This is a genomic window from Buchnera aphidicola (Macrosiphum euphorbiae), assembly GCF_005237295.1.
Classification (GTDB): Bacteria; Pseudomonadota; Gammaproteobacteria; order Enterobacterales; family Enterobacteriaceae; genus Buchnera; species Buchnera aphidicola_AP.
Window position 1 is genome coordinate 519,043 of the sequence record NZ_CP033006.1, and the last position, 57,671, is coordinate 576,713.

A 57,671-nucleotide genomic window follows, 5' to 3' on the forward strand; every position below is an offset into this window, starting at 1 on the left:
CCATACAATAAAAGATAAAATCGTAATAGATAAAGTAGCCCATACTAAGGAAACGTATCCAAATAAGCGTTTTTTAGAAAAAGTTGCCACTACTTCTGAAAAAACACCAAATACTGGTAACACTAAAATATAAACTTCCGGATGACCCCAAATCCATATTAAATTAACATACATCATTGCATTTCCACCTAGATCATTAGTAAAAAAATGGAAATTAAAATAACGATCTAAAGTTAACAATACAAGAGTAACTGTTAAAACTGGAAAAGAAATAACAATAAGAATATTAGTACATAAAGAAGTCCAAGTAAAAACTGGCATTTTAAAAAAGGACATGCCTGGTGCTCTCATTTTTAAAATTGTTACTAAAAAATTAACACCTGTTAATGTTGTTCCAATACCAGCAATTTGCAGACTCCAAATCCAATAATCTACTCCTACACCTGGACTATATTTTATGCCAGACAATGGAGGATAGGCCAACCAACCTGTTTGAGCAAATTCTCCTACCCCTAAAGATAGAGTAAGCAGTAAAGAACCACTAACATTTAACCAAAAACTTAGATTATTAAGAAATGGAAATGCCACATCACGAGCCCCAATTTGTAATGGTACTACTAAATTCATTAAACCAATTACAAGAGGCATAGCCACAAAAAAAATCATTATTACACCGTGAGCTGTAAATATTTGATCATAATGATGTGGAGGCAAGAATCCTTTCAATCCTGCTGATGCAATCACCTGTTGAGTACGCATTAATATCGCATCAACAAAACCACGAAATAACATAATAAATGCTAGTATTCCATACATAATAGCTATTTTTTTATGATCAACTGTAGTAAACCATTCAGACCATAGATATTGCCATTTCTTGTGATAAGTAATAGTTAATGCAACACACAATCCAATGAGAATAATAGCAGTATAGGTGAACATTATAATTGGTTCATGATATGGTATATCATCAAATGTCAGTTTTCCAAACATTATTCTATTTCTCCATGTTAGAATTTTTTTTCATAATTTTATGAGTAATATTTTTATCTAATATTTTAAAATTATTTATAGAATATTGATTTATAATTTGATTAAACAAATTTCTCTGAACACTAGAAAAATATTCTATTGAATAATTTTCGTTCGGAATAGATATTGTATTAAAAAATTTTTTCATATTCAATTTTACAGATGAGTTTTTGATTTTTTTTACCCAATCTATAAAAGTTGAATTTTTTAAAACAGATATAGCAGTAAATTTCATATTAGAAAAGCCTTTACCACTGTAATTAGACGATATGCCTTTATATTTGCCTGGATTATTAGCAATCAAATTTAATTTTGTTGTCATTCCTGGCATAGCATATATTTGACTTCCTAAAGACGGAATAAAAAAAGAATTCATAACAGAATTTGAAGTAATACGAAAAATTACAGGTCTATTAACAGGGAACATAATTTCGTTAATAGTTGCAATATTGTAATCTGGATAAATAAACAACCACTTCCAATCTAATGCAACCGCATCTATTTTTATAGGCTTATTAAAAGAAGCTATAGGTTTTTTTGGTTCTAATTTATGACTGTAATTCCAAGATAAAAAAGCCAAAAAAGAAACTATTATAACTGGAATAGTCCATACTACTATTTCTATTTTTTTTGAATCAGACCAATTAGGTTTATATATCTGATTTATATTGGTTGAACGATACTTAAAAGAAAAATATATAGTCATAAAAATTACAGGGATAATGATAAATAACATTAGTATAAAAGATATTAGTATTAGCGAACATTCTTCTATAGCAATTTCCCCATGAGGATTTAATAATAAACCATTACAACCATTTAGAAAAATAAATATTAATGTTAATGATAATATTTTAAAAAAATTATTATAATTTAAAGATGTCATTCAAAAGCCTCAAAAATAATATGATTTTTTATTTAAAAAAAACTTTGAAAATACTATTTTTATTAATAATTTTTATGTGAAAATTATTCTTTTATAAAAAAGTAATAATTTTTGAAATAATTGAATTATTTTTTAAAAATTGATAAAATTTAAAATCAAAAGTGTTTTTTAAAGATTTATTTTATAAAAAATATAATATAATACTGTTTATACAGTATAAAAGTATTTTTTATGATTTTTTTTATTAATAAATTAGGACATAATATTAATTAATGACTCTAGAAAAAATAAAAAAATGTTTAATATCTAAAATCAAGATAAGTTTTATTGAAATTTATGATGATAGTTCTTGTCATAATTCTTCAGAGAAAGGCATTACGCATTTAAGAATAATTATCATTAGCAATGATTTTGTCGATCATAAATTAATCGATAGACACCGCATAATTTTTTCAATATTATCAGATAAAATCAAAAAGAAAATATATTCATTAACATTAAATACTTACACTCTTGATGAATGGAAAAATAAAAAATTCAAAATAAGTAACAACACTAAGTGTTTAAAAAAAAATAATGCTTTATCGGTTTACTAAAAAATTTTTATACATATGATTATTTAACTTTTTAAAAAATTTATATTTAAAATAGTTTAAAAAATATATTCCCATAAAAAAAAATATTTTTTATAGAAAATTAATTTAAGTATAAATAAAATATTTAAAATATTATGTTAGAAATTTAAAAAAACTGATAAAAGTAATCGTTTGAGGTAATAAGATGAAATTTTTTATGGAAAAAAATAAAGATGCAGGTCATCGTGTTACAATTAAGATTCCGAGAACAACAGTTAATAATTCTCTTTTGAGAGAATTCATAAAAATCAGTAAAACAACTAAAATTAATGGATTTAGAAAAGGTAAAGCTCCTATTAAATTTATACAAGAAAAATATGGAAATTCTGTTTATTATGATATATTTACACAACTAATGCAAAAATTTTTTTATGAATTTATAAATAAAGAAAAAATCAAAATTATTGGTTCTCCAAAATTTTACATGCATCAAAACGAAGATAAAGAAAAAGAACATTTTGAATATTCTGTAATTTACGAACTATATCCAAAATTTCAACTAAAAGATATAAAAGAGATAAAAGTAAATAAAATAAATGTAAAAATAACAAATCAAGACATTCAAAACAATATAGAAAAATATAAAACAAAAAAAAATATTTGGAACACAGTTAATAAAACCATTAAATCACACGATCGTGTGACAATTAGTTATTGCATCTATGAAAAAAACAAAAAAATAAAAAAATTTAATACAGAAAAAATTAGTTTTATTGTATCTCAAAATACATTGATACCCGAATTAAATTATAAGATAATTAATCATTTTATAAATGATATTATTTTTTTCAAAATTAAATTTAATTCATTTCATCCAGAAAAAGAACTTCAGAATAAAGATATAATATTTAAAATAAAAATTATTAAAATTGAAAAAAAACAAGAACTAGAAACAGAAAAAAACAATGAAAAAAATGACATAGAAAAAAAAATAACTCAATCATGTTACCAAAGTATAAAAAATAATCTTCATTCTCAAATAAATGTCATAACTGAAAAACATTTAGAAGATCAAATCATACAAAAAATAATTAAAAAAAACATTATATTAATACCTCCACTTTTATTTCAAGAAGAAAGAAAAATTTTATATAAACACTACAAAAAAAAATATAAAGAAGAAAATTCTAATATTTTAGAAAAAAAATACCATTTTGATCTTAATTCACAAGTCAGAAAAAAAATATACATTCGAATGATAATAGAAAAAATTATTTCTGATAATCAATTGGTTTCAGACGAAAAAAACATACAACAACTAATCAAAAAAATATCCTTAAATTATAAAAAACCAATAGAAATTATTAATTTATACAATAAGAATCAACATATAAAAAACACCATAAGAAATATAGAATTAGAAAGCCAAGCTATGTTTTTATTGAAAAATAAGATTCAAATTGAAAAACAATATTGGACTTTTGATCAATTTATAACTTATAAACAGAGAAATTATGAAGAATTAATTCTAAAATGATGTTGTACTATAATAATATACATTCCTTTAATACATTAATCTTTAATTGTAGTTTGTAGTTATTAAAAAAATTACATCATAAAAAATGTAATATTAATTATTTAAAATAATATTGAATATATTCAGGAATAAATACATGTTATACAATAATAAAAAAAACTCGTACACAACGTTGATTCCGATGGTTATAGAACAACATTCTAGAGGAGAACGTTCATATGATATATATTCAAGATTATTAAAAGAACGAATAATTTTTATGATAGGAACTATCGAAGATAATATGGCTAATAATATTGTAGCACAAATATTATTTTTAGAATCTGAAAATCCCGAAAAAGATATATTTTTATATATCAATTCTCCAGGAGGCATTATTACTTCAGGTATGTCTATTTATGACACTATGCAATTTGTTAAACCAGAAATCAGCACTATTTGTATAGGTCAAGCATGTTCAATGGCTGCTTTATTGTTAACGTCTGGAACTAAAGGAAAAAGATTTTGTCTACCTAATTCAAAAGTTATGATTCATCAACCGTTAGGTGGATATCAAGGACAAGCTTCAGATATTGCTATTCATGCGCGAGAAATCATGGAAATGAAAAAACGATTAAATAAATTAATGTCATTCCATACTGGTCAATCTATCAAAAAAATAAATAAAGATACAGAACGCGATTGTTTTTTATCGGCAGATGAATGCATTCAATATGGACTAATCGATTTTATTTTAACTAAACGTCAATAAAAAAAATTAAATCAATAAATTTTTTACAAAATATCCAGTAAAAATATATAGAATCTATTTACTCAAGAATATAAAATATGCGAAAAAGAGGTAAATATGACAGATAAGAGTAAAGAAAATTCTAAAAAGCTGCTTTATTGTTCTTTTTGCGGAAAAAATCAAAAAGAAGTGCAAAAGTTAATAGCTGGTCCCACAGTACATATATGTGATGAATGTGTTAAATTATGTAATGACATTATTACTGAAGAAATGCTAAAACATAAAAAAAATGATACTGAAAATAAAATAAATTATTTACCAACACCATATGAAATCAAAAAACATCTTGATAATTATGTAATTGGACAAGATCATACAAAAAAAGTTCTATCTGTTGCGGTTTATAATCATTATAAACGTCTTTATAATTTCAATGAAAACACAGATTCAGTTGATTTAGGTAAAAGCAACGTTTTATTAATAGGACCAACAGGTAGTGGAAAAACATTATTAGCACAAACATTAGCTAAACTACTAGATGTTCCATTTACCATTGCAGATGCTACGACTCTAACTGAAGCTGGATATGTAGGAGAAGACGTTGAGAATGTAGTGCAGAAATTATTGCAAAAATGTAAATACAATGTAAAAAAAGCAGAATTAGGAATTATTTATATAGATGAAATAGATAAAATAGCAAGAAAATCTGATAATCCTTCTATTACTAGAGATGTTTCTGGAGAAGGAGTACAACAAGCTCTATTAAAATTAATTGAAGGAACGTTAGCTTCAATCCCTCCTCAAGGAGGACGAAAACATCCACAACAAGAATTTTTACAAGTCAATACTTCTAATATTTTATTTATATGTGCTGGTGCATTTTCAGAATTATCTAAAATTATTTCTAAAAGACTTGATACAGGAACAGAAATAGGTTTTAACGCTAATGTTAAAGGAAAAAAACAAAAAATATCAGAAGATTTTTTATTAAAAAAAGTAGAACCTGAAGATTTAATGAAATTTGGATTAATTCCAGAGTTTATTAGTCGTTTGCCAATAATAACTATATTAAATAAATTAACTGAAGATGCATTAGTAAATATATTATGCAAACCTAAAAATGCTTTAATTAAACAATATCAAACATTATTTAAATTAGAAAAAGTACAGTTAGAATTTAATAAAGAATCTATTCTAGCTATCGCAAGAAAAGCTATGAATAAAAAAACAGGTGCCAGAGGATTACGATCTATTCTTGAAGATATACTACTCAATATAATGTACGAGTTACCATCTATGGTAAATATAGAAAAAGTATTAATTAATGAGTCTGTTATAAACGCTAATTCATCACCAAAAATAATATATGGAAAGAACAAATCAAAAAAAGCATCAGGTGAATAAAAATAAGACATCCGATGATCTAGAAAATAAAAGCAATTAACTTTTATTTTGTCAAACGCTTAGCATTAAACGTCAAGCGACCATTCCGATATACTTGGCTGATTATAGGTGTAACTGCATGTTTTATTATATCGTGCAGTTTTTAAATATTATAAATATCGGGAAATTCAACTAAGAGAGAGCTCTATGAATTCTGAGCGTTCTGAACGCATTACAATCCCTGTCTTACCATTAAGAGATGTAGTTATATATCCCCATATGGTAATTCCATTATTTGTAGGTCGTAAAAAATCAATTAAATGTATTGAAACATCTATGAATAATGATAAAAAAATTATGTTGATTGCACAAAAAGAAGCATCTAAAGATGAACCTGCTACAAATGATTTATTTAATATAGGAACTATTAGTTCAATTTTACAAATGTTAAAATTACCAGATGGTACAGTAAAAGTATTAATAGAAGGTTTACAACGCGCCTATATTAAAAACTTAACAAGTAATGGGCAACATTTTATTGCAGAAGTAGAATTAATGATTTCTTCTACTATTGTAGACAAAGAACAAGAAGTATTAATTCGAACAACAATCAGTCAGTTTGAAGCTTATATTAAACTAAATAAAAAAATTCCATCAGAAATATTAAATACCCTTAATAATATTCAAAGTTCAGAAAAATTAGCAGATACTATTGCTGCTCATATGCCATTAAAATTAAATGATAAACAATCAGTTCTAGAAATACGTAATATAAATGAAAGATTAGAATTTTTAATGGCTATTATGGAAACTGAAATAGATTTGCTGCAAGTTGAAAAAAGAATTAGAAATCGTGTTAAAAAACAAATGGAAAAAAGTCAAAGAGAATATTATTTAAACGAACAAATAAAAGCCATTCAAAAAGAACTCGGTGACATGGATGAAATTCCAGATGAAAATAAAATATTAAAACGTAAAATTAAAGCATCTAAAATGCCTAAAGAAGCAAAGGAAAAAACTGAATCAGAGCTTCAAAAATTAAAAATGATGTCACCTATGTCAGCAGAAGCAACTGTTGTACGTAGTTATATTGATTGGATGATACAGGTGCCTTGGTATGTTAGAACTAAAATAAAAAAAAATATTCAACAAGCTAAAAAAATTCTTGATATTGATCATTTTGGTCTTGAAAAAGTTAAAGACAGAATCTTAGAATATTTAGCTGTACAAAGTCGTAAAAATAAAATAAAAGGTCCTATTTTATGTCTAATTGGCCCTCCTGGTGTAGGAAAAACATCATTAGGAAAGTCTATTGCAAGATCTACAGGCCGAAAATACGTAAGAATGGCTTTAGGAGGAATTAGAGACGAAGCGGAAATTAGAGGCCATAGACGCACATACATAGGTTCTATGCCTGGAAAAATAATTCAAAAAATGGCAAAAGCAAAAGTTAAAAACCCTTTATTTTTACTAGATGAAATTGATAAAATGTCTCGTGATATAAGAGTAGATCCAGCATCTGCTTTATTAGAAGTATTAGATCCAGAACAAAATATGACTTTTAATGATCATTATTTAGAAGTAGACTATGATCTTTCTGATGTAATGTTTGTTGCTACATCAAATTCAATGAACATACCTGCACCATTGCTTGATCGTATGGAAATTATTCGTCTTTCCGGTTATACTGAAAATGAAAAACTAAATATAGCAAAAAGATATCTATACCCAAAACAAATAGAAAGAAATGCATTAAAAGAAAATGAAGTAACAATTACCGATTGTGCAATAATTAGTATTATTCAATATTATACTCGTGAAGCAGGTGTTCGTGGTTTAGAACGTGAAATTTCTAAAATATGTCGAAAAGTAGTAAAAAATTTAATATTAGATAAATCTTTAAAACATATTGAAATAAATAAAAAAAATTTAAAAAAATTTCTAGGAATCAAACGTTTTGATTATGGAAGAATTCACAGTGCCAATCAAATTGGTCAGGTAATTGGATTAGCCTGGACTGAAGTAGGTGGAGAATTGCTTACAATTGAAACAGCATGTGTATCAGGGAAAGGTAAACTTACATATACAGGTTCTTTAGGCGAAGTTATGCAAGAATCAATTCAAGCAGCATTAACTGTAGTTCGTTCTCAAGCTGATAAATTAGGAATTAAAAAAGACTTTCATGAAAAACATGACATTCATGTTCATGTTCCCGAAGGTGCAACACCAAAAGATGGCCCAAGTGCAGGTGTAGCTATGTGTACAGCTATAGTTTCATCATTAACAAAAAATCCTGTTAAATCTAATGTCGCTATGACAGGCGAAATAACGTTACGTGGACGGATACTTCCTATTGGGGGATTAAAAGAAAAATTATTAGCAGCACATCGTGGAGGAATTAAAAAAGTATTAATACCCTATGAAAACAAACGTAATCTAGAAGAAATACCTCAAAATATTATTGAAGGATTGCAAATATATCCAGTAAAAAAAATTGAAGAAGTTTTAAACTTAGCGCTAAAAAATAAACCTTATATTTTAATATAGAAAAACATATTTTAATACAGAAAAATAATATTCTATAGATAAAATAAAATTTGGCTGACAAAAAAATTGTCAGCCTTTATATTTAAGTCCAATCATAAAAATATTTTCTACTTTACTTGATATTAACAATATCTAGGATCGTCATATCATGACAAAATATTTACAATCACGATCAACTCACATTATAGTTAAATGCATTTTAGGAATAATTATTTTATCTTTAATATTAAGTACTATGAGCGGTTATATAAATAAAGATTCTGAAAAATATATAGCAACAGTAAATAATGAAAAAATTAATTTTAATGTTTTCAAGAAAATGTACTTTGTTGAAAGAGAAAAACAAAAAAAAATACTAGGAAAACATTTTTTAAAATTTAGTCATGATAAAACATTTATAAAAGAAACTTATAACTATGTTTTATCTCAATTAATTAATAATGTTCTTTTAGAACAGTATGCAAAAAAAATGCAGCTACAAGTAAATGATCTTTCAATAAAAGAAATAATATTAAATTCTCCTGTATTTCAAAAAAATAATAAATTTAATAAAGAACAATATTTTAATTATCTTACATCTATAAATTTAACTAATCATGAATATATAAATATAATCAAGAAAAAAATAAATACTAGAAATTTAATACATACTATTGCTAGTAGTAATTTTATTTTAGAAAATGAAACAAAAAATATTATAAAACTATTATCTCAAAAACGAGTAATTAAAAAATCAATTATTAAACCACATTCTATAATTTATAAACAAAATATAACTGATTTAGAAGCAAAAAATTATTTTTATAAAAATAGAAGTAATTTTTATATTCCAGAAAAATTTAAAATTAGTTTTACTGAATTAAAACTAGATAATTTTAAAACAAATTGCAATAATCAAGAAATTCATGAGTGGTATTTAAAAAATATTGGACAATACTCAACAAAAGAAAAAAGAAGATATAGCATCATTCAAACTAAAACTAAAAATGAAGCATTATCAATATTATCTAGATTACATAATATGCCAGAAGATTTCTCAAGGATAGCTAAGGAACAATCAACAGATCCAATTTCTTCAAAAAAAGGTGGAGATATTGGATTAATATCGATTGATCTCCTACCAAATGAAATTAAAAATGCAAATTTAAATCAAAAAAATCAAATATCTAATATTATTTCATTTCGCAACGAATTTTTAATTATTAAATTAGACGAAATTTTGCTTGCAAAACAAAAAAAAATAGAGGAGGTATCTGAAATTATTAAAAATGAAATAAAAAATAAAAAATCATTAGATTTATATAATAAATTAAAAGATGAAATATCTCATAATATTAAAAAAAATCCAGATCAAATTAAATTAATTCTTGAAAAAAATCATATATCTACTCAAGAAACTGATTGGTTTGATAAAAGTTCTGTTCCTGAAATATTAAATATTCCTGCTTTAAAAAAAATAATTTTTAATGAAGAATTATCTAGAAAACATAAAATAATAAAACCAAATTTATATTTTATTAGTTTAAAAAACAATCAATCTTTTTTAATTAAAATTGTAGATTTTAGAAAAAAAGAAACACAAACATTTGAAAACGTTAAAAAAAATATCATAAAAAAATTAAAATTTATAAAAGCAATCAAAGAAACAAAACAACTATCAGAAAAAATTATTTATGAGTTAAAACAAGGAAAAATGAATTTATTTAAAAAATCAAATCTTTATTTTTCTCATTCTGAAATTATATCTCGTTATGATCAAAACTCTATAACATCAATAGTTTTTTCTTTGCCTCATCCAAAGAAAGGAAAAAAAACATATGCTTTATATCAAGATAAAAATAAAAATTTTATAATTATATCACTTGAAAAAGTATATAACACAAATTTTTCTCTAAGAGAAAAAAATATTGTTAGCGAATATTTAGAAAAAAATAATACTGAAACAGTTTTTAACTCTATCCTTAAAGATCTTCGTGAAAAATCAATAATTACATATGAAAACATAGAAAAAAATATTACTTAGACTCGAAAAAGTTATTCCATATAAATATACTCTTTATACATGCGAATAACTTTATAAAAATTACAACTTAATTGAAAAAATATTTAAAATTAATTATAATACCTTTCATTTTTTTGATATTTAAAAAAAATAGAAATTTGTTTATTACTTATTAAATTTTCTATTGCGGAGAAATATTTAGTTTAATATTTAAAGAAAATTTTTTATTAAATCATAATATAACAAGTAACTACCTTATTAAAAATAATATCAATATTATATTCTGTCAGTCTGATAAAGACTATATTCTAACTTGTTTAAATCAAAAGTTTTTTATAATTAATATCATTGATATTTAATAAAATAATATTTTATATTATTTTAAAAGTTTATTTTTATAATTTATATAATTAAAAAAGTCAATTTCATTTATTATACCTAGAAATGCTAAATCCATTTTTTCTGTAAGCATATTATAAAAGATAGAGTTTAAAAAACATTATAAGTAAAATGAATGTTCTGAAAAAAGTAATATCTAATAAACAATAACTATTAATTAGTATAGTGTTTTTTATCAGTATAAAAATAGATATAACATAAAAATATTAGATATCTAAAATTATAGATTCTTGTATTTTAATTTTATTAATATAAGAAAATAAGAATTTATTTTCAATTTATATAATCAAATTTTATATAATTAACTCCTTTATATGTGAGTTTAATGTATTAAACGAGTTATTAACTCTAGTCCATCATTTTAAAAAAATATTTTTATTTTTTTTGCAAACTATAATTTTTTAAAATTACATTGTTCTATAGAAAAATAAAATATGATTCTAACTGTAAAATAATAAAAATATTTTTAAAAAAATTGATATTAAAATTAATAAATAAAAATATTTTTTAACTTATAACAAATACTTTAGTTTTAAACAAACCTTGATAATATTTAAAAAATAGGATTTTTTGTGAAATTGTTTAATCAATTAAGATGGTTTTTCGTACGAGAATGGAAAAGATATCTAGGGGCAATTTTATTATTAATAATAATTGCCGTTCTACAATTATTACCACCTAAAATAGTTGGTATTTTAATAGACTTAATTATAAAAAGAAATCTGCACGGTTTACAAGTATTACCATATATTTCGATTATTCTCTTAGTTGCTATAATTGTATATATATTACGTTGTTTATGGAGGATACTATTATTTGGTGCTTCTTATCAATTAGCTACAGAACTTCGAGTAAAATTGTATTCCTACCTTAGTCAACAAAGTCAAATATTTTTTTTAAAAAATAGAACTGGAGATTTAATAGCTAGAGCAACTAACGATGTCGATCGTGTTGTTTTTGCTGCAGGAGAAGGTGTTTTAACATTTGTCGATTCATTAGTTATGGGTTGTTCTGTTTTAATAGTTATGAGTATGCAAATTAGTTTTTTATTAACAATAATTGCTTTAATACCTATGCCGATTATGGCTATATTAATAAAAAAATACGGAAAAGAATTACACGAAAATTTTCGTCATGCTCAAATTTCTTTTTCTTTACTAAATAATCAGACACAAGAGATACTAACAAGCATTCGCATGATTAGAGCTTTTGGATTAGAAAAAAATCAATCAAGTAAATTCAATATTATTGTAACTGATACAGGAAAAAAAAACATGGAAGTAGCTAAAATAGATGCTCGTTTTGATCCAGTGATTTATTTATCAGTAGCCTTTTCTAATTTATTAGCTATTATAGGCGGAGGATGGCTAGTATGGAATAATCAGATTACTATAGGACAACTGACTAGCTTTATAATGTACCTTGGATTAATGATTTGGCCAATGTTAGCACTTGCATGGATGTTTAATATAGTTGAAAGAGGAAGTGCAGCTTGGGATAGAATATATTCTATTATAAATAAAGAGTTATATATTAAAGATGGAAATAAAACAATTCCACTATCTCCTGGTATATTAAGTATTAAAATTAAAAAATTTTATTATCCTGATAATCAAATCCCATCGCTAAAAAATATAAATATTCTTCTAAAACCCGGTAATACTCTAGGTATTTGCGGTCCTACAGGATCTGGAAAAAGTACTCTTTTAAAACTTATTCAACGACAATTTAATTTTGATAAAAAAGAGATTTTTTATCATTCTTTATCATTATTAGAACTAAAAATTGATGATTGGAGAAGTCGAATTGCAGTTGTAAATCAAACTTCTTTTTTATTTTCAGAAAGTATAGCTAATAATATTGCTCTAGGAAAAACTAATGCATCTCAAAAAGAAATTGAAACAGCAGCAAAATTAGCTGATGTACATAAAGATATTCTCTATTTACCAGAAAAATATGAAACTCAAGTAGGAGAACGTGGCGTAATGTTATCTGGTGGTCAAAAACAGCGTATTTGCATAGCACGAGCATTATTATTAAATACAGAGATATTAATACTAGATAATGCGCTTTCTGCCGTTGATTCTCAAACTGAGAATAATATATTAAGAAATATTAACAAATGGAAAAAAAAGGGACATTCATTAATTATTACAGCACATCGTCTATCTGCATTAATTAATGCAGACGAAATTATAGTAATAAAAGATGGTTCAATCATACAGAGAGGAGATCATTTAAAACTAATTCAAGAAGAAAATTGGTATAAATCTATGTCCCATTATCAAAAATTAGAAGTTGAACTTGAGGATAACTAAAAACAGGTGAAAAAAATTTATAATATGGATCATTTAATTGAGTTTTGGCCAATTTTAAAACGTTTGTTAATATATGTAAAACCTTATAAAAAACAATTAACTTTAGCATTTATTTTACTTTTAAGTGGATCAATATCAGAAGTTTTAGGGCCCATTTTGATAAGTTATTTTATTAATAATATTTTATCTAAACATCAGTTACATTTATTAACAATATTAACTATAATTATGTTGTTCATAATATTACAAATATTATCAGTTTTTATGAATTACTTTCAAAGTATTTTATTTAATAAAATAGCAGTAAAAAGTATTAATAAATTGCGTCAAGATGTTATGTATTCTGCATTAAGACAACCTATCAGTGAATTTGATTCTCAACCTATTGGACAAATGATTTCAAAAGTAACTAACGATACTGAAGCAGTTAAAGAATTGTATGATACTGTAGCACCTACATTATTTCGTAGTATACTATTAATTTTTATTATATTATTTGCAATGTTTATTCTTGAATGGCATATGGCAATTGTAGCGTTGTTCATTTTACCATTAGTTATTATACTTATGTTAATTTATCAGTATTATAGTACTCCACTCTTACGGCAAGTAAGATACTACCTAGCTGATATTAATAATAAATTCAATGAGACTATTAATGGAATGAATGTAATTCAACAATTCCGTCAACAACGTAGATTTGAACAAAAAATAAAAAAAAGTAGTCATTTACATTATATGTCACGCATGAAAATATTAAGATTAGATGGTTTTTTATTGAGACCACTACTTAGTTTATTATCTGCTGTCATATTATGCAACTTTATGCTCTTATTTAGTTTTTTTCCCATTGGAGCATTTGAAGTAGGTATATTATATGCATTTATTACTTATCTTGGAAGGCTGAATGAACCTTTAATTGCTATTACTATTCAGCAATCAGTATTGCAACAATCTATTGTTGCAGGAGAAAGAATTTTTTCACTTATAGATTCACCAAAACAAAAATACGGGAAAAGTAAAGAACTTTTAAAAAGTGGGAAAATAAATATTAAAAATATTAGTTTTAATTATAAAAACCGTAAAAAAAATATACTAGAAAACATTAATATTGATATTGCTTCTAAAAGTTTTGTTGCGTTTGTGGGGCATACTGGTAGTGGAAAAAGTACTTTAGCTAATTTACTAATGGGGTATTATCCTTTAAAAAATGGAAAAATATATTTAGATGATAGGCCTATTGATTCAATAAGTCATTGTGTTTTAAGGCAAAATATATTAATGGTACAACAAGATCCAATAGTGCTCTCAGACACTGTTTTATATAATGTTACTTTGGGAAGAAAAATATCTGAAGAAAAAGTTTGGAAAATATTAGATACAGTTCATCTTTCATATTTAGTAAAATCTATGCCAAAAGGTGTATATTCTCTATTAGGAGAAGAAGGTAATAATTTATCTGTTGGTCAAAAACAATTACTAGCTATTGCTAGAATACTCGTCGCATATCCTAAAGTACTTATATTAGATGAAGCTACTGCGAACATTGATTCTGGTACAGAACAACTAATTCAAAAAACATTATTATCGATACGGAAAAATTGTACATTAATAGTAATTGCTCATAGACTTTCAACAATTGTTGAAGCAGATTTAATTGTAGTTTTAAAGAAAGGAAAAGTGATTGAACTTGGAACACATAAACAATTATTAGATAAAAAAAATTGCTATTGGAAAATGTATAAATTTCAATCATCTAAGTTTTAAGAGTTTCTGTTAGCTGTATCAGAACACCTGTATCAACTGATATGGCTGCTTCCTTCCGAATCTGACCAAGTATTCAATATTACAGTGTTTGGAGCTAACAGAAAACTCTATAATATATTTTTTTTAATAAAAAAAATTAGAATTTCTATTCTATAGAACAAATTTGTAATTTACAACTAATATTTACAGTTAAATTTTATATTCTGAAAAATATTCATAAAATAAATAACAGTGCTTTCATAACACAATAAATATTGATAGCATAATAGTCTTTTAATAAAATATTATAAAATTTATATGAATTATCAAATATTAGCACGAAAATGGCGTCCACAATATTTTAAAGATGTAATAGGTCAAAAACATATTATAACTGCTATAACTAATGGATTATCGCTCGGCCGTATTCATCACGCATGGTTACTATCTGGAACTAGAGGAATTGGAAAAACAACAATTGCTCGATTACTTGCTAAAAGTTTAAATTGTCAGAATGGTATCACATCAAATTCTTGTGGAAAATGTATTATTTGTAAAGAAATAGAAAAAGGATACTGTTTAGATGTACTTGAAATAGACGGAGCCTCGCGTACTAAAGTAGAAGACATGCGAGAAATCTTAGATAATATACATTATGCTCCTACTAAAAGCCGTTTTAAAGTATATATAATTGATGAAGTACACATGCTTTCTCGTCATAGTTTTAATGCACTTCTTAAAACACTTGAGGAGCCTCCTGAACATATAAAATTTGTTTTAGCAACAACAGATATAGATCGGATCCCTAAAACTATTATTTCTCGTTGTCTATATTTTAAATTACAGATGATATCTGAAGAGAAAATTTTCAATTTTTTAAAATATATTTTAATTAAAGAATCTATTAATACTGATGTATATTCTTTAAAAAAAATTTCTTATCATGCCAAAGGCAGTATACGAGATGCACTTAATTTGCTGGAACATGCTATAAATCTCGGAAACGGTCAGATTTGTATAAAAAACGTAATAGAAATGTTAGGTATCCCACCTGAAAAATACTCTTTTCTATTAACTGATGCAGTTTTAAAAAAAGATTCAAAAAAAATAATGTTATTATTAAATAAAATAAGTAGTATAGGAGTAGAATGGGAGGAGGTTTTAATAGAAATGTTACGTTTTTTATATCATATTTCTGTATCACAATCCTTTCCATTAATATGGGAGAAATTTTTCACCGAAAAATACAAGTTTTATATTCAAAAAATATCTAAAAATATTAACAAAAAAAACGTTCAATTGTGTTATCAAATATTATTAAATGGAAGAAAAGAACTAAAATTTGCTCCAAGTCAAAAAATAGGAGTAGAAATGTCTTTATTACGTGCAATCACTACAATAAAAAAAAATGAATAATATAACAAATTTATTATTAAAAAATAAAAATGAACTTTTTGAAAATAAAAAAAAAATAATATCTTTAGAACAGAAAGAAAATAAAAAAAATATCTATATACAAATAATAAATTTGATATCTAAAAAAAATAATTATCAGTCAAAAAGTTTAAAAAATAAAAATATAACAATAAAATTACAAGAAACAATTAAAAAGATAGATCCTTGGTATAAAAAAATATGTAAATTAAAAACCCTAACAGGAAATGCAAAAAAATTAGCCATGCATACTTCATATAAAAATACTTTAACATGTTGGTATATATATCTAAATGATAAAAAAAAACATCTAATACAGAATAATGCATGGATAATTTTAAAAAAAGAACTTCATAAAATAACTAAAAAAAAAATTCAATTAATTACAGAAAAAAAGATAAATATATTAACTCCTTATGAATGGTTTCATAAAATATATGAAGAAAGAATATTCAAAGAATATTCATTATTACAAAAAGATCCTAACATTAAAGTATTAAAAAAATTTTTTAATATAGACTTTGCAAAACATAATATCAATCTAATCTAAATAAAATAAAAAGTATTATTTTTATATCACAAAAAGAGAGATCAAAAAATATGTTTACTAAAAGTGGTTTAGGTAATTTAATGAAACAAGCACAACAAATGCAAGAAAAAATGGCAAAAATACAAGAAGAAATAGCTCAAATGGAAGTAACAGGAGAAGCAGGAGCTGGATTAGTAAAAGTAACTATCAATGGAGCTCATAATTGTAGACGTGTTGAAGTAGATCCTAGTTTGCTTCAAGACGATAAAGATATGCTAGAAGATTTAGCAGCAGCTGCATTTAATGATGCTACGAGAAGAATCTCTGAAGTACAAAAAAAGAAGATGTCTGCTATATCTACAGGAATGCAATTACCAACTGGATTCAATCTTCCTGTTTGAAAAATACTAAAAACAATATAAAGTAAAAATATTATATTAATAAATTATTGTAAATTTATTTAAAAATACTTTTTTCACTATAAACGTAATTCTATTAAAAAATTACTTTTTGTCTTTTAAAAAATCACTTTTATTGTTAATTTAAAAAGAGGTATCTATATGAAAACACAAAAAAAAGAAGTTTACAATTTTCAATCGGAAGTAAAACAATTATTGCATTTGATGATTCATTCACTATATTCAAATAAAGAAATTTTTCTTAGAGAACTAATATCCAATTCATCTGATGCTATAGATAAGCTAAGATTTGAATCTATATCATCACCAGAATTATATGAAAACAATAGTGATCTAAAAATTCAAATATCTATTAATAAAGCACAAAAAACATTAACTATTAGTGATAATGGTATTGGAATGACTAAACAAGATGCTATTGAAAATCTTGGTACTATTGCTAAATCAGGAACAAAATCATTTCTTCAATCTCTAGAAAAAAAACAAAATAAAAAAAATGAATTAATTGGTGAATTTGGAGTTGGTTTTTATTCATCTTTTATTGTATCAGAAAAAGTATTAGTAAGAACTAGATTTGCTGGATCACAATCTAATGAAGGAACATTATGGGAGTCTTCAGGAGAAGGAGAATATAATATTACTAAAATCATAAAAAAAACTAGAGGAACTGAAGTTACTTTATTTCTGAAGAAAGAAGAAGAAGAATTTTTAGAAATATGGCGAATTAAGAGTATAATTAGCAAATATTCTGACCATATTACTGTTCCAATACACATACAAAATTATGATGAAAAAAATAAAACATATTTTTGGGAACAAATTAATAAAGCAAAGGCATTATGGACATTAAATAAATCATCTATTACTGATAATGACTATAAAGATTTTTATAAACATCTTACTAATGATCAAAACAATCCACTTATTTGGAGTCATAACCGCGTAGAAGGAAATCAAGAATATATTAGTTTATTATATATTCCTGAAAAAGCAGCTTGGGATATCTGGAACAGAGATAATAAACATGGTTTAAAATTATATGTAAAACGCGTCTATATTATGGATAATTCTCAAGCTTTTCTTCCTAATTATTTGCGTTTTATAAGAGGTTTAGTAGATTCTAGTGATTTACCATTAAATGTTTCACGTGAAATATTACAAGATAATTCTATTACAGAAAAATTACGAAAAGCACTAATTAAACGTTCTTTAAATATGTTAGATAAATTAGCACAAGATACCAGCAAAAAATATCAAATTTTTTGGAATCAATTTGGTCTTGTTTTGAAAGAAGGACCTGCAGAAGATCATGAAAATTTAGATAAAATTGCTAATCTATTGCGTTTTTCATCTATAAAAAGCAATAGTTCTGAACAAAATATGTCTTTAAAAGAATACATATCTAACATGAACGAAAAACAAGAAAAAATATATTATATCACTGCAGATAGTTATTCATCAGCTAAAAATAGTCCTCATTTAGAATTATTCAAAAAAAATAATATTGATGTTTTATTGCTATCAGATCGAATTGATGAATGGATGATGAACTATCTTACTGAATTTTCAGGAAAAAAATTTCAATCTATTAGCAAAGAAGATTCATCATTAAATAAAATAACAAAAGAAAAAAAAATAAAAAACAATGAAGTTTCAACAGAAATGATTGAATTTTTAAAAACAGTAAAAAAAATACTTGGCGATAAAGTTAAAGATGTAAGATTAACATATCGATTAACACAAACTCCTTGTGTCCTACTTAGCGATTCTGCTGAAATGACTACACAAATGGCTAAACTGTTTTCTGCAGCAGGACAACCTGTACCAGAATTAAAATATATTTTTGAAATTAATCCAGAACATATTTTAATAAAAAAAATATCTTTAATTAGTGACGAAAATGAACTTAGTACGTGGGTTAAATTATTATTAGATCAAGCATTATTAGCTGAAAAAGGCAATCTAGAAAATCCACATAAATTTATTTCTAGAATGAATAAATTACTTCTTAAATAAAAAAACATGATTACTACTACATAATAGTAGTAATCTTAAAATTAACTGAATAGATAAGCAAGAAATAATTATGCGTATTATTTTACTAGGTGCACCTGGTACAGGCAAAGGAACACAAGGAAAATATATTGCTGAAAAATATAAAATTCCTCAAATATCTACAGGTGATATGTTACGAGAAAGTATTGACTCAAAAAATAAAATAGGGATGATGATTAAAAATATTATAGAAGAAGGTAAACTCGTTTCTGATGATATTGTATGTGAATTAATAAAAAAAAGAATTGCAAAAAAAGATTGTATAAATGGTTTTTTATTAGATGGTTTTCCAAGAACTGTTAAACAAGCTTGTTGTTTATCAAAAAACAAAATAAAAATAGATTACGTGTTAGAATTTATAATGCCACATCACTCTATATTAGAACGTATATCAGGTAGACGAATACATGTGCAATCAGGACGGATCTATCATGTAAAATTTAATCCTCCAAAAAATAAAGATAAAGATGATATAACTGGAGAACCATTAATTCAACGAAAAGATGATAAATTAGAAAGTGTTAAAAATAGATTAGAAGAATATAAAAAAACACATCATTTATTAGTAGAATACTATACCTATGAAAAAAAAATAAACAATATAAAATATTTCCAGATTAATGCTATGAATGAATTTTTATTAATAAAAGAAAAAATAGATATGATTTTAAAAAAATAATTTTTGCGTTCTACAGGATTTGAACCTGTGACCTACGGCTTAGAAGGCCGTTGCTCTATCCAACTGAGCTAAGAACGCATAAAATAATTAGATTAAAATCTAACATTAATATAATATATATGCAACTAAATTACTATTAATATTATTAATATTTTATTAAATCCAATAATACTAATATATATTATAGTAATATTTTTGTATATAATTTGTATATAATAAAAAAAATTGAGTTACTTGCCGATGTCAGCAATAATTATAGATGGTAATAAAATAGCAAAAAAAATACAATTAAATATTTTAAGAAAAGTTAATAAAAGAAAAAAAGACGGAAAAAAAATACCCGGATTAGCTATGATTTTAGTTGGAACTAATACTCCTTCACAAATCTACGTGGATAAAAAAAAAATTGCATGTAAAAATGTTGGTTTTTTTTCAGAATGTTGGAATTTTCCTGAAAATGTACATGAAAAAGAAATATTAAATCTTATTTCCAGATTAAATGAAAATAAAAATATAGATGGAATTTTAATACAATTACCGCTTCCTCAACAAATAAATCATATGAAAATTTTAAGCAGCATTACCCCTGATAAAGATGTAGATGGATTTCATCCATACAATACAGGATCTTTATGTCAAAGATCTCCAAAATTAAGAGCATGTACTCCCAAAGGCATTATCACAATGTTAAAATACAATAAAATTAAAACTCATGGACTACATGCAGTAATGGTTGGAGCCTCTAATATAGTCGGAAGACCTATGAGTTTAGAATTATTATTGGCTGGATGTACAACTACTGTAACACATCGTTTTACTAAGAATTTAAAAAATCATGTAAAAAATGCTGATTTATTAATTGTTGCAGTTGGAAAGGCAAACTTTTTAAAAGGCAGTTGGATTAAGTATGGTTCTATAGTTATAGATGTTGGAATCAATAGATTAAAAAATGGAAAAATAGTAGGCGATGTAGATTTTGAAAATGCATTTTTAAGAGCATCTTACATAACTCCTGTACCAGGAGGTGTTGGTCCTATGACGGTTGCAACATTATTACAAAATACATTAGAAGCTTGTGAAAAATATCACGATTGCTAAGTTTTTTTATTTTTACGCCATATTGTTTTATCAGGTAAATCTTCTACTATTATATCTAAAGACATTAGTTTTTCTCGTATATTATCTGCTTTTTCCCATAATTTTAATTTTCTTGCAATATTTCTTTTTTCTATTAATGACTTGATTTTTTTTAGTGTGCATGAGTTTAATGTAGTTTTTTTTTGCAAGAAATCTTCTGGTTTTTGCAATAAAAAACCTAAATTATTAGCTAAATATTTTAGTCTAAAAGCAAGTTTATCACTCTTTGATACATCTTTATTTTTGAAAAAATTAATTTTGCGTGCTATTTTAAAAAAAATAGAAAAAACTTTAGGGGTATTAAAATCATCATTCATAGCCTTATAAAATTCAAAATCAAAACTAACACCTTCTTCATTATTAGAACAGGGATTAGTATTGTACAAAGCTGTATATAAATATTGCAATGATGTATATGCTTGATCTAAGTTTTTTTCACAATAATAAATAGGATGCCGGTAATGTGTTGCAAGAAAAAAATAACGTAAAACTTCAGAATCATAATCTTTTAAAACATTTCTTAAAAAATGAACATTTCCCAATGATTTAGACATTTTTTGATTGTTTATAATCACCATACCAGTATGCATCCAAAAATTTATTATTGATTTATCATTAAAACACATAGATTGAGTTCTTTCATTTTCATGATGAGGAAAAAGAAGATCAGAGCCACCTCCATGAATATCTATAGAATTATTAAAAAAAACATTAGTTATAGCACTACATTCAATATGCCAACCAGGACGTCCTTTCCCCCATGGAGAATTCCAAGAATATTCTTCTTTATTAGAAATCTTCCAAAGTACAAAATCTAATGGATTTTTTTTCATATTATTTATGGGTATACGTAATCCAGATTTTAATAATGTTAAAGATTGACGGGATAAAGTTCCATAATTGAGATAACTATCTATAGAAAAAATAACATCACCATTTTTATTTATATATGCATGTTTCTTTTCTATTAATTCTATGATTATTTTAATAATATCATTAATATAGTTTGTAATACGAGGCTCTTCATCAGGAGGAGAAATACCTAATAAATTAAAATCTTTATGCATCTCTTTTATCATGTAGGTAGCAAAAGAATCAATTGTAGTTTTTTCTTGTATCGATTTTAAAATAATTTTATCATCAATATCAGTAATATTTCGAACATATTTTACTTGAAAACCAGAAAAACGTAAATAACGAACTATCATATCAAAAACTACAAAAGTACGTCCGTGTCCGATATGACAAAAATCATACACAGTAACACCACATACATATAGATTAATTTTATCTTTTTTAATGGGTTTAAAAATCTCTTTTTTTCCACTTAATGTATTAAAAATTTTTAACATAATGTATATCCTAAAAAAATATATTCAAAGAAAATAATATAAAATATATTATTTTCCATATTACCAATGTGCTAAACTGATTAAATCATTATTTACGAAATTTTTAAAATTAATTGTAAAATACATAATAAAAAATTAAGATTTTTAAAAATCTTATTTATTTTAAAAAAATGTTTTTTATTGTAAAAAATTGGGGATTAATAATGAAAACTAAATTACGAGAAATGTTACAATTCCCTTGTTTTTTTACTTATAAGATTATTGGTTTAGCACAACCTGAACTTATTGATCAAATAATAAAAGTTATTCAAATTCAGATTCCTGGAGATTACACACCTCAAGTAAAATCAAGTAACAGAGGAAACTATCTTTCTGTTTCAATTACAATATGTGCTAAAAATTTTGAACAAATTGAAATTTTATATCATGAAATTAGTAAAATTAATATTGTTCGAATGGTTTTATAAAAAAACTTAGAATATAAAAATATTTTGTACTAATATAGTACAGCCCTATTAAAGAGCCGTACTATAAAAAACAGACTTATACTTTTAAGATTGAAAAAATTAAATCACTTTATAAACTAATAACATTAGCAGCAGATGGTCCTTTTGCTCCTTCAGTGATTTCAAATTCAACACTTTGACCTTCTGCTAAAGTTTTAAATCCATTACTTTGTATAGCTGAAAAATGAACAAAAACATCTTTACTTCCATCTTCTGGAGTAATAAAACCAAAACCTTTGGATTCATTAAACCACTTAACATTACCTTTAATCTTGGACATCTATATTACCTTACATGAAAAAATATACTGAATTGAAAAAAGATTAATTAATAATTATTGATGATTTTGAAATTAAAAAAATCATAATATAAAAACTTTAAATTCTCAATAGATTAACATGTAAATCTACTGTTAGCTAGAAAGTAATTTATTTTTAAAAATATTCGTATAAATTTTAATAAAATTATTTTTTATATTTAATAAATACTATACTATTGATACACTAAAATAGTAATATATTTTTAAAAGTAATTTATTTTAAATATAAAAAAACCCGAAAAAAATTTCGGGTTTTTTTTGCCTGGATTTGACCTACTCTCACACGGGGAGACCCCGTACTACCATTGGCGTTATAGCATTTCACTTCTGAGTTCGGAATGGATTCAGGTGGTACCACTACACTATTTTGACCAGGCATTTTAATAAATTTTTATTTTTTAAAATACTTTAATAGAATTTTAAATTCAGTAAAACAAGCTTTTTATTAAATTTATTTTAAAAACACCTCTGGTGTTGTAAGGTTAAGCCTCTTGGGTCATTAGTACTAGTTAGCTCAACATATCACTATGCTTACACATCTAGCCTATCAACGTCGTAGTCTTCAACGTCCCTTCAGTAAACATTTCTGTTTCAGGGAAGATTCATCTTGGGGCAAGTTTCGTGCTTATATGCGTTCAGCGCTTATCTTTTCCGCATTTAGCTACCGGGCAATGCCATTGGCATGACAACCCGAACACCAGTGATGCGTCCACTTCGGTCCTCTCGTACTAGAAGCAGCCCCCCTCAATCTTCCAACGCCCACGGCAGATAGGGACCGAACTGTCTCACGACGTTCTAAACCCAGCTCGCGTACCACTTTAAATGGCGAACAGCCATACCCTTGGGACCTGCTTCAGCCCCAGGATGTGATGAGCCGACATCGAGGTGCCAAACACCGCCGTCGATATGAACTCTTGGGCGGTATCAGCCTGTTATCCCCGGAGTACCTTTTATCCGTTGAGCGATGGCCCTTCCATTCAGAACCACCGGATCACTAAGACCTGCTTTCGCACCTGCTCGCGTTATCACGCTCACAGTCAAACTGGCTTATGCCTTTGCACTAACCTCACGATGTCCGACCGTGATTAGCCAATCTTCGTACTCCTCCGTTACTCTTTGGGAGGAGACCGCCCCAGTCAAACTACCCACCAGACACTGTCTCTGTGCCGGATTACGGCACTAGGTTAGAATACCGAATTTTAAAGGGTGGTATTTCAAGTTTGGCTCCATCAAAACTAGCGTTTTGATTTCATAGCCTCCCACCTATCCTACACATTAAAATTCAGAATTCAGTGTCAAGCTATAGTAAAGGTTCACGGGGTCTTTCCGTCTTGCCGCGGATATACTGCATCTTCACAGCAAATTCAATTTCACTGAGTCCCAGGTGGAGACAGCCTGGCCATCATTACGCCATTCGTGCAGGTCGGAACTTACCCGACAAGGAATTTCGCTACCTTAGGACCGTTATAGTTACGGCCGCCGTTTACCGGGGCTTCAGTCCAGAGCTTTAAGTTTCCTTTGACTCCTTCGATTAACCTTCCGGCACCGGGCAGGCGTCACACCGTATACTTCCACTTTCGTGTTTGCACAGTGCTGTGTTTTTAATAAACAGTTGCAGCCAGCTGGTATCTTCGACTAACTTCAGCTACGAGAGTAAATCTTTTCACTTAATGTTAGCGTGCCTTCTCCCGAAGTTACGGCACTATTTTGCCTAGTTCCTTCACCTGGGTTCTCTCAAGCGCCTTAGTATTCTCTACTTAACCACCTGTGTCGGTTTAGGGTACGATTTAATTTTACCTGATGCTTAGAGGCTTTTCTTGGAAGCGTGGTATTAGTTACTTCATCACCTTAGTGATTCGTCATCATGCCTCAGATTAAAGATAACCGGATTTGCCTAATTATCATACCTACACATTTAAACCAGGATAACCGTCACCTGGATAACTTAACCTTCTTCGTCCCCACTTCGCAGTAATATTAAGCACAGGAATATTAACCTGTTGTCCATCGACTACGCTTTTCAGCCTCGCCTTAGGGGTCGGCTTACCCTGCCCCGATTAACGTTGGACAGGAAACCTTGGTTTTTCGGCGAGCAGGTTTTTCACCTGCTTTATCGTTACTCATGTCAGCATTCGCACTTCTGATACCTCCAATATATTTTACAATATATCTTCTTTGGCTTACAGAACGCTCCCCTACCCAGTAAAAAATATATTTTTACTGCCGCAGCTTCGGTGCATAGTTTGAGCCCCGTTACATCTTCCGCGCAGGCCGACTTGACCAGTGAGCTATTACGCTTTCTTTAAATGATGGCTGCTTCTAAGCCAACATCCTGGCTGTTTATGCCTTCCCACATCGTTTCCCACTTAACTATGACTTTGGGACCTTAGCTGGCGGTCTGGGTTGTTTCCCTTTCCACAACGAACGTTAGCACCCGCTGTGTGTCTCCCGTGATAACATTCTACGGTATTCGGAGTTTGCATCGGTTTGGTAAGCCGGGATGGCCCCCTAGCCGAAACAGTGCTCTACCCCCGTAGATGAGTTCACGAGGCGCTACCTAAATAGCTTTCGGGGAGAACCAGCTATCTCCCGGTTTGATTGGCCTTTCACCCCTAGCCATAGGTCATCCGCTGATTTTTCAACATCAGTCGGTTCGGTCCTCCAGTTGGTTTTACCCAACCTTCAACCTGCCCGTGGCTAGATCACCGGGTTTCGGGTCTGTACCCTGAAACTTAACGCCTATTTAGGACTCGGTTTCCCTTCGGCTCCCCTATTAGGTTAACCTTGCTACAGAGTACAAGTCGCTGACCCATTATACAAAAGGTACGCAGTCACAAATTATTTTAAAATATGCTTCCACTGCTTGTACGTACACGGTTTCAGGTTCTATTTCACTCCCCTCGCCGGGGTTCTTTTCGCCTTTCCCTTACGGTACTAGTTCACTATCGGTCAGTCAGGAGTATTTAGCCTTGGAGGATGGTCCCCCCATATTCAAACAGGATTTCTCGTGTCCCGCTCTACTTTTCGAACTCACAACATAAATTATTTCGTATACGGGGCTATCACCTTGTATCGCTGAACTTTCCAAATCATTCTACTACAATTTATGAAGCTTATAGTTCTGGGCTGTTCCCTTTTCGCTCGCCACTACTGAGGGAATCTCGGTTGATTTCTTTTCCTCAAGGTACTTAGATGTTTCAGTTCCCTTGGTTTGCTTTATTAACTTATTTAATTCAGTTAATAATGATGCATAAAGTTGCATCGGGTTTCCCCATTCGGATATCGACGGTTATTGCGCTTCATATCAGCTTACCGACGCTTTTCGCAGATTAGCACGTCCTTCTTCGCCTCTGACTGCCAAGGCATTCACCATGTACGCTTATTTGCTTAACCTTACAACCCACAGGTGTTTTAAAAAATAAGTTATGTGCTTGTTTTCCGAATTTTTAAAGAGCTTTTTTATGAAAATTTAACTTTAATTTAAAAGTTGTTTTTGAGAATAACACAATAATTTAAATTAGTATATAATATTTTAAAAATATTTTTATTTATCGTCCCCTAGGGGATTTGAACCCCTGTTGCCGCCGTGAAAGGGCGATGTCCTAGACCTCTAGACGAAGGGGACTTTTATAATATAAAATAATTTTTTATTTAGTAATATAATAAATAACAGATCAAAAAAAAAGAGTCAAGAACTTTCTTTATTATTAGTGAAAATATTAAAAAATAGAAAAAATTATAAGTAATATTATATATTTTAGTAAAGATAATTTTATTTTTTTAAAATATCAATAATATCACCTGTTTTTGGAAGAACATTATACCATAAAAAAAAAGAATGAGCGGCTTGAAAAACTAACATTCCTATGCCATTAGAAAAAAAATTGGCTCCTATTTTAATACACCAATTAATAAAAATTGTATTATCTATTTGATAATTCATATCATAAAAACAAGTTTTTGAAGAAACTACAGATAAAGGAACAAAATCATCTTTTTTTTCAATAAATTTTGATGTTGCATTAATAATCAAATCAAAATATTTTATATTCAATAAATTTTTATCAAATACGTTGATGTCCCCATATTCATGAAATTGTGAAACTAATTTTTTAGCATTTGAAAAAGTTCTATTTGAAATAAAAATTGAACATCCAAATGATAAAAGAGGAAAAAGAACTCCTTTAACAGCCCCACCCGCACCAATTATTAATATTGAACACTTCTTTTTTATAAAATTTAATCTAATCAAATCAGATAATAATCCAATTCCATCTGTATTGTCTCCTAAAATATATTGATCATCCATTTTTTTAAATGTGTTCACAGATTTAGCAATTTTAGCTCTTTCAGTTAATTTATCACAAAATAAATAAGCTTCTTGTTTAAATGGTGCTGTAATATTAGCACCTTGACCACCTTGTTTAAAAAAATTTTTCAAAACAATATTAAACTTATCTAATGGAACATTAACAGATTTATAAGTATGAACAATGCCTGTTTTTTTCGCAAATAAACTATGAATTTTAGGAGATTTACTATGATCAATAGGATTTCCAAATACAGCATAATTAAAACTTTGGTTTTTAAACATAGCGAATTAACTTTCCATTGATAATGTTAATGATCTTAGAAGGGTTTTTTTCATTGCCTATCTTTCCACTTAATAAAGGGAAATCTTTACCAAAATGTTTAAAAACTTCTTCAGGGGTCAAACATGGAGTCATATTTGAAATATTAGCACTTGTAGATATCAAAGCTTTCCCAAAAGTATCACATAATTTTATTATTTCCATATGAGCACTTAAGCGTACAGCTATAGTATCAAATTTACCAGTCAACCAATAAGGAACTTCACGATTAGCTGGAAGTAAAAAAGTAAATGGTCCAGGCCAATGAAAAAATATTTTATTTTTTTGTTTATTAGACAAATTTTTTTCATTAATATACATTTTTATCTGATTAAAATCTGAAGCTACTAGTATAAAACCTTTTTTTACACTTCTTTTTTTTAGCTTTAGCAATTTTTTTACTGCTTTTTTACTCGTTGGATCGCATCCTAGACCAAACATTGATTCTGTAGGATACGCAATCACATTTTCTTCATGTAACATTTTTATGCAATAAAGTAGTGAACTTGAAAAGGAATGTTTATCCATTAACATTTTCTCGTAATGAAAATTATTATTTTTTCTTTAATTTAAAATAATATTATTTAATGAATAACGTCTTCTTTGAAATTAAATAACAAATTTTCAAGTTTACGATATACTGTTTCACATCCAGGAACATTAAATAATACAATTAATACAATCCATTTTAAATCTTCAAGATTTATTTCATTAATATCTAATTCCATAATTCTTTCAATAATCATTTCTCGTGTATCTAATGTTAATATTTCTAACTGTTCTAAAAAAATTATAAAACCACGACAATCAACATTTAATTTAAAAGATTCTTCTTGAGTATAAATTCGAGTAGAAATCTGATTAGATAACAAATTAATAGATGAAATAATATTCTTCTTATAACAAGAAAGATTTTTTAACCAACGTAAAGCATTATAAATATCTCGTTTTTGAAAACCTATATCAGACAAATCATTAGTTAAACTATCGTAATCAATAGAAATTCTTGATTCACTATGAACATAATTTTCAAACAAATATATTAATATATCAAACATTACGTCCTCAATCACATATTAAAAAATTTAAATATTTAGTAATACATTCTACATATAAGTTTATCATGAGTATTGTCAATATATAATATGAAAAATATTATAATATTATGCAAATAAGTTGTTACTAAAAAATATAAAAAACAACAATAGCAAACTTTTAATTATAATAAAAAAGTTTATACTAATATATAAAATTCAACTATTTTATAACTAAAATATATATGTCTTTGTTAAAAATACTCTATTATCCTGATATACGTTTAAGACTTATTGCTAAACCAGTAAATAAAATTGATCAAAAAATACAAGACATTGCAAGAAATATGATAAATACAATGTATCAAGAAGAAGGAATTGGTTTAGCAGCAACTCAAGTAAATATTCAATTGCAAATTATAGTTATTAATACAATGGAAGAAGAAAAAAATAATTTAGTACTTATTAATCCTGAAATTATTAAAAAAGAAGGCAATATCAGTATTGAAGAAGGGTGTTTATCAATTCCAGAATATCGAGCTTCTGTACCAAGATATAATTATATAAAAGTTCAAGCAATTAATCTTTATGGAGAAAAAATAGAGATAGAAGCAAAATCGATAGTTTCTATTTGCATACAACACGAAATAGATCATCTGAAAGGTAAACTATTTATTGATTATCTATCAAAATTTAAAAGAGAAAGAATTCAAAAAAAATTCAAAAAAATTAAAAAAAAAGATAATAAAAAAATTTTTAATTGAGGAATAAAATACATTTGAAAAAATTAAAAATTATTTTTGCTGGTACAGAATATTTTTCTGCCGAACATTTAAAGGCACTAATTAATTCTGCACATAGCGTAATTTCAGTAATTACTCAACCAGATCGTTCTTCTGGAAGAGGACAAAAAATTACTTTTTCCCCTGTAAAAAAACTATCTATAAATAACAAAATTCCTATTTTTCAGCCTTTAAATTTAAATGATAAAAATTTTCAAAATAAACTATTAGAACTTAATGCAGATATTATGATAGTTGTATCTTATGGAAAAATTATACCAAAAAAGATTTTTACTATGTTTCCTAAAGGGTGTATTAATGTTCATGCTTCACTATTACCTAGATGGCGAGGAGCAACTCCGATTCAATCATCAATTTTACATGGTGATAAAAAAACAGGTATAAGCATTATTAATATAAACGAGAAAATTGATTCTGGTACCATAATACATTCAAAAATATGCAATATATCATCTAAAGATACCACTAAAAGTTTATCTTTGAAATTAATCGAAATTGGAATTAAAGCATTATTAGAAGTCTTAGAAAAAATTATCTTAAATACAATTATTACAAAAAAACAAAATGAAAAAAATGCTATTTTATCAAAAAAAATATATAAAAAAGATGGTTTATTAAACTGGAACTTACAAGCTGAAAAATTAGAACGTTTAATACGAGCTTTTAATCCATGGCCTGTATGTTATTTTTTATTACACAACACAACTATAAAGGTATGGCAATCAACTGTAATTCCTATAATACAATCAAATTTTTCTGTAGGAGAAATTATCTGTGCTAACAAATATGGAATTCAAATTAATACATCTCATAAAATATTAAATATCGAAAAATTACAATTACCTGGAAAAAAAATTATGGATGTTAAAAACATGATTATTTCTAAAAAAAATTTATTTAAAATCGGTACTATTATATAAAAAGAAGTATTTAATAACTTTTTTCATATATATTCTCGAAATTATTTAAATCAAAAAAAACAAGCAAACGGTGCATTTCCGTTTGCTTTAAAATTATATTTTATAGATTTTTATAAGAAATATAACATTTATTGTTCTACAATTTCTTCTTTTTTACTTTTTTTAACACGATCAACTAATTCAATATAGGCCATTGGAGCTTTATCTCCAGATCGAAATCCACATTTTAAAATACGAGTATAACCGCCTAATCTACTAAAAAAACAAGGACCTAAATTTTTAAAAAGTTTTGCGACTATCGCATTATCACGAATACGAGAAAATACTAATCGTCTATGAGAGACAGTATCTATTTTAGATAAAGTAATAATAGGCTCGACAATACGACGTAGTTCTTTTGCTTTAGCCAAAGTCGTTTTTATAATTTCATGTGTTAATAATGAACATATCATATTTTTAAACATAGAATCAAAATGAGCACTATTACGATTTAATTGACGACCACTTTTCCGATGACGCATAAATTTATTCCTTCTATTAAGATTTTAATATAAAATAAAATATAAATTATTCATCTAAAATACTTGATGGCGGCCAATTTTCTAATTTCATGCCAAGAGATAAATTTCTAGAAGCTAATATATCCTTAATTTCAGTTAAAGATTTTTTTCCTAAATTAGGAGTTTTCAAAAGTTCTACTTCAGTTCTTTGTACTAAATCACCAATATAGTGTATAGCTTCTGCTTTGAGACAATTAGCAGAACGAACTGTTAATTCTAAATCATCTACTGGTCGCAATAAAATAGGTTCAAATGCAGGTTTGTCTTCTTTAATTTCAGGTTCACGAACGTCTCTTAAATCAACAAAAGCTTCTAATTGTTCTGCTAAAATAGTAGCAGCCCGTCGAATGGCTTCTTCTGGGTCAATAGTTCCATTTGTTTCCATTTCAATAACTAATTTATCTAAATCAGTTCTTTGTTCTACACGTGCTGCTTCTACATTATAAGAAATACGATCTATTGGACTATAACAAGCATCTACTAACAAACAACCTATTGGTCTTGATTCTTCTTCTAAATGAACTCTTGAAGATGCGGGAATATAACCTCTTCCACGTTGTACTCTTATCCTCATTTTAATTGAAGCATTTTCATAGGTTAAATTACAAATGACGTGTTCTGGTTTAATGATCTCGACCTCACCATCATGTATAATGTCTGCAGCAGTGACAGAACCAATTCCAGATTTATTTAATGTAAGAAAAACTTCATCTTTTCTATAGACTTTTACAGCCAATCCTTTTAAATTTAATAATATTTCTAAAATATCTTCTTGCACACCCTCTTTAGTACTATATTCATGAAGTACCCCATCAATTTCAACTTCAGTTACTGCACATCCTGGCATAGAAGAAAGGAGAATTCTACGAAGTGCATTTCCAAGTGTATGACCAAATCCTCTTTCTAATGGCTCTAAAGTAACTTTAGTATGTGTTGTACTAATTTGTTCAATATCAACTAAACGTGGTTTTAAAAAATCCATGATAGAATTCTGCATATTATCCTCTCTTTAATAGTCAACTTTACTATTTAGAATAAAGTTCAACAATTAAGTATTCATTAATTTCTGCAGATAAATCAGAACGTTCAGGAAATCTTTTAAAAATACCTTCCATTTTAGTTTGATCAACTTCTAACCAGATTGGTTTTTCTCTTTGTTCAACGAGTTCTAAAGCCGCTTTAATTCGAGATTGATTTTTAGATTTATCCCTAATAGAAATTCGGTCATTAGGAGAAACTTGATATGAGGCAATATTCACGATTTTATTATTAACTATAATAGATTTATGATTAATTAATTGTCTAGATTCGGCACGAGTACAACCAAAACCCATACGATAAACTACATTATCTAATCTAGATTCTAATAACTGCAATAAATTTGCTCCGGTATTGCCTTTTAAGCGAGCAGCTTTTTTATAATATATTTTAAATTGCCGTTCTAAAACACCGTATAAACGACGGACCTTTTGTTTTTCACGTAATTGAACAGCATAATCAGATAATCTAGGTTTGCGAATACCATGTTGTCCCGGAGGCTGTTCTAATTTACATTTTGATTCTATTGGACGAAGTCCTGATTTAAGAAATAAATCAGTACCTTCACGTCGACTTAATTTTAATTTCGGGCCTAAATATTTTGCCATTTTATTCTCCAAACATTCCTAAAAATCAGACACGACGTTTTTTAGGAGGACGGCAACCATTATGAGGAATTGGTGTTACATCGGTAATATTTGTAATACGGAATCCAGCTGCATTTAAAGCTCGAATCGTAGATTCTCTACCAGGACCTGGACCTTTGACCATGACCTCTAAATTTTTTATTCCATAATCTTTTACTATTTCTGCACAACGTTCAGCAGCAACTTGTGCTGCGAAAGGAGTAGATTTTCGAGAACCTCTAAAACCAGAACCGCCAGAAGTTGCCCAACCTAAAGCATTGCCTTGTCTATCAGTGATAGTTACGATAGTATTATTAAAAGATGCATGAATATGAGCTATACCATCTAAAATTTGTTTTTTAACACGTTTACGCGTACGAATAGATGTTGAATTCTTTACCATAATTAATCTTACCTAAATTATTTTTTTATTGGTTTTCGAGGACCTTTACAAGTTCTAGCATTAGTTTTAGTTCTTTGTCCATGTACTGGCAAACTCCTACGATGACGTAAACCACGATAACAGCTTAGATCAATTAAACGCTTAATATTTAAAGTTCTCTCTCTTCTTAAATCACCTTCAATAACATATTTTGCTACATGTGTTCTTAAAAGATCAATCTGTTCTTCACTTAAATCTATAATTTTAGAATGTTCAGGAATATTTGTAATAGAACAAATCAATTTAGACCGTTTTTTACCAATTCCATATATTGCAGTTAATGCAATTAAAGTATGCTTATGTTCAGGAATATTAATACCTGCAATACGTGCCATATTATAAAACCTTATAAATGTATTTTAAATAAATCTATACGTTAAAGATGATGATTAATGTTTAAAAATATTTTAATCTATAAAAATTACTAACCTTGACGTTGCTTGTGTTTTGGATCATTACTACAGATAACTCTTACAACATTGTTCCTTCTTATTATTTTGCAGTTTCGACAAAGTATTTTTACAGAAGCTTGTACCTTCATTGTATTTCCTTGAATTTTTTTAATATAAAATATCTAATCTAGATTAGCTTTTTTTAGCATAGATTCATATTGATTAGACATTATCAATGTTTGAATTTGAGTAATAAAATCCATAATAACTACCACAACAATTAATAATGAAGTGCCACCAAAATAAAAAGGAACATTCATAGCACTTCGCATAAATTCTGGAATCAAACAAATAAATGTAATATATAAAGAACCAACTAGTGTTAGTCTTAACATAATTTTATCAATATATTTTGCTGTTTGTTCTCCGGGTCTAATACCGGAAATAAAAGCCCCTGATTTTTTTAAATTATCTGCTGTTTCACGAGGATTAAAAACTAATCCTGTATAAAAAAAACAAAAAAATACTATTGCAGATATGTATAAAATTAAATATAAAGGTTGATTAGGTTGTAAATAAGATGAAATAGTTTTTAACCATTCACTACTTACTTTGCACCAAGATATGACAGTTGCAGGAAACAGAACAACACTAGAAGCAAAAATGGCAGGTATAACACCAGACATATTAATTTTTAAAGGCAAATGAGTACTTTGAGCTGCATATATACGACGACCCTGTTGGCGTTGCGCATAATGTACAATAATTTTTCTTTGCCCTCTTTCTATAAAAACAACAAGAAAAATAACTAAAAAAATCAACAATAAAATAAACAAAAACAATAAAAAATGCAAATCTCCCTGTCTTGTTTTTTCAATAGTATTCCCAATCGCCGAAGGTAGACCAGCTATTATTCCTATAAAAATAATAATTGAAATACCATTACCAATACCATGTTCTGTAATTAATTCTCCCAGCCACATTAAAAACATGGTACCAGTTACTAAACTTATAATAGCAATTAAATAAAAACAAAAATCAATATTTATTATAATTGTACGCATTCCTACTATATTAGGAAGAGTAGTAGCAATTCCAACAGACTGAACAAGAGCTAATATTAAGGTGGCATATCTAGTATACTGATTAATTTTATGACGTCCAGATTCTCCTTCTTTTTTCATTTCAGATAAAGCAGGATATACTAGTGTTAATAATTGCACGATAATAGAAGCAGATATATAGGGCATAATGCCTAAAGCAAAAATAGAAGCACGACTCAAAGCACCACCAGAAAACATATTAAACATCTCAACAATAGTACCTTTTTGTTCGTTTAATATTTTAGATAAAATCGTAGTATCAATTCCAGGAATTGGAATAAACGAACCAATACGAAAAATAATAATAGCTGCTATTAGAAAAATAATTCTCTGTTTTAGCTCACTGACATTTTTTTTAGTATTTTTGAAATTTAATCCTAATTTTTTAACCATTATTTACCGCTTATCCTTCAATTTTACCACCAGAATTTTCAATTTCAGAACGAGCACCTTTAGTAACAAGTAAACCTCGAATTATTAAAGGAACATTTAATTTTCCTGTAAAAATTATCTTGGCATGTTTAATATTTTTTTTAACAATATTTTCTTTTTTTAATATTTTAAGATCAATAATATTTGTAGATAAATTTGATAAATCTGATAAACGAACTTCTGTTGTAATATTTTTTTTTCTAGAATTAAAACCAAATTTAGGAAGTCTTCTATATAAAGGCATTTGTCCTCCTTCAAAACCACGACGAATGCTGCTTCCTGATCTAGATTTTTGCCCTTTATGACCGCGACCTGCAGTTTTACCAAAACCTGAACCAATACCGCGACCTAATCTTTTTCGATTCTGACGTGCTCCATTTGCTGGAGAAAGAGTGTTTAAATACATACTTTTACTCCTCTTGTATTTTTAAAATATATGAAATTTTTTTAATCATACCTTGAATAGATGCTGTATCTTCACGTATGACAGTGTGTCCTATATAACGCAGTCCAAGTCCAATCAATGTTTTTTTGTGCTTAGGTAATCTTCCTATAGCACTTTTTATTTGAGTGATTTTTATGTTTTTCATTAAATCAAATTTATCCTAATATATCTTCAATACGTTTATTTCTTTTAGCAGCTATCATTTCTGGGGATTTCATATTAATTAGCCCATTCATAGTAGCCCGAACTACATTGATAGGATTCGTGGAACCATAAGTTTTAGCTAGCACATTATGTATACCTGCCACTTCTAAAACTGCACGCATAGCTCCACCCGCAATAATTCCTGTTCCATCAGAAGCTGGTTTCATAAAAACATTTGATCCAGTATGAGAACCTTTTAATGAATGTTGTAGAGTTTTATTAACTAACGGTATAGTAATCATATTACGTCTAGCTTTTTCCATAGCTTTTTGAATAGCAGCAGGAACTTCACGTGCTTTTCCATAACCAAAACCAACTCGTCCATCTCCATTTCCTACTACAGTTAATGCTGTAAAAGAAAATATACGACCACCTTTAACTGTTTTTGAAACACGATTTACTGTAATTAATTTTTCTTGTAAATCACTATTGTTCTTTTTTTCAATATTAGCCATTCTATAATTTTCGCCTTAAAACTTTAGTCCAACTTCACGTGCAGATTCAGCTAAAACTTGTACGCGACCATGATATTTAAAACCAGATCGATCAAAAGAAACATTTTCTATTCCTTTGGATAAAGCTCGTTCTGCAATAATTTTACCTATTTGTGCTGCAGCTTCTTTGTTTCCTGTATATTTCAAAGTGCAATTTATTTTTTTTTCTAGAGTTGAAGCATATGCCAATACTTTTGATTCTGTAGAAGAAACTATTTGAGCATACATATGACGTGGAGTACGATGTACAATTAGTCGAATAGCACCTAGTTTTTTAAGTTTACGACGTGTTTTGATAGATCGACGCATACGAGAAATTATTTTATTTTTATTGGAAAAACTCATTTTATTTCTTCTTAGCCTCTTTCATACGTACAATTTCATCTGAATATCGTATACCTTTTCCTTTATAAGGTTCCGGTACACGATAAGAACGCAAATTAGCTGCAATTTGCCCAACTAATTGTTTGTCTATTCCTTGAATAATAATTTCTGTTGGAGATGGATTTTCTGCGTTAATACCTTTAGGCAGACGATATGTAATCATATGAGAATAACCCAGTGACATGTTAATAACATCACCTTTTATTATTGATACACGATAACCAACTCCAGAAAATTGTAATTTTTTGCTAAATTTTTTAGAAACACCTATAACCATAGAATTTACAAGAGCTCTTGAGGTTCCTGCTTGCGCCCAACCATCAGAAAAACCTAAACGTGGCGAAAAAATTATTTTATTATCTAGATATTCAATTTTCACTGATCGATGAATAGTACGTGAAAGATGACCATATTTTCCTTTAATTGATATATTTTGTAAATCTAATTGAATGTTAATATCAGAAGGAATAACAATTGGACATTTAGCAACACGAGACATTCTTCCTCCATTTATTAATTAAGCTACATAACAAATAACTTCACCGCCAAGACCAGCTTGACGAGCCATACGATCCGTCATAACACCTTGAGAAGTAGAAATCACTGCTATACCTAGACCAGACATAACTTTAGGTAAATTATTCTTATTTTTATATATTCGTAAACTAGGACGACTGATACGTTGAATCATTTCTACTACTGATTTTCCCTGAAAATATTTCAAAATAACTTCTAATTCTAATTTAATATTACCTGTGATTTTATAATCTTTAATATAACCTTCTTGTTTTAATAGTTCGACAATTGATTTTTTTAATCTAGATGAAGGCATCTTAACAGAATATTTATTAGCTGATTGACCGTTTCGAATACGAGTCAACATATCTGCTACTGGGTCTTGCATGCTCATTTTTAAACTCCAAAACCTGAAAAATGTATTTTACCAACTTGCTTTTTTTAAACCAGGGATTTCACCTTTCATGGCTGCCTCTCTAACCTTAATACGACTTAATCCAAATTTACGTAAAAAAGCATGTGGACGACCTGTTTGACGACATCTATTTCTTTGACGTGATGGACTAGAATCACGTGGAAAAGATTGTAATTTAAGAACTGCATTCCAGCGTTCTTCTTCTGAAAAATTCATGCTGGAAATAATATTTTTTAATTCAATACGTTGTGTGTAAAATTTATTAGCTAATTTTACACGTTTAATTTCACGTGCTTTCATTGATTCTTTAGCCATTGAATAACCTTTTTTTACTTGCGAAAAGGAAAATTAAAAGCAGATAATAATAAACGAGCTTCATTATCAGATTTAGCAGTAGTAGTTATTGTCACATCTAATCCGCGAACGCGATCAATTTTATCATAATCAATTTCAGGGAAAATAATTTGTTCTCGAATTCCTAAACTATAATTTCCATGACCATCAAAAGAATTACTTGATAAACCACGAAAATCACGAATGCGCGGCACCGCGATGATAATTAAACGCTCAAAAAAATCCCATTTTTTCTGACCACGTAATGTGACTTTACATCCAATAGGATAACCCTGACGAATTTTAAAACCAGCTACAGATTTTCTAGCTTTAGTAATAATTGGTTTTTGTCCAGATATTGCTGTTAAATCTAAAATAGCATTATCTAAAATTTTTTTATCAGAAGCTGCTGCACCCACACCCATGTTTAAAGTAATTTTATCAATTTTAGGTACTTGCATAACAGAACTATAATTTAATTCAAGCATAAACTTTTTGATGACTTTCGACTTATAATAATCATACAATGTTGCCATCATATTACTCCAAACTATTGAATCGTTTTTCTATTAGATTTAAAAAATCGAACTTTTTTTCCTCCTTCAAATCTAAAACCAATACGATCTGATTTATTAGATTCAGGATTTAAAATAGCAATATTTGATATATGGATAGGTGCTTCTTTTTCTATAATACCACCACTTTTGTTTTGAGAAGGAACTGGTTTTTGATGTTTTTTTATCAAATTCAAACCATTAATAATTACTTTGTTTAAAGATAAAAAATTTTTAATTATACCTGTTTTTCCTTTATCTTTTCCAGTTAATATAATAACTGTATCATTTCGGCGTAACTTTGATGCCATTTTTATTCCTTAAAAATTTTATTATTAAAGAACTTCAGGAGCTAGTGAAATAATTTTCATAAATTTTTCTGTTCTTAATTCACGAGTAACAGGACCAAAAATACGAGTTCCAATAGGTTGTTCGTTATTGTTTAATACAACACAAGCATTCGTATCAAAGCGAATAACAGAACCATCAGATCGTCTAACTCCTTTTTTAGTTCTTACTACTACTGCTTTAAGAACTTCTCCTTTTTTTACTTTGCCTCGAGGTATTGCTTCCTTAATTGTAATTTTAATTACATCACCAATACTTGCGTAACGACGATGTGAACCGCCCAAAACTTTAATACACATAGCAGATCGTGCACCAGAGTTATCAGCTACATGAAGAATAGTCTGTTCTTGAATCATTTTTTTTAAACCTCAATTATTTTAATTAAAATAAAAAATTACTAATTAAAAATAATCTTATTATAATACTGCTTAAATTTTTTTGATCGAAAACATGAGCAGACCTGAGTTTGTTCATGTTTTTATTATTTTAAAAAACTGTTTTTTCAATCACACGTACTAAAACCCAAGATTTTGTTTTAGAAATTGGACGAGATTCTCGAATTTCTATTAAATCACCTATAGTACATTCATTTTTTTCATCATGAATATGAAGTTTTGTAGTACGTTTAATAAATTTGCCATAAATAATATGTTTTACAAAACGTTCAATTGCCACAACAGCAGATTTTTGCATCTTATTACTTATTACACGACCTTGCAAAGTTCTAATTTTTTCCATTATTTTATCTTCTCCTTTTGATGTAATAAAGTCTTTACTTGTGCAATATTTCGCCGAACTTTTCGTAACAAATGAGGCTGTTTTAACTTTCCAGAAACAGATTGCATGCGAAGATTAAATTGTTCTCGTAATAATTGCAAAAGTTCTTTATAAAGATTTTTTTTATCTTTTTTTTTAAATTCTACTATTGCTTTCATTACATCACCATCTTAGTTACAAAAGTAGTTTTAATTGGCAACTTTGCTGCTGCTAGTTTAAATGCTTCACGAGATTCTTCTTCAGTAACACCATCTAATTCATAAAGAATTTTACCTGGTTGTACTAAAGCGACCCAATATTCAACATTTCCTTTACCCTTACCCATTCTTACTTCTAATGGTTTTTGAGTTATAGGTTTATCAGGAAATATACGTATCCACATTTTTCCTTGTCTTTTAATACAGCGAGTTATAGCTCTTCGTGCAGATTCAATTTGACGTGCAGTTAAACGTCCTCTATCAATGGCTTGTAAACCAAAAGAACCAAAATTAATATCAGTACCAGAAGCTAAACCACGATTTCGACCTTTGTGCATTTTTCGAAATTTAGTACGTTTTGGTTGTAACATTATCAGCTTCTCTCTCTTTCTTGCTTTCTATTTTTACGATATTGCTTTTTTGTTTGAACAGAAGGTTTTTCTAATTTTTCAATAGTTTCCATACCACCTAATATTTCACCTTTAAAAATCCAAACTTTAACACCTATTACACCATATGTGGTATGAGCTTCTGAAATACTATAATCAATATTTGCACGTAAAGTATGTAAAGGAACTCTGCCTTCTCTATACCATTCTCTACGAGCTATTTCTGCTCCTCCTAAACGTCCGCTAACTTCTACTTTAATACCTTTAGCACCTTGTCTCATTGCATTTTGAACAGATCTTTTCATAGCTCGTCGAAACATAACTCTTCGTTCTAACTGAGATGTAATGCTATCAGAAACAAGTTTCGCATCCAATTCAGGTTTGCGTATTTCAGAAATGTTAATTTGAACTGGGACCCCAGTAATTTTGGCAATAGCGACTCTTAATTTTTCTACATCTTCACCTTTTTTACCGATGACAATACCAGGTCTAGCAGTATAAATCGTTACTCGAATACTTTTAGCTGGTCTTTCAATAATAATTCGTGAAATTGATGCTTTGTCTAATTTTTTCATTAAAAATTGACGGACTTTATAATCACTATCTAGATGATCAGCAAAATCTTTAGTATTAGCAAACCAAACAGAATTCCATTTTTTTATTATACCCAATCGCATACCATTAGGATGTACTTTCTGACCCATCACTGACTCTCCTCAATGTTTTAACGATCAGACACAATCACAGTAATATGACTCGTACGTTTTAAAATACGATCTGCACGTCCTTTAGCACGTGGCATCATTCTTTTCATTGTTGAACCTTCATTAACAAATATTTTTTTTATTCTTAATTTATCTATATCAGCGCCATCATTGTGTTCTGCATTGGCTACAGCTGATTCAAGTACTTTTTTAACTAAAATAGCAGCTTTTTTATTAGTATACGTCAAGATATTTAATGCTTGTGGAACTTTTTTTCCCCGAACTAAATCTGCAATTAAACGAACTTTTTGAGCCGAAGAACGTGCTTGACGATGTTGAGCTAAAGTTTCCATTTACTCCTCTTTTATCTTTCTTTTTTAATTAACGTTTTTTTACTTTTTTATCAGCAGTATGTCCTCTATAAGTACGAGTTAAAGAAAATTCACCTAATTTATGTCCTACCATTTCTTCAGTAATAAAAACAGGTATATGATTACGACCATTATGAATAGATATTGTCAAACCTACCATATTTGGAAAAATTGTTGAACGTCTTGACCACGTTTTAATAGGCTTTTTATCATTTTTTTTTACTGATTTTTCTACTTTTTTTAACAAACTAACATCAATAAAAGGACCTTTCTTAAGAGAACGTGGCATAAAATGATCCTTACAATAATTATTTTCTACGATGACGTAAAATAAACTTTTCAGTACGTTTATTTTTACGAGTTTTTTTACCTTTTGTTTGTATTCCCCATGGAGTAACTGGGTGCTTACCAAAATTTCTTCCTTCACCACCACCATGAGGATGATCAACAGGATTCATGGCTGTACCACGAACAGTTGGACGTATACCTATCCAACGAGAAGCTCCTGCTTTACCTAAAACTTTTAACATATGTTCAGAATTACCTACTTCTCCAATAGTAGCTTTACAATCAGATTGAGTTTTTCGCATTTCACCAGAACGTAATCTTAAAGTTGCATATTCTTTATCAAATGCTACTAGTTGCACATAACTTCCTGCAGAACGGGCTATTTGACCACCTTTCCCAGGCTTCATTTCTACATTATGAATAAATGTGCCTACTGGAATATTTTTTAGTGGTAAAGAATTTCCTACTTTTATAGGAGAATTTGAACCAGAAATTATAGTATCTCCTATCTTTAAATCTTTTGGAGCTAAAATATAATTTCGTTGACCATCTTTATATAATATTAAAGCAATATTAGAAGAACGATTAGGATCATATTCGAATCTTTCCACAGTAGCTTCTATGCCATCTTTATTTCTTTTAAAATCTATAATACGATATGCTCTTTTATGTCCGCCACCAATATGACGAGTTGTAATCCTACCATTATTGTTACGTCCTCCGCTTTTACTTTTTTTTCTTAATAATAAAGAACATGGTTTTCCTTTATACAACTGTGTATTAACAACTTTAATAACGTGGCGACGACCCGGAGATGTCGGTTTGCATTTAACAATTGCCATTGTTTTGTCCTCCGACTACTCTGTATTACCTATGAAATCTAAATTATACCCTTTTTTAACTTTAATATAAGCTTTCTTCCAGTTACTTTTTTGAATAATGCGATTAGATTGACGCTTTTTTTTTCCCTTCACTTTCAATGTCTTTATACTTTCAACTTCGACATTAAATATTTTTTTTACTGCATATTTTATTTCATATTTAGTAGCATTATTCAAAACCTTTAAAACAACAGTATTAAATTTTTCTATAGATACAGATGATTTTTCAGATACATGTGGAGAAACTAGTATTTTTAACAAACGTTCTTCAGAAATCATGAAAGTATTTCCTCTATTTTTTTCACTGCTTCAACAGTAATAATAACATGCTCAAAAGCAATCAAACTAACAGGATCTATAGAATGAACATCTTTCACATCAACTGAATATAAATTTCTAGAAGCAAGAAACAAATTGTTATCTATTTTATTCGTAATAATAAGAGCATTTTTCAAATCTATATCTTGCAATTTTTGAACTAAAAGTTTTGTTTTAGGTAAATCTAATGAAAAATTTTCAAAAACTGTTAATCTTTTTTGACGAATTAATTCAGATAAAATACTTTTTAATGCACCACGATACATCTTTTTATTAACTTTTTGACTATGTTCTTGCGGTTTTGCAGCAAACGTAACACCACCAGATCGCCAAATTGGACTTCTAAACGATCCTGCTCGTGCACGACCTGTACCTTTTTGGCGCCACGGTTTTCTACCTGATCCAGAAACTTCAGCGCGATTTTTTTGTGCTCTCGTACCTTGACGGGTAGATGCTGAATAAGCAATAACGACTTGATGAATTAGAGCCTCATTAAAATCACGAGCAAAAATGATTTCAGAAACACTAAGAGCACTTTGTACGTCTTTAACTACTAATTCCATGCTTTACTCCTCACTGCTCAAACCTTAATAGCTGGTTTAACGATAAGATCACTACCGGTAGCACCGGGAACAGCGCCTTTTACTAAAAGAAGATTTTTCTTTTCATCAATATGTACTATATTTAAACTTTGTACAGTAACACGATTATTTCCTAATTGTCCTGCCATTTTTTTACCTTTAAACACTCGACCGGGAGTTTGATTCTGACCAATCGAACCGGGTACTCTATGAGATAAAGAGTTTCCATGTGTTGCATCCTGAGTATGAAAATTCCAACGTTTTACTGTACCGCAAAAACCTTTTCCTTTAGAAATACCTGTAACATCAACTTTTTTTATATTATTAAAAATATGAATTGTAATACTTTGTCCAACTTTAAAAGTTTCATTTTGATCAATTCTAAACTCCCATAAACCACGACCAGGAATTACGCCAGATTTTAAAAAATGTCCTGCTTTTGGTTTTGTTAATCTATTTGCTTTTTTTATACCGGTTGTAACTTGAATAGCACAATAGAAATCATTACTTATATTTTTTACTTGTGTAATTCGGTTTTCTTTTAATTCAATTACTGTAACGGGAATTGAAGCTCCTTCTTTAGTAAAAATACGAGTCATTCCAATTTTTTTACCAACTAAACCAATCATTTATTCAATACCTTAATCATATCTATTATTTGATTAACCTAAACTAATTTGTACGTCTACACCAGCAGCAAGATCTAATCGCATAAGTGCATCGACAGTTTTTTCAGTAGGTTCTACTATATCAATCAAACGCTTATGTGTACGAATTTCATATTGATCACGTGCGTCCTTATTTACATGCGGAGAAACTAAAATAGTAAAACGTTCTTTACGAGTTGGAAGAGGAATGGGTCCACGTACTTGTGCACCTGTTCTTTTTGCTGTTTCAACAATCTCTGTAGTTGATTGATCAATTAGTCTATGATCGAAAGCTTTTAAACGAATACGAATTCTTTGGTTCTGCATTAGACCAGAACTCCAATTATTTACACATTGAAAATTTAATCTGCTCTGAATAAATTTAGATTATTAAAAGTAGATATAATTAATTGTTACCATATAACCCCTATATCAGGAGTATTTTTAAAATAAGTTAATACATATAAAATATTGATGTATACAATTCTTTGTAATATTAAAAATTAATTTTTAATACATGATTCTAGCAAAAGATAATAATAACTTATTTATATTAAGATATAAGATATAATCAAGAAAAGAGCATTTTATACTCTTTTCTTAATAAATTCAACTAGATGTCAGTATAAAAATATTTTAAACATAAAATTATTAAAGTAAAACTTTAGAAACAACACCCGCTCCAACAGTACGACCACCTTCACGTATAGCAAATCGCAATCCATCAGCCATTGCAATAGGATTAATTAAAGTAACAGTCATTTTTATATTATCTCCTGGCATAACCATTTCAACACCTTCTGGCAATTCAATAGAACCTGTTACATCAGTAGTTCTAAAATAAAACTGAGGACGATATCCTTTAAAAAATGGAGTATGACGCCCACCTTCTTCTTTGGATAGAACATAAACTTCAGACTCAAATGTTGTATGTGGATGAATACTACCTGGTTTGGCTAAAACTTGACCTCTTTCAATTTCATCACGCTTTGTACCACGAAGCAAAACACCTACGTTCTCTCCAGCACGACCTTCATCTAATAACTTTCTAAACATTTCTACGCCTGTACAAGTAGTTTTAGTTGTTTTTTTTATTCCTACAATTTCAACTTCTTCACCTACTTTAATTACGCCTTTTTCTACTCGTCCGGTTACTACTGTACCTCTTCCTGATATAGAAAAAACATCTTCTATTGGTAATAAAAAGGGTTGATCTACTGCTCGTTTTGGTTCAGGAATATAACTATCTAAAAATTTAGATAAATCAATGATTTTTGACTCCCATTCAGGATCACCTTCTAGTGCTTTAAGAGCTGAACCACGAATAATAGGAGTATCATCTCCAGGAAAATCATATTGTGTTAATAAATCACGAACTTCCATTTCTACGAGTTCTAGTAGTTCTTCATCATCTACCATATCACACTTATTAAGAAATACAATAATATACGGAACACCCACTTGTCTTCCAAGCAAAATATGTTCACGAGTTTGAGGCATTGGCCCATCAGTGGCCGCTACAACTAAAATTGCTCCATCCATTTGAGCTGCACCAGTAATCATATTTTTTATATAATCAGCATGACCTGGACAATCTACGTGAGCATAATGTCTAAATTCAGTATCATATTCTACATGAGAAGTATTAATTGTAATACCCCTTGCTTTTTCTTCTGGTGCATTATCTATCTGATCAAAAGCGCGTGCAGAACCACCAAATTTTTTAGATAAAACTGTTGTAATAGCTGCAGTTAAAGTAGTTTTTCCATGATCTACATGACCAATTGTACCTACGTTTATATGAGGTTTTAAACGTTGAAATTTTTCTTTAGACATTCTTTTTTCCTTATATAAAATATCTATCATTATAAACAAAAATATTGTATACATTACAGAAGAAAACTTCTACTTTTCTCTTCTTTCGATAATTTCTTTAGAAATATTAGATGGAGCTTCTACATATTTTAAGAATTCCATAGAATAAGAAGCTCGTCCTTGAGTTTGAGAACGTAAATCAGTAGCATAACCAAACATTTCAGATAAGGGGACACATGCATTAATAATTTTACTAATAGATAAATCTTTCATACCTTCAATAATACCTCTTCGACGATTTAAATCACCTATAACATCTCCCATATAGTCATCCGGAGTTTCGACTTCAACTTTCATAATTGGTTCTAATAAAACTGGTCGCGCTCTTTTGAAACCAGTTTTAAACGCCGTAGAAGCAGCTAACTTAAAAGCTAGTTCAGACGAATCAACATCATGATAAGAACCAAAATAAAGACGTACTCCAATATCTACTACAGGATAACCAGATAAAGGTCCACATTTTAATTGTTCTTGGATTCCTTTATCAACTGCTGAAATATATTCACCAGGTATAACTCCCCCTTTTATATCATTAATAAATAAATAACCTTTTCCTCCTGGATCTAATGGAAATAATTCTATAACCACATGACCATATTGACCTCTTCCACCTGATTGTTTAATATGTTTTCCTTCAACATCTTCAACTTTGTCAAGAATAGTTTCACGGTACGCTACTTGAGGTTTTCCAATGTTAGCATCGACACTAAACTCTCGTTTCATACGATCAATGATAATTTCTAAATGTAATTCACCCATTCCAGAAATTATTGTTTGATTAGACTCTTGATCAGTTCGCACTCGAAATGAAGGGTCTTCTTTTGCTAATCGTCCTAATGCTAAACCCATTTTTTCCTGATCTGCTTTAGTTTTCGGCTCTACAGAAATAGATATTACTGGTTCAGGAAACTCCATACGCTCTAATATAATAGGTTCATTTAAATCACATAAAGTATCTCCAGTAGTAACATCTTTTAAACCAATAGCAGCAGCTATATCACCTGCATATACTTCTTTTATTTCCTCTCTTTTATTAGCATGCATTTGAACAATTCTACCAAATCTCTCTCGCTGAGACTTCACAGAATTAAATACAGTATCTCCAGATTTGACTACTCCTGAATATACACGAAAAAAAGTTAAATTGCCTACAAATGGATCGTTTGCAATTTTAAAAGCTAAAGCAGAAAAAGGAGCCTTATCATTTGAATTTCTAATAGCTGAGGTATGTTCATTATCATTTAAAACACCTTTAATATCTTGAACATCATTAGGAGCAGGTAAATATTCAATTATTGCATCTAATAATGCTTGAACTCCTTTATTTTTAAAAGCTGATCCGCAAGTAATAAGTATAATTTCACTATTTAAAGCACGTTTTCGCAATGCAGACTTAATTTCACTTTCAGATAACTTGATTCCATTCAAATATTTTTCTAAAAGATCTTCATTAGATTCCACTGCAGACTCAATTAAATTTTGATTCCATTTTTCTGCTAATTCAATCATTTCTGTAGGAATTTCATCATAAATGAATGTTAAACCCTGATCAGATTCTTTCCAATGCACAGCTTTCATTTTAATCAAATCAACAATACCAACAAAAGTATCTTCTGAACCAATAGCTAACTGTAAAGGAACAGGATTAGCACCTAAACGTGTTTTAATTTGTTTTACTACTTTTAAAAAATTAGCTCCCATACGATCCATTTTATTTATAAACGCTATGCGAGGAACGTTATATTTATTTGCTTGACGCCATACAGTTTCTGACTGTGGTTGTACACCTCCAACAGCACAATAAACCATAACAGCACCATCTAATACACGCATTGAACGTTCTACTTCAATAGTAAAATCAACATGGCCAGGTGTGTCGATAATGTTAATTCTGTGTGGTTTAAATTGTTTAGCCATTCCACTCCAAAACGTAGTGGTAGCAGCTGATGTAATAGTAATTCCTCTTTCTTGTTCTTGTTCCATCCAATCCATAGTAGCTGCGCCATCATGCACTTCGCCAATTTTATGATTAACTCCTGTATAAAATAAAATTCTTTCAGTAGTAGTTGTTTTGCCTGCATCTATATGTGCACTAATTCCAATATTACGGTATCGAGAAATAGGTGTTGTACGAGACATTATCTTTCTCTCATTTTTTAGGTTTTAAAAAGTTAGACCTCATACGCCGAATTGAGATAATTGCCTCAATATAATTTATAAGTAACACAAAAAAAAATAAAGCTTTAAAATATTACCAACGATAATGGGCAAAAGCTTTATTAGCTTCTGCCATTCGATGTACTTCTTCTCTTTTTTTAACTGCTGCGCCTTTATTTTCTACAGCATCATAAAGTTCATTAGATAAGCGTAAAGACATAGATTTATCAGCACGTTTACGCGCAGATTCTACAATCCAGCGCATAGCTAAGGCATTACGTCTTACTGGACGAACTTCAACAGGTACTTGATATGTCGATCCACCAACTCGACGAGATTTCACTTCTACTGTTGGGCGTACATGTTCTAAAGCTATTTCAAATGCTTCCAATTCTTTTTTATCTATACGTTTAGATAAATTTCTTAACGCAGTATAAACAATTACTTCCGCAATAGATTTTTTACCATCTATCATAAGAATATTAATAAATTTAGCTAATAATTCAGAAGAAAACTTTGGATCTGGTAAAATTTTTCGAGTACTAATAATACGACGACGTGGCATAGAAGACTCCAATGAATTGCATAGTATTTTAATAATGCTTTTTTATGATTTTGCTTTTTTAACACCATATTTAGAACGACCCTGTTTACGTTCTTTAACACCAGCACAATCTAATGAACCTCTAACAATATGATATCGAACTCCAGGCAAATCTTTAACACGACCACCTCGTATTAAAATAACAGAATGTTCTTGTAAATTGTGACCTTCACCACCAATATAAGCAGTTACTTCAAAACCATTAGTTAATCTTACACGACATACTTTACGTAACGCTGAATTAGGTTTTTTAGGTGTAGTTGTATATACTCTAGTACAAACACCTCTTTTTTGAGGACTCTTGCCTAATGCAGGTACATTACTTTTGACAACTTTTCGTACACGAGGTTTACGGACCAATTGATTTACTGTGGCCATAAAAAACTCCTATCGTTTCAATTGATGTTCTGAAAAATATCAAAATAATATAAATAAAAAATATTTTCTATTATCATGAAGAATTTTAGGATTGGACATTTAAATTAAATATAACTTAGTTTTTTTTACCAAGTCATTTGTTTCTTATGTTTAACTGTTAATGAAACGAAATGCATATAACTTATTAAAATAAATTTACTAGAGATATTTTTGTTAATCCCTCTTGCATAAACATCTTCCCTTATAAGATATAACTTTACTGAAGACATAATTATAGTTTTTAAAAAAATATTGTTTTTTAATCCAATTAACACACCATCCTGTAATGCTAAAAAATCATCTGATTTTTTTAACATGTTTATAATAAGAGAGATATTAGTCTCAAAAGGAGATTTCATTAACGTGTGTAACATATTAATAAACCTTAAAAATTAATAATTGCATCATATTTATCTAATTTTAAACGTAAAATATCTGAGTCTAATATATTTATCTTTAATATAAAATCATTGTTATTTAATCCCCGTTCAATTAATGATGCTTTACAACAATAAAAATCTTTTATATTATAAAAAGATAATACGGGAAAAGAAGATGTATAATTACGAGCTAAAATATTTTCTGATTGATAACTTTTCATTAATTGCAAAACACCATCACCAATAAAAAATAAACTTATTTTTTTTAAAATTGATGAGACGCTAAAAATAGCATCTAAACCTTCTCTACCAAAACTAGTTCCATGTGGAGCATGCGAAAAAATAAAAGCAACCATATTCATTATAATAAATATACCAAATTAAAATTGTATTATGCGATCACATATTTTTATAGAATTAGCTAATTCCATTAAACCACTTAATTGAAAAAAAAATGCTAGATTACCTTTTTTAACAACGTTGACATTTAGTGTTTTTTCATCTTCTATCACACCTCTTCTTAAAGCTGCACTATTACAAACATATAATTTTACTTTATATTTTTTATTTAATCCCTGCCATGCTTTAATTAAGTTAAATTCATCAATTGCTGGTGTAGTCATACTGTTAGCATTAAGCACTCCATCACAATAAAAAAAAACACTATGTAATATATGTTTTGTTTTTAGTAAAGATTTACAAAACAAAAAAGCACTACTTGAGTTTTGTGTTCCATAAGCCGCACCTGTTACTAATATCGTATATTTCATTTGTAAAATTTTATATCAGAGTATTTTTAAAATAATATTTAATTATCTCATGTTTTAAAAATTAATAGTGGACAAGAGAGTATACTATAGTCTATTAACTACATCTAATAATTCTATATCAAAGATTAATGTTGAATTACTTGGAATACCATTAACTTCTTTTTCTCCATATGCTAAATTAGGTGGTATAACTAATTTTATTTTACCGCCTTTTTTTATATATTTTAAACCTTCTTGCCAACCTAATATAACATCTTTTAACATTAATGATATAGGCTGACCTCTTCTATAAGAACTATCAAATTCTACACCATTAATTAATGTACCTTTATAATGTACAGTAATTTTTGTATCATTTGTTAATGCTTCTCCTTCTCCTTCCCTTTCTAAAAGATACAAAAGACCGCTAGAAGTTTTTTTTACACCTTTCATTTTAGAGAAATTTTTCATATATAATTCTCCTTGAATGAAATTTTCTTTTATATTTTTTTCAGATTGAATTTTGTTTGCATGTTTTAATTTTGCTTCCAGCTCTTCAAGAATTGAAGAAATTTCTTGATGTGAAAGCTTTAAATTACCAGAAATTGCATCTTGTATTCCTTTTAAAAGACTATTCTTGTCTAATTTAACCCCCATTTTTTTTTGTTTTTCAAAAGATTGATTAACATAATTACCTAATGAAACACCTAAAGCATAAGCTAATTTTTCATTTTTATTTTGAAGTGTATTATTTGTTTTAGAATAAGATTGTAAATAGACATTAGATAAATTTTCTGATACTGAAAACGATTTTGGAACATATAATATTATAAATAACAATATTATTCTTTTTAGAAGAAAAAAAATCATTTATGACTCCAAAAAACATAAAATATTACATATTTTGCTATTAATATATTTTTTTTGCAGTATATATTTTTTTAATATATTTTAAATATTTTTTTAAATAGAAAAATAATAAAAATTAAATTTTTTCTATCTAAAAAAAATTAGATTAATAAATTTTATTCTTATTTTGATAATGTTTTAAAAAACAAAAGTTTTAATCAAAACTGCAGAATTAAAAAAATATTTCAGCTATTATGACGAGTATAAATCAAAGATAAGATTCACAAAAAGAATAATCCAGAAATTAGATATAATCTAATTTCACTAAAAAATAAAAACATATTAATTATTTTGAGTGAAATAATAATTATATAGAAGTCTAATTATAGAGACACTATTAATTTTATAACAATTTTTGATTTTTTAAATTATAATTTTGATAAAGTATTTATACAAAATTCTAATCTTTATAATAAACATTTTTCTAAAGCATGATAAAAACGTTTCATACCTTCAATAATATCACACTCTCTAATAATTAACGAAGGAGCTAGACGAATAACATTATTACCAGCTGTAAGAAAAATAACACCCTCTAAAAATGAAAAATTTAATATTTCAGTTATTTTATAAGAAATACTTGGTTTTAACACGATGCCCATTAAAAGTCCTTGACCTCTTATTTCTGTAAAAAATTTAAAACGCTTATTAATAGTATTTAGTTCAGATATTATTCTTATAGATTTTCTTGTTACTCCAGATAATACTTTTTTAGTATTAATAATATCGATCACAGATTCTGCTACCGCACAAGCAAGAGGATTGCCTCCATATGTAGTACCATGTATTCCGGGTTTTATTACAGATGCAACTTCATTTGTAGTTAACATTGCACTTATTGGAAAACCCCCACCTAAAGATTTTGCAAGAGTTAAAATATCGGGAATAATACCATAATGTTCATAAGAAAATAATTTTCCGGTTCTACCTACTCCTGTTTGTATTTCATCAAAAATCAAAAGTGCATTATATCGATCACATAATTCTCGTAATTCTTGTATAAAATCAATTTTTGCAGGTATTACTCCACCTTCGCCTTGGATGAGTTCTACAACTATCGCACACGTATCATGACTAATGATATTTTTTACAGTATTAATATCATTAAATAAAGCATGTGCTATACCTAAAGGTTTTGGTCCAAAATTATCAGAATATTTTGATTGTCCACCAACAGAAACAGTAAATAATGTACGTCCATGAAATGAGTTGTGAAAAGAAATAATTCTATTTTTTTTAGTATTATATATTTTATCCGAATAATAACGTGCTAACTTAAAAGCGGCTTCGTTAGCTTCTGCACCAGAATTTGCAAAAAACACCCTTGATGCAAAACTAGAAGAAACTAATTTTTTAGCTAATCTTAAAGCTGGTTCATTAGTAAAAACATTACTAACATGCCATAAAATTTTGCTTTGATTTTTTAATGTTTTATTTAATAAAGGATGGCAGTGTCCTAATGATGTAACTGCAATACCTCCAGAAAAATCAATATATTCTTTACCTTTTTGATCCCAAATACGGCTACCTTTTCCTTTTACAGGAATAAACGAAGCCGGATTATAAACAGGTAAAATTAACTTGTCAAAAGTATCTCGTGTAATTAACGTTTTTTTTGATATCATTCAATTGCCTGAAATATATTTGTTATAATAAAAAACTTGTAAAAATGATTTTTATGAATAAAAAAATATAGAAAATATACAAAACTTTTATAATAAAATATACATCATATTTTATTAAAATTAAACTTATTTTATTTTAACCCTCAAAACGTTTATTATTTTTTAGAAAAAATTAAAAAACAAGATACTATTTTATATAGTTAGTATATGCATACTCTGCATACTCAATTTAATTCTTACATAATATCGTGCGATATATTGAAAATATAAAAAAATATAATATATTTGATTGTATTTTTATAAAAAATTTACAAAAAGGTAATAAAAAATGAAAGATATTAATCGAATAGGACTTACATGGATTAGTTTTTTGTCATATGCGTTTACCGGTGCGCTAGTAGTTGTCACTGGCATGATTATGGGAAATATTTCTGATTATTTTCATTTATCTGTATCGCAGATGAGTAATACATTTACTTTTTTAAATGCAGGAATATTAATATCAATTTTTATAAATTCTTGGCTAATAGAAATTATATCGTTAAAAAAACAACTGTTATTTGGATTTATACTTACTATTATAGCTATAATCGGTATAGTTTTCTGTAATAGTATATTTTTATTTTCAATAAATATGTTCATACTTGGATTAGTAAGTGGAATTACCATGTCAATTGGTACATTTATTATTACTCATCTATACTCAGGATCAAAAAGAGGTTCTCAATTATTATTAACCGATTCTTTTTTTAGTATGTCTGGTATGATATTTCCTATTATTACAGCTTATCTTTTAGAAAAAAAATTTTTTTGGTATTGGACTTATGTTTGCATAGGAGCAATCTACTTATTAATTTTTCTTTTGACAATAAATTTAAATTTTCTAAAATTAAAAACTGACATAAAAAATATCAAAGAAGTAAAAGAAAAGTGGAACTGTAATGTATTTTTATTATCTATTGCAGCATTGCTCTATATTTTAGGACAATTAGGATTTATTTCTTGGATTCCACAATATGCTACTGAAATTATGAGTGTTGATATAAAAAAAACTGGTAGTTTAGTTAGTAGTTTTTGGATGTCTTATATGATTGGAATGTGGTTTTTCAGTTTTATAATTAAATTTTTTAATTTATATCGTATGTTTATATGTCTCACGAGCATTTCTACAATACTGATGTATTTTTTTATTCATAGTGCAAATTTTTTAAATCAGCAATATATAATTGTTAGTTTAGGTTTTTTCTCCAGTGCCATTTACACTATAATTATAACATTAGCATCGTTACAGACAAAAAAACCTTCTCCAAAATTAATAAATTTTATTTTATTGTTTGGCACAATTGGAACTTTGCTTACATTTATTGTAACTGGTCCTATAGTAGAAAAAAAAGGATTGTATATTACTTTAATTAGTTCAAACATATTATATGCTATAGTTTTTTTTCTATCTATTTTAATTTATTTCAATCAAAAATATAGAATTTTTAAATAAAATTATTTATATAAAAAATACAGTGCATTTAAAAATAAACTAGAAGAAAACTTTCTGGTTTATTTAAAAAATGGGATTAATCCTAATTTATCATGTATATTTTTTAGAGTTTTATCAGATTTTAATTGACATTTCATTGCTCCTTCATAGGCTATTTTTTTTAAATAAGATTCATCACAACGATAATTATTATAAGATTTTTGTAGTTTGGATAAAAATTTAGATAAAGAATCTGCAACAATATTTTTAAATTCTGAATACATTATACCTTCTAATTCTTGCAGTAAAATATTAATATCTTTATTAGTAATAGCAGAAAGAATTTCTAATAAATTTGAGATTCCTGGTTTTTTTTCTATATCATAATATATTTTAGATGGCATTTCTGAATCAGTAAGAGCATGCTGTATTTTCAATACAATCTTTGGAATGTCATCTAGTAAAAAAATTACATTATGTTTATTAACATCAGATTTCGACATCTTTTTATTTGGTTCTAATAAAGACATGATTTTAGAACCATATTGAGTAATTAATGGTTCAGGCAGCGTAAATATATTTCCATATAAAGAATTAAAACGATTAGCTATATTCCGCGTTAATTCTACATGCTGTTTTTGATCTCTTCCTACCGGAACAAAATTAGTTTGATATAATAAAATATCTGCAGCCATCAAGATAGGATAGTTAAATAAAGCTGCACTTGTTTTTTTTTTACAATTTTGTTCTATTTTTCTTTTGATTTTAAATTGTGTCATACGAAGTAATTCTGAAAATTGACTAAAACAATTTAAAATCCAATTTAATTGACTGTGCTGATAAACATGAGATTGAATAAAAATAATACTTTTATTTGGATCTACCCCGCAAGCTAAATAAAAAGATAGTGTATCTAATGTAGATTTTTGTAAATTAATTTTATTTTCTTGCACAGTTAATGCATGTAAGTCAGCAATACAATATAAACATTCGTAATCATCTTGCATTTTAGACCAATGGCGCATTGTACCTATATAGTTTCCAAGAGTTAAATTTCCAGAAGGCTGTATAGCACTAAATAAAACAGGTTTATAAAAAATCATTTCACATCCCAAATAAAATATTAATGAATAAATCTAGAATAAGCATGTTGTAATTCTTTTCGAATTTTTTTAATCATAATCTCATAATTAGAATATTTAAATAATCCAGATCCAATCACGAAAATATTTGCTCCCGAAAATGCGATCTCAGCAATATTATCTAATTTTACTCCACCATCTACTTCTAATAGAATATCGGGAAAATTAGCATCAATAATTTTTCTTACTTCACGCAATTTACTAAATGTAGACGGCAAAAAAGATTGATTTCCAAATCCCGGGTTTACTGACATTAATAAAATTAAATCTAATTTTTCTAACGTATAATCAAGAAAATTTAGTGGCGTTGTTGGATTAAATGCTAATCCTGCTTTGCATCCATGTTCTTTAATTAAGTGTAATGTTCGTTCGACATGAAGTGTTGCTTCTGGATGAAAAGTGATAAAAGTTGCTCCTGCTTTAGCGAATTGAGGGATTAAATTATCTACTGGTTTTACCATTAAATGAACATCAATTGGTACTGTAATATTGTAATTGCGCAATGATTCTAAGATCATAGGACCCATAGTCAGATTAGGGACATAGTGATTATCCATAACATCAAAATGTATTAAATCACTTCCTGCATCTATTACTTTTTTTGTGTCTTCTCCTAAACGTGCAAAATCAGCAGATAAAATTGATGGTGCTAAAAAAAATTTTTTCATCTTAATTTTCCTGTCTTTAATGTGAACTAATTAATTATAGCATTAATTATATAATGCTAATAATTCATTAAATTTTTTCCGACTATTCGTAGCACAAGTACAACTACTAAATAGAAGGTTTAGAACTTATGAAATACAAAAAAGCTTTTTGGTATAATAAACGTGTTAATAAAAATCTTGATTTGATAGTAGAAAAGGAATAAATTTTTTAAAAATAGATTCTATGAGGTATGCTAATTTTTTATACTCATAAAAATCAAAATGATTAATATAATATCTAGTAAAATTTGCAGCTGTAGATAAAGTCAAATAATGTGAATCACAATACACTGCAGAATCAGTACTAATTTTTTTTAATGTAATATCATAAGAAAAACATATGAAAACTGATTTTTGAGCATATCCAGAAAATTGATATAATTCTTTTTGTAGAGAATGTGTTTTTTGATAACTCCTAAAAGGAACATTAAACTATCCTTTTAAATTATATCGACATAATCTATTATAACAATATCTGTCTAAATATAGAAAAATTAGTACTTTTTGATAATCACTAGAAATTTTATTAAATATGATACAATGTATAAAATAAAAATCTAATTTATTAGTACGAGGGGCAAAAAAAAATTATGTATCATCAATAAAATGTAAAAAATAGTTTTTAACAACATTGAATAAATTAATGAGATCATTATTTATATCTGGTAAAATGTAACCATGATAGTTAGTATTTTAAAATACTTATCTGGTAGCTACAAACAGTTCAATTAAACATTTTCTTTCTGAAAAAATTTTAAGAATATGCTCTAATACTAAATATTTTCCTCTTGCACACTTTAAAAAAGAGCATTTTTTTCATAAAATATCTATTTTTTGATTTAATCCTAGATTGCAATATTTTTTAAAATATTATTTTTACTCTAAATAGTTTTATTTTTATAATTTAAAATATATTAATTATAGAGTATTTTTTAAAAATTTTATTAAAAAATACGCGAATTTTAAAGAAACACTTCTTAATACTCAATATAACTTTTACATTAAAAATATAGAATATGTAATGTCTTCTTAAAGAATAAAACTATAAGAGCAAAAAAAACAATGAAAAACTATATTGTGATATACAAATGATTTTAATATCTTAGACAATGAAAAATTTATTGAGAATTTTTAATAGCAGTTAAAATAATATTTTTATCTATATTACTATAAATTTTTGCTTTTCCAATAGATGTGGGTAAAACTAATCTAATCTCCCC

At 27.7% G+C, this 57,671-nt stretch carries 65 protein-coding genes, 2 tRNA genes, 2 rRNA genes, 1 other RNA gene and 1 pseudogene (2 of these 71 only partly in view); 18 read left to right on the forward strand and 53 right to left on the reverse strand.

The window, feature by feature from the left end; genetic code table 11:
- Together cyoB and cyoA are read right to left on the reverse strand one after the other, a co-directional pair.
- Nucleotides 1-993, reverse strand: the 5' portion of a protein-coding gene (cyoB, locus tag D9V71_RS02390) for a cytochrome o ubiquinol oxidase subunit I (protein WP_158340781.1). 996 nt of this gene lie to the left of the window's left edge; the window shows 993 of its 1,989 coding nt (coding positions 1-993); its start codon is at nucleotides 991-993; its stop codon lies off the left edge, out of view.
- Nucleotides 994-997: 4 nt separating this feature from the next.
- Nucleotides 998-1,918: a ubiquinol oxidase subunit II gene (gene cyoA / locus D9V71_RS02395; RefSeq protein WP_158340782.1), complete on the reverse strand. Its 921-nt coding sequence runs from the start codon at nucleotides 1,916-1,918 to the stop codon at nucleotides 998-1,000.
- Between the two features lie 272 nt (nucleotides 1,919-2,190).
- On the opposite strand from cyoA, the gene D9V71_RS02400 reads away from it, so the two are divergent.
- From D9V71_RS02400 to D9V71_RS02435, 8 genes are all read left to right on the forward strand, one after another.
- Complete coding sequence (locus tag D9V71_RS02400) at nucleotides 2,191-2,514, forward strand: BolA family protein (RefSeq protein ID WP_158340783.1); 324 nt, start codon at nucleotides 2,191-2,193, stop codon at nucleotides 2,512-2,514.
- A gap of 184 nt (nucleotides 2,515-2,698) precedes the next feature.
- The gene (gene tig, locus D9V71_RS02405) at nucleotides 2,699-4,030 is read left to right on the forward strand and encodes a trigger factor (protein ID WP_158340784.1); all 1,332 of its coding nucleotides are present in this window, start codon (nucleotides 2,699-2,701) and stop codon (nucleotides 4,028-4,030) included.
- 136 nt (nucleotides 4,031-4,166) lie between these two features.
- The gene (gene clpP, locus D9V71_RS02410) at nucleotides 4,167-4,781 is read left to right on the forward strand and encodes an ATP-dependent Clp endopeptidase proteolytic subunit ClpP (RefSeq protein WP_158340785.1); all 615 of its coding nucleotides are present in this window, start codon (nucleotides 4,167-4,169) and stop codon (nucleotides 4,779-4,781) included.
- Between the two features lie 96 nt (nucleotides 4,782-4,877).
- Nucleotides 4,878-6,164, forward strand: a complete 1,287-nt coding sequence (gene clpX, locus D9V71_RS02415) for an ATP-dependent Clp protease ATP-binding subunit ClpX (protein WP_158340786.1) — start codon at nucleotides 4,878-4,880, stop codon at nucleotides 6,162-6,164.
- Between the two features lie 186 nt (nucleotides 6,165-6,350).
- A complete protein-coding gene (gene lon, locus D9V71_RS02420; RefSeq protein ID WP_158340787.1) occupies nucleotides 6,351-8,690 on the forward strand; it encodes an endopeptidase La in 2,340 nt (779 codons plus the stop codon).
- Nucleotides 8,691-8,838: 148 nt separating this feature from the next.
- Nucleotides 8,839-10,713: a SurA N-terminal domain-containing protein gene (locus tag D9V71_RS02425; RefSeq protein ID WP_158340788.1), complete on the forward strand. Its 1,875-nt coding sequence runs from the start codon at nucleotides 8,839-8,841 to the stop codon at nucleotides 10,711-10,713.
- Nucleotides 10,714-11,663: 950 nt separating this feature from the next.
- Nucleotides 11,664-13,409, forward strand: coding sequence for a SmdA family multidrug ABC transporter permease/ATP-binding protein (locus D9V71_RS02430; RefSeq protein ID WP_158340789.1), 1,746 nt, complete (start codon nucleotides 11,664-11,666; stop codon nucleotides 13,407-13,409).
- Between the two features lie 24 nt (nucleotides 13,410-13,433).
- Entirely contained in the window at nucleotides 13,434-15,176 is a 1,743-nt protein-coding gene (locus tag D9V71_RS02435; RefSeq protein WP_158340790.1) for a SmdB family multidrug efflux ABC transporter permease/ATP-binding protein, read from the forward strand.
- A 4-nt stretch (nucleotides 15,177-15,180) separates the two neighbouring features.
- Here D9V71_RS02435 and ffs read toward each other — a convergent pair.
- Nucleotides 15,181-15,276: signal recognition particle sRNA small type (gene ffs / locus D9V71_RS02440), an RNA gene on the reverse strand.
- Between the two features lie 197 nt (nucleotides 15,277-15,473).
- Here ffs and dnaX point away from each other — a divergent pair.
- The 5 genes from dnaX to adk all read left to right on the forward strand — a co-directional run bounded on the left by dnaX (nucleotide 15,474) and on the right by adk (nucleotide 20,271).
- Nucleotides 15,474-16,571 (forward strand): DNA polymerase III subunit gamma/tau, encoded by a 1,098-nt coding sequence (gene dnaX, locus D9V71_RS02445; protein ID WP_158340791.1) that lies wholly within the window; start codon nucleotides 15,474-15,476, stop codon nucleotides 16,569-16,571.
- Complete coding sequence (locus D9V71_RS02450; protein WP_158340792.1) at nucleotides 16,564-17,139, forward strand: DNA polymerase III subunit gamma/tau C-terminal domain-containing protein; 576 nt, start codon at nucleotides 16,564-16,566, stop codon at nucleotides 17,137-17,139. The genes dnaX and D9V71_RS02450 overlap by 8 nt, the downstream gene beginning before the upstream one ends.
- Nucleotides 17,140-17,189: 50 nt before the next feature.
- Nucleotides 17,190-17,519: a YbaB/EbfC family nucleoid-associated protein gene (locus D9V71_RS02455; RefSeq protein ID WP_158340793.1), complete on the forward strand. Its 330-nt coding sequence runs from the start codon at nucleotides 17,190-17,192 to the stop codon at nucleotides 17,517-17,519.
- 159 nt (nucleotides 17,520-17,678) lie between these two features.
- Complete coding sequence (gene htpG, locus D9V71_RS02460) at nucleotides 17,679-19,553, forward strand: molecular chaperone HtpG (RefSeq protein ID WP_158340794.1); 1,875 nt, start codon at nucleotides 17,679-17,681, stop codon at nucleotides 19,551-19,553.
- Between the two features lie 70 nt (nucleotides 19,554-19,623).
- A complete protein-coding gene (gene adk / locus D9V71_RS02465) occupies nucleotides 19,624-20,271 on the forward strand; it encodes an adenylate kinase (protein WP_158340795.1) in 648 nt (215 codons plus the stop codon).
- Between the two features lie 4 nt (nucleotides 20,272-20,275).
- On the opposite strand, the gene D9V71_RS02470 is transcribed toward adk, so the two are convergent.
- Nucleotides 20,276-20,349, reverse strand: a tRNA-Arg gene (locus D9V71_RS02470).
- A gap of 162 nt (nucleotides 20,350-20,511) precedes the next feature.
- Between D9V71_RS02470 and folD the strand changes: the two genes are divergently transcribed.
- Nucleotides 20,512-21,369 carry a bifunctional methylenetetrahydrofolate dehydrogenase/methenyltetrahydrofolate cyclohydrolase FolD gene (gene folD, locus D9V71_RS02475; RefSeq protein ID WP_158340796.1) on the forward strand — a complete coding sequence of 286 codons (858 nt, stop codon included), beginning with the start codon at nucleotides 20,512-20,514 and terminating at the stop codon, nucleotides 21,367-21,369.
- On the opposite strand, the gene cysS is transcribed toward folD, so the two are convergent.
- A complete protein-coding gene (gene cysS, locus D9V71_RS02480; protein ID WP_158340797.1) occupies nucleotides 21,366-22,760 on the reverse strand; it encodes a cysteine--tRNA ligase in 1,395 nt (464 codons plus the stop codon). The two genes, folD and cysS, sit on opposite strands and share 4 nt — an antisense overlap.
- 203 nt (nucleotides 22,761-22,963) lie before the next feature.
- On the opposite strand from cysS, the gene ybeD reads away from it, so the two are divergent.
- The gene (gene ybeD, locus D9V71_RS02485; protein WP_158340798.1) at nucleotides 22,964-23,227 is read left to right on the forward strand and encodes a DUF493 family protein YbeD; all 264 of its coding nucleotides are present in this window, start codon (nucleotides 22,964-22,966) and stop codon (nucleotides 23,225-23,227) included.
- Nucleotides 23,228-23,336: 109 nt separating this feature from the next.
- Here the strand turns inward: ybeD and cspE are convergent, their stop codons facing one another.
- From cspE to D9V71_RS02520, 7 genes are all read right to left on the reverse strand, one after another.
- Nucleotides 23,337-23,546: a transcription antiterminator/RNA stability regulator CspE gene (cspE, locus tag D9V71_RS02490; protein ID WP_009874442.1), complete on the reverse strand. Its 210-nt coding sequence runs from the start codon at nucleotides 23,544-23,546 to the stop codon at nucleotides 23,337-23,339.
- Between the two features lie 299 nt (nucleotides 23,547-23,845).
- Nucleotides 23,846-23,961, reverse strand: a 5S ribosomal RNA gene (gene rrf, locus D9V71_RS02495).
- 102 nt (nucleotides 23,962-24,063) lie between these two features.
- Nucleotides 24,064-26,978, reverse strand: a 23S ribosomal RNA gene (locus tag D9V71_RS02500).
- A gap of 159 nt (nucleotides 26,979-27,137) precedes the next feature.
- Nucleotides 27,138-27,210: transfer RNA gene (locus D9V71_RS02505), tRNA-Glu, on the reverse strand.
- Between the two features lie 147 nt (nucleotides 27,211-27,357).
- On the reverse strand, nucleotides 27,358-28,179 hold the full coding sequence (aroE, locus tag D9V71_RS02510) for a shikimate dehydrogenase (protein WP_158340799.1): 822 nt from the start codon (nucleotides 28,177-28,179) through the stop codon (nucleotides 27,358-27,360).
- A complete protein-coding gene (locus tag D9V71_RS02515; RefSeq protein WP_158340935.1) occupies nucleotides 28,172-28,699 on the reverse strand; it encodes a Sua5/YciO/YrdC/YwlC family protein in 528 nt (175 codons plus the stop codon). The genes aroE and D9V71_RS02515 overlap by 8 nt, the downstream gene beginning before the upstream one ends.
- Nucleotides 28,700-28,800: 101 nt before the next feature.
- Nucleotides 28,801-29,274, reverse strand: coding sequence for a DUF494 family protein (locus D9V71_RS02520; protein WP_158340800.1), 474 nt, complete (start codon nucleotides 29,272-29,274; stop codon nucleotides 28,801-28,803).
- A 221-nt stretch (nucleotides 29,275-29,495) separates the two neighbouring features.
- Between D9V71_RS02520 and def the strand changes: the two genes are divergently transcribed.
- Together def and fmt are read left to right on the forward strand one after the other, a co-directional pair.
- Nucleotides 29,496-30,014, forward strand: coding sequence for a peptide deformylase (gene def, locus D9V71_RS02525; RefSeq protein ID WP_158340801.1), 519 nt, complete (start codon nucleotides 29,496-29,498; stop codon nucleotides 30,012-30,014).
- Nucleotides 30,015-30,028: 14 nt separating this feature from the next.
- Nucleotides 30,029-30,973 (forward strand): methionyl-tRNA formyltransferase, encoded by a 945-nt coding sequence (fmt, locus tag D9V71_RS02530; protein ID WP_158340802.1) that lies wholly within the window; start codon nucleotides 30,029-30,031, stop codon nucleotides 30,971-30,973.
- Nucleotides 30,974-31,101: 128 nt separating this feature from the next.
- On the opposite strand, the gene rplQ is transcribed toward fmt, so the two are convergent.
- The 37 genes from rplQ to D9V71_RS02715 all read right to left on the reverse strand — a co-directional run bounded on the left by rplQ (nucleotide 31,102) and on the right by D9V71_RS02715 (nucleotide 53,128).
- Nucleotides 31,102-31,494: a 50S ribosomal protein L17 gene (gene rplQ / locus D9V71_RS02535; RefSeq protein WP_158340803.1), complete on the reverse strand. Its 393-nt coding sequence runs from the start codon at nucleotides 31,492-31,494 to the stop codon at nucleotides 31,102-31,104.
- A gap of 46 nt (nucleotides 31,495-31,540) precedes the next feature.
- Nucleotides 31,541-32,530, reverse strand: a complete 990-nt coding sequence (locus D9V71_RS02540; RefSeq protein ID WP_158340804.1) for a DNA-directed RNA polymerase subunit alpha — start codon at nucleotides 32,528-32,530, stop codon at nucleotides 31,541-31,543.
- 28 nt (nucleotides 32,531-32,558) lie between these two features.
- A complete protein-coding gene (rpsD, locus tag D9V71_RS02545) occupies nucleotides 32,559-33,179 on the reverse strand; it encodes a 30S ribosomal protein S4 (RefSeq protein WP_158340805.1) in 621 nt (206 codons plus the stop codon).
- 25 nt (nucleotides 33,180-33,204) lie between these two features.
- Nucleotides 33,205-33,600 (reverse strand): 30S ribosomal protein S11, encoded by a 396-nt coding sequence (gene rpsK / locus D9V71_RS02550; protein WP_009874452.1) that lies wholly within the window; start codon nucleotides 33,598-33,600, stop codon nucleotides 33,205-33,207.
- A 17-nt stretch (nucleotides 33,601-33,617) separates the two neighbouring features.
- Entirely contained in the window at nucleotides 33,618-33,974 is a 357-nt protein-coding gene (gene rpsM, locus D9V71_RS02555; protein ID WP_158340806.1) for a 30S ribosomal protein S13, read from the reverse strand.
- A gap of 89 nt (nucleotides 33,975-34,063) precedes the next feature.
- A complete protein-coding gene (gene rpmJ, locus D9V71_RS02560; RefSeq protein ID WP_014499634.1) occupies nucleotides 34,064-34,180 on the reverse strand; it encodes a 50S ribosomal protein L36 in 117 nt (38 codons plus the stop codon).
- Nucleotides 34,181-34,213: 33 nt separating this feature from the next.
- Nucleotides 34,214-35,527, reverse strand: a complete 1,314-nt coding sequence (gene secY, locus D9V71_RS02565) for a preprotein translocase subunit SecY (RefSeq protein WP_158340807.1) — start codon at nucleotides 35,525-35,527, stop codon at nucleotides 34,214-34,216.
- A 10-nt stretch (nucleotides 35,528-35,537) separates the two neighbouring features.
- Entirely contained in the window at nucleotides 35,538-35,972 is a 435-nt protein-coding gene (gene rplO, locus D9V71_RS02570; RefSeq protein ID WP_158340808.1) for a 50S ribosomal protein L15, read from the reverse strand.
- 4 nt (nucleotides 35,973-35,976) lie between these two features.
- On the reverse strand, nucleotides 35,977-36,156 hold the full coding sequence (gene rpmD, locus D9V71_RS02575) for a 50S ribosomal protein L30 (RefSeq protein WP_158340809.1): 180 nt from the start codon (nucleotides 36,154-36,156) through the stop codon (nucleotides 35,977-35,979).
- Between the two features lie 10 nt (nucleotides 36,157-36,166).
- Nucleotides 36,167-36,670, reverse strand: a complete 504-nt coding sequence (gene rpsE / locus D9V71_RS02580; RefSeq protein ID WP_158340810.1) for a 30S ribosomal protein S5 — start codon at nucleotides 36,668-36,670, stop codon at nucleotides 36,167-36,169.
- 15 nt (nucleotides 36,671-36,685) lie between these two features.
- A complete protein-coding gene (gene rplR, locus D9V71_RS02585; RefSeq protein ID WP_158340811.1) occupies nucleotides 36,686-37,054 on the reverse strand; it encodes a 50S ribosomal protein L18 in 369 nt (122 codons plus the stop codon).
- Nucleotide 37,055: 1 nt separating this feature from the next.
- Entirely contained in the window at nucleotides 37,056-37,592 is a 537-nt protein-coding gene (gene rplF, locus D9V71_RS02590; protein ID WP_158340812.1) for a 50S ribosomal protein L6, read from the reverse strand.
- Between the two features lie 18 nt (nucleotides 37,593-37,610).
- Nucleotides 37,611-38,003: a 30S ribosomal protein S8 gene (gene rpsH, locus D9V71_RS02595; protein WP_158340813.1), complete on the reverse strand. Its 393-nt coding sequence runs from the start codon at nucleotides 38,001-38,003 to the stop codon at nucleotides 37,611-37,613.
- 30 nt (nucleotides 38,004-38,033) lie between these two features.
- Nucleotides 38,034-38,339, reverse strand: a complete 306-nt coding sequence (gene rpsN, locus D9V71_RS02600; RefSeq protein WP_158340814.1) for a 30S ribosomal protein S14 — start codon at nucleotides 38,337-38,339, stop codon at nucleotides 38,034-38,036.
- A gap of 14 nt (nucleotides 38,340-38,353) precedes the next feature.
- Nucleotides 38,354-38,893, reverse strand: coding sequence for a 50S ribosomal protein L5 (gene rplE / locus D9V71_RS02605; RefSeq protein WP_158340938.1), 540 nt, complete (start codon nucleotides 38,891-38,893; stop codon nucleotides 38,354-38,356).
- Nucleotides 38,894-38,907: 14 nt separating this feature from the next.
- Nucleotides 38,908-39,222 carry a 50S ribosomal protein L24 gene (gene rplX / locus D9V71_RS02610; protein WP_158340815.1) on the reverse strand — a complete coding sequence of 105 codons (315 nt, stop codon included), beginning with the start codon at nucleotides 39,220-39,222 and terminating at the stop codon, nucleotides 38,908-38,910.
- A 24-nt stretch (nucleotides 39,223-39,246) separates the two neighbouring features.
- On the reverse strand, nucleotides 39,247-39,615 hold the full coding sequence (rplN, locus tag D9V71_RS02615) for a 50S ribosomal protein L14 (RefSeq protein WP_158340816.1): 369 nt from the start codon (nucleotides 39,613-39,615) through the stop codon (nucleotides 39,247-39,249).
- A gap of 130 nt (nucleotides 39,616-39,745) precedes the next feature.
- Nucleotides 39,746-40,000 (reverse strand): 30S ribosomal protein S17, encoded by a 255-nt coding sequence (rpsQ, locus tag D9V71_RS02620; protein ID WP_158340817.1) that lies wholly within the window; start codon nucleotides 39,998-40,000, stop codon nucleotides 39,746-39,748.
- A complete protein-coding gene (rpmC, locus tag D9V71_RS02625; RefSeq protein ID WP_158340818.1) occupies nucleotides 39,997-40,194 on the reverse strand; it encodes a 50S ribosomal protein L29 in 198 nt (65 codons plus the stop codon). Before rpmC ends, rpsQ begins: the two co-directional genes overlap by 4 nt.
- Entirely contained in the window at nucleotides 40,194-40,604 is a 411-nt protein-coding gene (gene rplP / locus D9V71_RS02630; RefSeq protein ID WP_158340819.1) for a 50S ribosomal protein L16, read from the reverse strand. Before rplP ends, rpmC begins: the two co-directional genes overlap by 1 nt.
- 2 nt (nucleotides 40,605-40,606) lie before the next feature.
- Entirely contained in the window at nucleotides 40,607-41,326 is a 720-nt protein-coding gene (gene rpsC / locus D9V71_RS02635) for a 30S ribosomal protein S3 (RefSeq protein ID WP_158340820.1), read from the reverse strand.
- A gap of 20 nt (nucleotides 41,327-41,346) precedes the next feature.
- Nucleotides 41,347-41,679, reverse strand: a complete 333-nt coding sequence (gene rplV / locus D9V71_RS02640) for a 50S ribosomal protein L22 (protein WP_158340821.1) — start codon at nucleotides 41,677-41,679, stop codon at nucleotides 41,347-41,349.
- Nucleotides 41,680-41,707: 28 nt separating this feature from the next.
- Nucleotides 41,708-41,986: a 30S ribosomal protein S19 gene (rpsS, locus tag D9V71_RS02645; RefSeq protein WP_158340822.1), complete on the reverse strand. Its 279-nt coding sequence runs from the start codon at nucleotides 41,984-41,986 to the stop codon at nucleotides 41,708-41,710.
- 19 nt (nucleotides 41,987-42,005) lie between these two features.
- A complete protein-coding gene (gene rplB, locus D9V71_RS02650) occupies nucleotides 42,006-42,827 on the reverse strand; it encodes a 50S ribosomal protein L2 (RefSeq protein ID WP_158340823.1) in 822 nt (273 codons plus the stop codon).
- Between the two features lie 15 nt (nucleotides 42,828-42,842).
- Entirely contained in the window at nucleotides 42,843-43,145 is a 303-nt protein-coding gene (gene rplW, locus D9V71_RS02655) for a 50S ribosomal protein L23 (RefSeq protein WP_158340824.1), read from the reverse strand.
- Nucleotides 43,142-43,747 (reverse strand): 50S ribosomal protein L4, encoded by a 606-nt coding sequence (gene rplD, locus D9V71_RS02660; RefSeq protein ID WP_158340825.1) that lies wholly within the window; start codon nucleotides 43,745-43,747, stop codon nucleotides 43,142-43,144. Before rplD ends, rplW begins: the two co-directional genes overlap by 4 nt.
- 17 nt (nucleotides 43,748-43,764) lie before the next feature.
- Complete coding sequence (gene rplC / locus D9V71_RS02665) at nucleotides 43,765-44,394, reverse strand: 50S ribosomal protein L3 (RefSeq protein WP_158340826.1); 630 nt, start codon at nucleotides 44,392-44,394, stop codon at nucleotides 43,765-43,767.
- A 33-nt stretch (nucleotides 44,395-44,427) separates the two neighbouring features.
- A complete protein-coding gene (gene rpsJ, locus D9V71_RS02670; RefSeq protein ID WP_009874476.1) occupies nucleotides 44,428-44,739 on the reverse strand; it encodes a 30S ribosomal protein S10 in 312 nt (103 codons plus the stop codon).
- Nucleotides 44,740-45,063: 324 nt separating this feature from the next.
- A complete protein-coding gene (tuf, locus tag D9V71_RS02675) occupies nucleotides 45,064-46,248 on the reverse strand; it encodes an elongation factor Tu (protein WP_158340827.1) in 1,185 nt (394 codons plus the stop codon).
- Nucleotides 46,249-46,317: 69 nt separating this feature from the next.
- Entirely contained in the window at nucleotides 46,318-48,426 is a 2,109-nt protein-coding gene (gene fusA / locus D9V71_RS02680) for an elongation factor G (protein WP_158340828.1), read from the reverse strand.
- 112 nt (nucleotides 48,427-48,538) lie between these two features.
- Nucleotides 48,539-49,009 (reverse strand): 30S ribosomal protein S7, encoded by a 471-nt coding sequence (rpsG, locus tag D9V71_RS02685; protein ID WP_158340829.1) that lies wholly within the window; start codon nucleotides 49,007-49,009, stop codon nucleotides 48,539-48,541.
- A gap of 42 nt (nucleotides 49,010-49,051) precedes the next feature.
- Complete coding sequence (rpsL, locus tag D9V71_RS02690; RefSeq protein WP_158340830.1) at nucleotides 49,052-49,426, reverse strand: 30S ribosomal protein S12; 375 nt, start codon at nucleotides 49,424-49,426, stop codon at nucleotides 49,052-49,054.
- Nucleotides 49,427-49,551: 125 nt separating this feature from the next.
- Nucleotides 49,552-49,839, reverse strand: a complete 288-nt coding sequence (gene tusB / locus D9V71_RS02695; protein ID WP_158340831.1) for a sulfurtransferase complex subunit TusB — start codon at nucleotides 49,837-49,839, stop codon at nucleotides 49,552-49,554.
- A gap of 11 nt (nucleotides 49,840-49,850) precedes the next feature.
- Complete coding sequence (tusC, locus tag D9V71_RS02700; protein WP_158340832.1) at nucleotides 49,851-50,207, reverse strand: sulfurtransferase complex subunit TusC; 357 nt, start codon at nucleotides 50,205-50,207, stop codon at nucleotides 49,851-49,853.
- Between the two features lie 18 nt (nucleotides 50,208-50,225).
- Nucleotides 50,226-50,615, reverse strand: coding sequence for a sulfurtransferase complex subunit TusD (gene tusD, locus D9V71_RS02705; RefSeq protein ID WP_158340833.1), 390 nt, complete (start codon nucleotides 50,613-50,615; stop codon nucleotides 50,226-50,228).
- Between the two features lie 84 nt (nucleotides 50,616-50,699).
- Nucleotides 50,700-51,464 (reverse strand): FKBP-type peptidyl-prolyl cis-trans isomerase, encoded by a 765-nt coding sequence (fkpA, locus tag D9V71_RS02710; RefSeq protein WP_167553841.1) that lies wholly within the window; start codon nucleotides 51,462-51,464, stop codon nucleotides 50,700-50,702.
- A gap of 446 nt (nucleotides 51,465-51,910) precedes the next feature.
- The gene (locus tag D9V71_RS02715; protein ID WP_158340834.1) at nucleotides 51,911-53,128 is read right to left on the reverse strand and encodes an aspartate aminotransferase family protein; all 1,218 of its coding nucleotides are present in this window, start codon (nucleotides 53,126-53,128) and stop codon (nucleotides 51,911-51,913) included.
- 328 nt (nucleotides 53,129-53,456) lie between these two features.
- On the opposite strand from D9V71_RS02715, the gene tsgA reads away from it, so the two are divergent.
- Entirely contained in the window at nucleotides 53,457-54,623 is a 1,167-nt protein-coding gene (gene tsgA / locus D9V71_RS02720) for an MFS transporter TsgA (RefSeq protein WP_158340835.1), read from the forward strand.
- Nucleotides 54,624-54,682: 59 nt separating this feature from the next.
- On the opposite strand, the gene trpS is transcribed toward tsgA, so the two are convergent.
- The 4 genes and pseudogenes from trpS to aroB form a co-directional block, all read right to left on the reverse strand.
- Nucleotides 54,683-55,705, reverse strand: a complete 1,023-nt coding sequence (gene trpS / locus D9V71_RS02725; RefSeq protein WP_158340836.1) for a tryptophan--tRNA ligase — start codon at nucleotides 55,703-55,705, stop codon at nucleotides 54,683-54,685.
- Nucleotides 55,706-55,725: 20 nt separating this feature from the next.
- Complete coding sequence (gene rpe, locus D9V71_RS02730; protein WP_158340837.1) at nucleotides 55,726-56,412, reverse strand: ribulose-phosphate 3-epimerase; 687 nt, start codon at nucleotides 56,410-56,412, stop codon at nucleotides 55,726-55,728.
- 165 nt (nucleotides 56,413-56,577) lie between these two features.
- Nucleotides 56,578-56,871: pseudogene (locus D9V71_RS03215) on the reverse strand (DNA adenine methylase); the annotation flags it as partial.
- A 698-nt stretch (nucleotides 56,872-57,569) separates the two neighbouring features.
- Nucleotides 57,570-57,671 carry the end of a 3-dehydroquinate synthase gene (aroB, locus tag D9V71_RS02740; RefSeq protein WP_167553842.1) on the reverse strand. Its footprint extends 981 nt past the window's final position, so only the last 102 of its 1,083 coding nucleotides appear in the window; its start codon lies beyond the right edge, outside the window; the stop codon is at nucleotides 57,570-57,572.

What these genes read in the sequence shown, in the direction of transcription:
- tig (WP_158340784.1), top strand. Translation starts at nt 2,699, where the DNA reads ATGAAATTTTTTATGGAAAAAAATAAAGATGCAGGTCATCGTGTTACA.
- clpP (WP_158340785.1), top strand. Translation starts at nt 4,167, where the DNA reads ATGTTATACAATAATAAAAAAAACTCGTACACAACGTTGATTCCGATG.
- D9V71_RS02715 (WP_158340834.1), bottom strand. Translation starts at nt 53,128, where the DNA reads ATGATATCAAAAAAAACGTTAATTACACGAGATACTTTTGACAAGTTA.
- tusC (WP_158340832.1), bottom strand. Translation starts at nt 50,207, where the DNA reads ATGAATATGGTTGCTTTTATTTTTTCGCATGCTCCACATGGAACTAGT.
- rplN (WP_158340816.1), bottom strand. Translation starts at nt 39,615, where the DNA reads ATGATTCAAGAACAGACTATTCTTCATGTAGCTGATAACTCTGGTGCA.
- D9V71_RS02455 (WP_158340793.1), top strand. Translation starts at nt 17,190, where the DNA reads ATGTTTACTAAAAGTGGTTTAGGTAATTTAATGAAACAAGCACAACAA.
- rpsK (WP_009874452.1), bottom strand. Translation starts at nt 33,600, where the DNA reads ATGGTAAAGAATTCAACATCTATTCGTACGCGTAAACGTGTTAAAAAA.
- htpG (WP_158340794.1), top strand. Translation starts at nt 17,679, where the DNA reads ATGAAAACACAAAAAAAAGAAGTTTACAATTTTCAATCGGAAGTAAAA.
- ybeD (WP_158340798.1), top strand. Translation starts at nt 22,964, where the DNA reads ATGAAAACTAAATTACGAGAAATGTTACAATTCCCTTGTTTTTTTACT.
- rplO (WP_158340808.1), bottom strand. Translation starts at nt 35,972, where the DNA reads ATGTATTTAAACACTCTTTCTCCAGCAAATGGAGCACGTCAGAATCGA.
- rpsH (WP_158340813.1), bottom strand. Translation starts at nt 38,003, where the DNA reads ATGAGCATGCAAGACCCAGTAGCAGATATGTTGACTCGTATTCGAAAC.
- D9V71_RS02540 (WP_158340804.1), bottom strand. Translation starts at nt 32,530, where the DNA reads ATGCAGAATTCTATCATGGATTTTTTAAAACCACGTTTAGTTGATATT.
- rplV (WP_158340821.1), bottom strand. Translation starts at nt 41,679, where the DNA reads ATGGAAACTTTAGCTCAACATCGTCAAGCACGTTCTTCGGCTCAAAAA.
- lon (WP_158340787.1), top strand. Translation starts at nt 6,351, where the DNA reads ATGAATTCTGAGCGTTCTGAACGCATTACAATCCCTGTCTTACCATTA.
- rpsD (WP_158340805.1), bottom strand. Translation starts at nt 33,179, where the DNA reads ATGGCAAAATATTTAGGCCCGAAATTAAAATTAAGTCGACGTGAAGGT.
- D9V71_RS02515 (WP_158340935.1), bottom strand. Translation starts at nt 28,699, where the DNA reads ATGTTACATGAAGAAAATGTGATTGCGTATCCTACAGAATCAATGTTT.
- rpmC (WP_158340818.1), bottom strand. Translation starts at nt 40,194, where the DNA reads ATGAAAGCAATAGTAGAATTTAAAAAAAAAGATAAAAAAAATCTTTAT.
- tsgA (WP_158340835.1), top strand. Translation starts at nt 53,457, where the DNA reads ATGAAAGATATTAATCGAATAGGACTTACATGGATTAGTTTTTTGTCA.
- trpS (WP_158340836.1), bottom strand. Translation starts at nt 55,705, where the DNA reads ATGATTTTTTATAAACCTGTTTTATTTAGTGCTATACAGCCTTCTGGA.
- cyoA (WP_158340782.1), bottom strand. Translation starts at nt 1,918, where the DNA reads ATGACATCTTTAAATTATAATAATTTTTTTAAAATATTATCATTAACA.
- adk (WP_158340795.1), top strand. Translation starts at nt 19,624, where the DNA reads ATGCGTATTATTTTACTAGGTGCACCTGGTACAGGCAAAGGAACACAA.
- cysS (WP_158340797.1), bottom strand. Translation starts at nt 22,760, where the DNA reads ATGTTAAAAATTTTTAATACATTAAGTGGAAAAAAAGAGATTTTTAAA.
- clpX (WP_158340786.1), top strand. Translation starts at nt 4,878, where the DNA reads ATGACAGATAAGAGTAAAGAAAATTCTAAAAAGCTGCTTTATTGTTCT.
- rpmJ (WP_014499634.1), bottom strand. Translation starts at nt 34,180, where the DNA reads ATGAAGGTACAAGCTTCTGTAAAAATACTTTGTCGAAACTGCAAAATA.
- rpsJ (WP_009874476.1), bottom strand. Translation starts at nt 44,739, where the DNA reads ATGCAGAACCAAAGAATTCGTATTCGTTTAAAAGCTTTCGATCATAGA.
- tusB (WP_158340831.1), bottom strand. Translation starts at nt 49,839, where the DNA reads ATGTTACACACGTTAATGAAATCTCCTTTTGAGACTAATATCTCTCTT.
- D9V71_RS02450 (WP_158340792.1), top strand. Translation starts at nt 16,564, where the DNA reads ATGAATAATATAACAAATTTATTATTAAAAAATAAAAATGAACTTTTT.
- rpsG (WP_158340829.1), bottom strand. Translation starts at nt 49,009, where the DNA reads ATGCCACGTCGTCGTATTATTAGTACTCGAAAAATTTTACCAGATCCA.
- secY (WP_158340807.1), bottom strand. Translation starts at nt 35,527, where the DNA reads ATGGTTAAAAAATTAGGATTAAATTTCAAAAATACTAAAAAAAATGTC.
- rpsS (WP_158340822.1), bottom strand. Translation starts at nt 41,986, where the DNA reads ATGCCACGTTCTCTTAAGAAAGGTCCTTTTATTGATGTTAGTTTGTTA.
- rplC (WP_158340826.1), bottom strand. Translation starts at nt 44,394, where the DNA reads ATGATTGGTTTAGTTGGTAAAAAAATTGGAATGACTCGTATTTTTACT.
- D9V71_RS02425 (WP_158340788.1), top strand. Translation starts at nt 8,839, where the DNA reads ATGACAAAATATTTACAATCACGATCAACTCACATTATAGTTAAATGC.
- aroE (WP_158340799.1), bottom strand. Translation starts at nt 28,179, where the DNA reads ATGTTTAAAAACCAAAGTTTTAATTATGCTGTATTTGGAAATCCTATT.
- D9V71_RS02435 (WP_158340790.1), top strand. Translation starts at nt 13,434, where the DNA reads ATGGATCATTTAATTGAGTTTTGGCCAATTTTAAAACGTTTGTTAATA.
- fusA (WP_158340828.1), bottom strand. Translation starts at nt 48,426, where the DNA reads ATGTCTCGTACAACACCTATTTCTCGATACCGTAATATTGGAATTAGT.
- rplW (WP_158340824.1), bottom strand. Translation starts at nt 43,145, where the DNA reads ATGATTTCTGAAGAACGTTTGTTAAAAATACTAGTTTCTCCACATGTA.
- fkpA (WP_167553841.1), bottom strand. Translation starts at nt 51,464, where the DNA reads ATGATTTTTTTTCTTCTAAAAAGAATAATATTGTTATTTATAATATTA.
- rplF (WP_158340812.1), bottom strand. Translation starts at nt 37,592, where the DNA reads ATGTCTCGTGTTGCTAAATGTCCAATTGTTATTCCTTCTGATATTAAC.
- rplX (WP_158340815.1), bottom strand. Translation starts at nt 39,222, where the DNA reads ATGGCATCAAAGTTACGCCGAAATGATACAGTTATTATATTAACTGGA.
- D9V71_RS02400 (WP_158340783.1), top strand. Translation starts at nt 2,191, where the DNA reads ATGACTCTAGAAAAAATAAAAAAATGTTTAATATCTAAAATCAAGATA.
- D9V71_RS02520 (WP_158340800.1), bottom strand. Translation starts at nt 29,274, where the DNA reads ATGTTTGATATATTAATATATTTGTTTGAAAATTATGTTCATAGTGAA.
- folD (WP_158340796.1), top strand. Translation starts at nt 20,512, where the DNA reads ATGTCAGCAATAATTATAGATGGTAATAAAATAGCAAAAAAAATACAA.
- rpsN (WP_158340814.1), bottom strand. Translation starts at nt 38,339, where the DNA reads ATGGCTAAAGAATCAATGAAAGCACGTGAAATTAAACGTGTAAAATTA.
- rpsL (WP_158340830.1), bottom strand. Translation starts at nt 49,426, where the DNA reads ATGGCCACAGTAAATCAATTGGTCCGTAAACCTCGTGTACGAAAAGTT.
- rplE (WP_158340938.1), bottom strand. Translation starts at nt 38,893, where the DNA reads ATGGCAACATTGTATGATTATTATAAGTCGAAAGTCATCAAAAAGTTT.
- rplB (WP_158340823.1), bottom strand. Translation starts at nt 42,827, where the DNA reads ATGGCAATTGTTAAATGCAAACCGACATCTCCGGGTCGTCGCCACGTT.
- rpmD (WP_158340809.1), bottom strand. Translation starts at nt 36,156, where the DNA reads ATGAAAAACATAAAAATCACTCAAATAAAAAGTGCTATAGGAAGATTA.
- rpe (WP_158340837.1), bottom strand. Translation starts at nt 56,412, where the DNA reads ATGAAAAAATTTTTTTTAGCACCATCAATTTTATCTGCTGATTTTGCA.
- rplP (WP_158340819.1), bottom strand. Translation starts at nt 40,604, where the DNA reads ATGTTACAACCAAAACGTACTAAATTTCGAAAAATGCACAAAGGTCGA.
- cspE (WP_009874442.1), bottom strand. Translation starts at nt 23,546, where the DNA reads ATGTCCAAGATTAAAGGTAATGTTAAGTGGTTTAATGAATCCAAAGGT.
- rpsM (WP_158340806.1), bottom strand. Translation starts at nt 33,974, where the DNA reads ATGGCACGTATTGCAGGTATTAATATTCCTGAACATAAGCATACTTTA.
- def (WP_158340801.1), top strand. Translation starts at nt 29,496, where the DNA reads ATGTCTTTGTTAAAAATACTCTATTATCCTGATATACGTTTAAGACTT.
- tusD (WP_158340833.1), bottom strand. Translation starts at nt 50,615, where the DNA reads ATGAAATATACGATATTAGTAACAGGTGCGGCTTATGGAACACAAAAC.
- dnaX (WP_158340791.1), top strand. Translation starts at nt 15,474, where the DNA reads ATGAATTATCAAATATTAGCACGAAAATGGCGTCCACAATATTTTAAA.
- tuf (WP_158340827.1), bottom strand. Translation starts at nt 46,248, where the DNA reads ATGTCTAAAGAAAAATTTCAACGTTTAAAACCTCATATAAACGTAGGT.
- rplQ (WP_158340803.1), bottom strand. Translation starts at nt 31,494, where the DNA reads ATGCGTCATCGGAAAAGTGGTCGTCAATTAAATCGTAATAGTGCTCAT.
- rpsC (WP_158340820.1), bottom strand. Translation starts at nt 41,326, where the DNA reads ATGGGTCAGAAAGTACATCCTAATGGTATGCGATTGGGTATAATAAAA.
- rplD (WP_158340825.1), bottom strand. Translation starts at nt 43,747, where the DNA reads ATGGAATTAGTAGTTAAAGACGTACAAAGTGCTCTTAGTGTTTCTGAA.
- rpsE (WP_158340810.1), bottom strand. Translation starts at nt 36,670, where the DNA reads ATGGCTAATATTGAAAAAAAGAACAATAGTGATTTACAAGAAAAATTA.
- rplR (WP_158340811.1), bottom strand. Translation starts at nt 37,054, where the DNA reads ATGAGTTTTTCCAATAAAAATAAAATAATTTCTCGTATGCGTCGATCT.